The organism is Pseudomonas sp. O39 (assembly GCF_045447295.1).
Classification (GTDB): Bacteria; Pseudomonadota; Gammaproteobacteria; order Pseudomonadales; family Pseudomonadaceae; genus Aquipseudomonas; species Aquipseudomonas antarctica_A.
In genome coordinates, this window is the sequence record NZ_JBJGXV010000002.1 from 1 (window position 1) to 56616 (window position 56616).

Annotated in this window: 51 protein-coding genes, 1 pseudogene and 1 riboswitch; of the genes and pseudogenes, 31 read left to right on the forward strand and 21 right to left on the reverse strand. The window is 58.7% G+C overall.

Annotated features, from left to right (window positions below; all coding sequences use genetic code 11):
- Window positions 1–179 precede the first annotated feature (179 nt).
- The 4 genes and pseudogenes from ACI77D_RS02435 to ACI77D_RS02450 form a co-directional block, all read right to left on the reverse strand.
- A complete protein-coding gene (locus tag ACI77D_RS02435) occupies window positions 180–2159 on the reverse strand; it encodes an integrase (protein ID WP_407015988.1) in 1980 nt (659 codons plus the stop codon).
- Complete coding sequence (locus ACI77D_RS02440; protein WP_407015989.1) at window positions 2156–4051, reverse strand: hypothetical protein; 1896 nt, start codon at window positions 4049–4051, stop codon at window positions 2156–2158. Before ACI77D_RS02440 ends, ACI77D_RS02435 begins: the two co-directional genes overlap by 4 nt.
- Window positions 4032–5513 (reverse strand): tyrosine-type recombinase/integrase, encoded by a 1482-nt coding sequence (locus ACI77D_RS02445; protein WP_407015990.1) that lies wholly within the window; start codon window positions 5511–5513, stop codon window positions 4032–4034. Before ACI77D_RS02445 ends, ACI77D_RS02440 begins: the two co-directional genes overlap by 20 nt.
- A gap of 78 nt (window positions 5514–5591) precedes the next feature.
- Window positions 5592–6293 (reverse strand): annotated as a pseudogene (locus tag ACI77D_RS02450) (mechanosensitive ion channel domain-containing protein); the annotation flags it as partial.
- 193 nt (window positions 6294–6486) lie between these two features.
- On the opposite strand from ACI77D_RS02450, the gene ACI77D_RS02455 reads away from it, so the two are divergent.
- Entirely contained in the window at window positions 6487–7833 is a 1347-nt protein-coding gene (locus tag ACI77D_RS02455; protein ID WP_128590772.1) for a DEAD/DEAH box helicase, read from the forward strand.
- A gap of 49 nt (window positions 7834–7882) precedes the next feature.
- Here the strand turns inward: ACI77D_RS02455 and ACI77D_RS02460 are convergent, their stop codons facing one another.
- Window positions 7883–8158 carry a hypothetical protein gene (locus ACI77D_RS02460; protein WP_064453534.1) on the reverse strand — a complete coding sequence of 92 codons (276 nt, stop codon included), beginning with the start codon at window positions 8156–8158 and terminating at the stop codon, window positions 7883–7885.
- A 155-nt stretch (window positions 8159–8313) separates the two neighbouring features.
- Between ACI77D_RS02460 and ACI77D_RS02465 the strand changes: the two genes are divergently transcribed.
- Window positions 8314–8703 carry a hypothetical protein gene (locus ACI77D_RS02465; protein ID WP_064453533.1) on the forward strand — a complete coding sequence of 130 codons (390 nt, stop codon included), beginning with the start codon at window positions 8314–8316 and terminating at the stop codon, window positions 8701–8703.
- A 104-nt stretch (window positions 8704–8807) separates the two neighbouring features.
- Here the strand turns inward: ACI77D_RS02465 and ACI77D_RS02470 are convergent, their stop codons facing one another.
- From ACI77D_RS02470 to ACI77D_RS02480, 3 genes are all read right to left on the reverse strand, one after another.
- On the reverse strand, window positions 8808–9674 hold the full coding sequence (locus tag ACI77D_RS02470; RefSeq protein WP_407015991.1) for a DUF6279 family lipoprotein: 867 nt from the start codon (window positions 9672–9674) through the stop codon (window positions 8808–8810).
- Window positions 9675–9740: 66 nt separating this feature from the next.
- On the reverse strand, window positions 9741–10463 hold the full coding sequence (locus tag ACI77D_RS02475) for a TorF family putative porin (RefSeq protein ID WP_064453531.1): 723 nt from the start codon (window positions 10461–10463) through the stop codon (window positions 9741–9743).
- Window positions 10464–10671: 208 nt separating this feature from the next.
- On the reverse strand, window positions 10672–10851 hold the full coding sequence (locus ACI77D_RS02480; RefSeq protein ID WP_003193095.1) for a hypothetical protein: 180 nt from the start codon (window positions 10849–10851) through the stop codon (window positions 10672–10674).
- 322 nt (window positions 10852–11173) lie between these two features.
- On the opposite strand from ACI77D_RS02480, the gene ACI77D_RS02485 reads away from it, so the two are divergent.
- From ACI77D_RS02485 to ACI77D_RS02495, 3 genes are all read left to right on the forward strand, one after another.
- Window positions 11174–12010, forward strand: coding sequence for a S1 RNA-binding domain-containing protein (locus ACI77D_RS02485; RefSeq protein ID WP_407015992.1), 837 nt, complete (start codon window positions 11174–11176; stop codon window positions 12008–12010).
- Between the two features lie 52 nt (window positions 12011–12062).
- A complete protein-coding gene (locus tag ACI77D_RS02490) occupies window positions 12063–12461 on the forward strand; it encodes a DUF2177 family protein (protein ID WP_221295363.1) in 399 nt (132 codons plus the stop codon).
- Window positions 12462–12659: 198 nt separating this feature from the next.
- Window positions 12660–14102, forward strand: coding sequence for an NCS1 family nucleobase:cation symporter-1 (locus tag ACI77D_RS02495; RefSeq protein WP_407015993.1), 1443 nt, complete (start codon window positions 12660–12662; stop codon window positions 14100–14102).
- On the opposite strand, the gene ACI77D_RS02500 is transcribed toward ACI77D_RS02495, so the two are convergent.
- On the reverse strand, window positions 14014–15231 hold the full coding sequence (locus ACI77D_RS02500; protein WP_064453528.1) for an MFS transporter: 1218 nt from the start codon (window positions 15229–15231) through the stop codon (window positions 14014–14016). The two genes, ACI77D_RS02495 and ACI77D_RS02500, sit on opposite strands and share 89 nt — an antisense overlap.
- A gap of 103 nt (window positions 15232–15334) precedes the next feature.
- On the opposite strand from ACI77D_RS02500, the gene ptrR reads away from it, so the two are divergent.
- The 3 genes from ptrR (at window position 15335) to ACI77D_RS02515 (ending at window position 19110) form a co-directional block, all read left to right on the forward strand.
- The gene (ptrR, locus tag ACI77D_RS02505) at window positions 15335–16228 is read left to right on the forward strand and encodes a putrescine utilization regulator PtrR (protein WP_064453527.1); all 894 of its coding nucleotides are present in this window, start codon (window positions 15335–15337) and stop codon (window positions 16226–16228) included.
- Window positions 16229–16370: 142 nt separating this feature from the next.
- Window positions 16371–16493, forward strand: a complete 123-nt coding sequence (locus ACI77D_RS02510; protein ID WP_256347311.1) for a PA1414 family protein — start codon at window positions 16371–16373, stop codon at window positions 16491–16493.
- A gap of 535 nt (window positions 16494–17028) precedes the next feature.
- The gene (locus ACI77D_RS02515) at window positions 17029–19110 is read left to right on the forward strand and encodes an FAD-dependent oxidoreductase (protein WP_407015994.1); all 2082 of its coding nucleotides are present in this window, start codon (window positions 17029–17031) and stop codon (window positions 19108–19110) included.
- 97 nt (window positions 19111–19207) lie between these two features.
- Here the strand turns inward: ACI77D_RS02515 and ACI77D_RS02520 are convergent, their stop codons facing one another.
- The 4 genes from ACI77D_RS02520 to speB are packed head-to-tail and all read right to left on the reverse strand — an operon-like array spanning window position 19208 to window position 23531.
- Window positions 19208–20590, reverse strand: coding sequence for a sodium:solute symporter (locus tag ACI77D_RS02520; protein ID WP_407015995.1), 1383 nt, complete (start codon window positions 20588–20590; stop codon window positions 19208–19210).
- A gap of 35 nt (window positions 20591–20625) precedes the next feature.
- Window positions 20626–22137 carry a purine-cytosine permease family protein gene (locus tag ACI77D_RS02525; protein ID WP_407015996.1) on the reverse strand — a complete coding sequence of 504 codons (1512 nt, stop codon included), beginning with the start codon at window positions 22135–22137 and terminating at the stop codon, window positions 20626–20628.
- 21 nt (window positions 22138–22158) lie between these two features.
- Window positions 22159–22581, reverse strand: coding sequence for a YybH family protein (locus ACI77D_RS02530; RefSeq protein ID WP_407015997.1), 423 nt, complete (start codon window positions 22579–22581; stop codon window positions 22159–22161).
- Window positions 22581–23531: an agmatinase gene (gene speB / locus ACI77D_RS02535; protein WP_064453522.1), complete on the reverse strand. Its 951-nt coding sequence runs from the start codon at window positions 23529–23531 to the stop codon at window positions 22581–22583. Before speB ends, ACI77D_RS02530 begins: the two co-directional genes overlap by 1 nt.
- Before the next feature lie 211 nt (window positions 23532–23742).
- Here speB and ACI77D_RS02540 point away from each other — a divergent pair, with 211 nt between their 5' ends.
- The 7 genes from ACI77D_RS02540 to ACI77D_RS02570 all read left to right on the forward strand — a co-directional run bounded on the left by ACI77D_RS02540 (window position 23743) and on the right by ACI77D_RS02570 (window position 31680).
- A complete protein-coding gene (locus tag ACI77D_RS02540; protein ID WP_064453521.1) occupies window positions 23743–24636 on the forward strand; it encodes a LysR family transcriptional regulator in 894 nt (297 codons plus the stop codon).
- 5 nt (window positions 24637–24641) lie between these two features.
- Window positions 24642–25247, forward strand: a complete 606-nt coding sequence (locus ACI77D_RS02545; RefSeq protein WP_221295359.1) for a tRNA-uridine aminocarboxypropyltransferase — start codon at window positions 24642–24644, stop codon at window positions 25245–25247.
- 217 nt (window positions 25248–25464) lie between these two features.
- Complete coding sequence (gene cysM / locus ACI77D_RS02550; protein WP_064453519.1) at window positions 25465–26367, forward strand: cysteine synthase CysM; 903 nt, start codon at window positions 25465–25467, stop codon at window positions 26365–26367.
- Window positions 26367–27719, forward strand: coding sequence for a 23S rRNA (uracil(1939)-C(5))-methyltransferase RlmD (rlmD, locus tag ACI77D_RS02555; RefSeq protein WP_064453518.1), 1353 nt, complete (start codon window positions 26367–26369; stop codon window positions 27717–27719). The genes cysM and rlmD overlap by 1 nt, the downstream gene beginning before the upstream one ends.
- Window positions 27720–27870: 151 nt before the next feature.
- On the forward strand, window positions 27871–30114 hold the full coding sequence (relA, locus tag ACI77D_RS02560) for a GTP diphosphokinase (RefSeq protein ID WP_407015998.1): 2244 nt from the start codon (window positions 27871–27873) through the stop codon (window positions 30112–30114).
- A gap of 161 nt (window positions 30115–30275) precedes the next feature.
- Window positions 30276–31109 (forward strand): nucleoside triphosphate pyrophosphohydrolase, encoded by an 834-nt coding sequence (gene mazG / locus ACI77D_RS02565; RefSeq protein ID WP_407015999.1) that lies wholly within the window; start codon window positions 30276–30278, stop codon window positions 31107–31109.
- A 25-nt stretch (window positions 31110–31134) separates the two neighbouring features.
- A complete protein-coding gene (locus tag ACI77D_RS02570) occupies window positions 31135–31680 on the forward strand; it encodes a DUF2058 domain-containing protein (RefSeq protein WP_064453515.1) in 546 nt (181 codons plus the stop codon).
- Window positions 31681–31782: 102 nt separating this feature from the next.
- On the opposite strand, the gene ACI77D_RS02575 is transcribed toward ACI77D_RS02570, so the two are convergent.
- The 7 genes from ACI77D_RS02575 to purM form a co-directional block, all read right to left on the reverse strand.
- A complete protein-coding gene (locus tag ACI77D_RS02575; RefSeq protein ID WP_221295356.1) occupies window positions 31783–33903 on the reverse strand; it encodes a TonB-dependent receptor in 2121 nt (706 codons plus the stop codon).
- Window positions 33904–33914: 11 nt separating this feature from the next.
- Window positions 33915–35126 carry an MFS transporter gene (locus ACI77D_RS02580; protein ID WP_407016000.1) on the reverse strand — a complete coding sequence of 404 codons (1212 nt, stop codon included), beginning with the start codon at window positions 35124–35126 and terminating at the stop codon, window positions 33915–33917.
- Entirely contained in the window at window positions 35116–37041 is a 1926-nt protein-coding gene (locus tag ACI77D_RS02585) for an IucA/IucC family protein (protein ID WP_407016001.1), read from the reverse strand. The genes ACI77D_RS02580 and ACI77D_RS02585 overlap by 11 nt, the downstream gene beginning before the upstream one ends.
- 382 nt (window positions 37042–37423) lie before the next feature.
- Window positions 37424–37612, reverse strand: coding sequence for a hypothetical protein (locus tag ACI77D_RS02590; protein ID WP_064453511.1), 189 nt, complete (start codon window positions 37610–37612; stop codon window positions 37424–37426).
- Window positions 37613–37988: 376 nt separating this feature from the next.
- On the reverse strand, window positions 37989–38702 hold the full coding sequence (locus ACI77D_RS02595) for a DUF3108 domain-containing protein (protein ID WP_064453510.1): 714 nt from the start codon (window positions 38700–38702) through the stop codon (window positions 37989–37991).
- Window positions 38703–38710: 8 nt separating this feature from the next.
- A complete protein-coding gene (gene purN, locus ACI77D_RS02600) occupies window positions 38711–39361 on the reverse strand; it encodes a phosphoribosylglycinamide formyltransferase (protein WP_064453509.1) in 651 nt (216 codons plus the stop codon).
- On the reverse strand, window positions 39361–40419 hold the full coding sequence (purM, locus tag ACI77D_RS02605; RefSeq protein WP_064453508.1) for a phosphoribosylformylglycinamidine cyclo-ligase: 1059 nt from the start codon (window positions 40417–40419) through the stop codon (window positions 39361–39363). Before purM ends, purN begins: the two co-directional genes overlap by 1 nt.
- Window positions 40420–40762: 343 nt before the next feature.
- Here purM and ACI77D_RS02610 point away from each other — a divergent pair, with 343 nt between their 5' ends.
- The 5 genes from ACI77D_RS02610 (at window position 40763) to ACI77D_RS02630 (ending at window position 45372) form a co-directional block, all read left to right on the forward strand.
- Window positions 40763–41803, forward strand: a complete 1041-nt coding sequence (locus ACI77D_RS02610) for a DUF2066 domain-containing protein (RefSeq protein ID WP_407016002.1) — start codon at window positions 40763–40765, stop codon at window positions 41801–41803.
- Window positions 41804–41859: 56 nt separating this feature from the next.
- Window positions 41860–42933 (forward strand): AI-2E family transporter, encoded by a 1074-nt coding sequence (locus ACI77D_RS02615; protein ID WP_064453506.1) that lies wholly within the window; start codon window positions 41860–41862, stop codon window positions 42931–42933.
- Between the two features lie 204 nt (window positions 42934–43137).
- Entirely contained in the window at window positions 43138–43842 is a 705-nt protein-coding gene (hda, locus tag ACI77D_RS02620; RefSeq protein WP_017134884.1) for a DnaA regulatory inactivator Hda, read from the forward strand.
- 213 nt (window positions 43843–44055) lie between these two features.
- The gene (locus ACI77D_RS02625; RefSeq protein WP_128590734.1) at window positions 44056–44685 is read left to right on the forward strand and encodes a C40 family peptidase; all 630 of its coding nucleotides are present in this window, start codon (window positions 44056–44058) and stop codon (window positions 44683–44685) included.
- Window positions 44686–44829: 144 nt separating this feature from the next.
- Entirely contained in the window at window positions 44830–45372 is a 543-nt protein-coding gene (locus ACI77D_RS02630) for a C40 family peptidase (protein WP_053257356.1), read from the forward strand.
- Window positions 45373–45446: 74 nt separating this feature from the next.
- On the opposite strand, the gene ACI77D_RS02635 is transcribed toward ACI77D_RS02630, so the two are convergent.
- Window positions 45447–46760 carry a PQQ-dependent sugar dehydrogenase gene (locus tag ACI77D_RS02635; protein WP_407016003.1) on the reverse strand — a complete coding sequence of 438 codons (1314 nt, stop codon included), beginning with the start codon at window positions 46758–46760 and terminating at the stop codon, window positions 45447–45449.
- A 99-nt stretch (window positions 46761–46859) separates the two neighbouring features.
- A riboswitch (cobalamin riboswitch) is annotated at window positions 46860–47112 on the forward strand.
- Window positions 47113–47190: 78 nt separating this feature from the next.
- Between ACI77D_RS02635 and cobO the strand changes: the two genes are divergently transcribed.
- The 11 genes from cobO (at window position 47191) to ACI77D_RS02690 (ending at window position 56581) form a co-directional block, all read left to right on the forward strand.
- Entirely contained in the window at window positions 47191–47802 is a 612-nt protein-coding gene (gene cobO / locus ACI77D_RS02640; RefSeq protein WP_407016004.1) for a cob(I)yrinic acid a,c-diamide adenosyltransferase, read from the forward strand.
- Entirely contained in the window at window positions 47799–49202 is a 1404-nt protein-coding gene (locus ACI77D_RS02645) for a cobyrinate a,c-diamide synthase (RefSeq protein ID WP_407016005.1), read from the forward strand. Before cobO ends, ACI77D_RS02645 begins: the two co-directional genes overlap by 4 nt.
- Window positions 49199–49849 (forward strand): 5,6-dimethylbenzimidazole synthase, encoded by a 651-nt coding sequence (gene bluB / locus ACI77D_RS02650; RefSeq protein ID WP_064453501.1) that lies wholly within the window; start codon window positions 49199–49201, stop codon window positions 49847–49849. The genes ACI77D_RS02645 and bluB overlap by 4 nt, the downstream gene beginning before the upstream one ends.
- On the forward strand, window positions 49846–50754 hold the full coding sequence (gene cbiB, locus ACI77D_RS02655; RefSeq protein WP_064453500.1) for an adenosylcobinamide-phosphate synthase CbiB: 909 nt from the start codon (window positions 49846–49848) through the stop codon (window positions 50752–50754). The genes bluB and cbiB overlap by 4 nt, the downstream gene beginning before the upstream one ends.
- Window positions 50747–51736 carry a threonine-phosphate decarboxylase CobD gene (gene cobD / locus ACI77D_RS02660; protein ID WP_064453499.1) on the forward strand — a complete coding sequence of 330 codons (990 nt, stop codon included), beginning with the start codon at window positions 50747–50749 and terminating at the stop codon, window positions 51734–51736. Before cbiB ends, cobD begins: the two co-directional genes overlap by 8 nt.
- On the forward strand, window positions 51733–53184 hold the full coding sequence (locus tag ACI77D_RS02665) for a cobyric acid synthase (RefSeq protein ID WP_407016006.1): 1452 nt from the start codon (window positions 51733–51735) through the stop codon (window positions 53182–53184). The genes cobD and ACI77D_RS02665 overlap by 4 nt, the downstream gene beginning before the upstream one ends.
- Window positions 53185–53257: 73 nt before the next feature.
- Complete coding sequence (gene cobU, locus ACI77D_RS02670) at window positions 53258–53779, forward strand: bifunctional adenosylcobinamide kinase/adenosylcobinamide-phosphate guanylyltransferase (protein ID WP_064453497.1); 522 nt, start codon at window positions 53258–53260, stop codon at window positions 53777–53779.
- Window positions 53776–54831 (forward strand): nicotinate-nucleotide--dimethylbenzimidazole phosphoribosyltransferase, encoded by a 1056-nt coding sequence (gene cobT / locus ACI77D_RS02675; RefSeq protein WP_221295345.1) that lies wholly within the window; start codon window positions 53776–53778, stop codon window positions 54829–54831. The genes cobU and cobT overlap by 4 nt, the downstream gene beginning before the upstream one ends.
- Window positions 54828–55403, forward strand: coding sequence for an alpha-ribazole phosphatase family protein (gene cobC, locus ACI77D_RS02680; protein ID WP_064453495.1), 576 nt, complete (start codon window positions 54828–54830; stop codon window positions 55401–55403). The genes cobT and cobC overlap by 4 nt, the downstream gene beginning before the upstream one ends.
- A gap of 2 nt (window positions 55404–55405) precedes the next feature.
- A complete protein-coding gene (locus tag ACI77D_RS02685) occupies window positions 55406–56134 on the forward strand; it encodes an adenosylcobinamide-GDP ribazoletransferase (RefSeq protein ID WP_064453494.1) in 729 nt (242 codons plus the stop codon).
- A gap of 42 nt (window positions 56135–56176) precedes the next feature.
- Window positions 56177–56581, forward strand: coding sequence for a MarR family winged helix-turn-helix transcriptional regulator (locus tag ACI77D_RS02690; RefSeq protein WP_064453493.1), 405 nt, complete (start codon window positions 56177–56179; stop codon window positions 56579–56581).
- Window positions 56582–56616 lie beyond the last annotated feature (35 nt).

Below are 56616 nucleotides of genomic sequence, written 5' to 3' on the forward strand. Positions count from 1 at the left end.
CTAGGAGATTTAGATGCTTCCAGCGCTACGTTTTTCAGAGTCATCTTCGAACCTGAAGGTAAAACCATTGTGGAATTATTTAAGATACGAAGTGCCGCATCGTAGTAGGGCTTTAAAGTTGAATTTTTTCCGTGCTCTACTGACATATCGATCCTCTCCGTCATGAAAGTAACATTTTATTAACCGCGCGCGATGACGCGATCTCGAAAATCCTTGAAGTCTTCCAGATTTTGAAGCTCTGCACGGTATTCTATGGTTCCAGGCTTGAGTTCCGCCAAATCAAATTCCATGATCTCAATTGTTTCAGCCATCTTGGCCTCCTGCCCAACAAATTGTTTGCACGTGATGCAGGTGTCCATTTTCGCATGAGCCCGCTTATCGCACGGTGTAGGAGAGGTGCACCCTCCCGCAGGGGTTTCTTGGTATGCCGTCAAACCAAGCTTCACTTGCTGATTTGTCTCTGCCTCTGTGCCGGCTAGCCAAGGGAACTCCTTTTTCATTTCCATTGCTCGACGTCCGGCGAAACCGTACATTTGCTCTGCTGATTTGAGCACGTCACGAATGAACACTGCAGCATCAGCCTCTTCCTTAGCTCGCTTGAGCTCCCTTGTGAGCTGAGGATTGATGTCACTAAATAGGTAGTTTTTAGCCGAACAACCTTTCATGTAGTAGGTCGACATAGCCTTGGTGATATGCCGTAGCAGGCGCTTGAGCGAGGGAAGGGTGATCAAACCGCTTTGCCCGGCAAACACAGCAATTGAGCGGCGAAACTGGTGCGAGGTTATCCGCCAAGGCTGACCGATCTTGAATTTCTTGTCATCACGCCAGTTTCGATACGGATCAATGGTTTCCAATTCGCGGATATCGGCGTCTGTAATGATGACGGGCGGAAGCCTGTCATCGAGATTTGTACGCGCCACCCCCTCTTTCTTCGAGCTACCTGAGAAAGGCAAGTTAGAGGCCGCCAAGAGTAGCCAGCTCACCTCCATGTCGTCTTTTGCGTGATAGGCTACGAGCTTTTGAATGGACTGAAGAACCTGTACAGGCTCGCAGATGTCGCCAGTGGTAATCCATTTCGCAGCTGTTTTTTCACTTTCGAGTTTAGTCGAGATGCCGCAAACGTAGAGTGCTTCATTATTCCAACCCTGAATAGGCTCCAAGCAGTTTGCCTGAAGATTTAAGACTTCACTGTCCCGCATGAGAGTGAATAGATGGATCAGGCACTTTGCGCAGTATTGCACAAGTGATAAGTAGTTAGTCGCGCACTTCGTAACATTCCAGTCATATTTGTCCGCAATTGCTTCCAGTTTGTATGATTCAACAGCCTTCCAGAAGGTAATTGGTTCTTTACTATAAGCGGATCTGGATTCTAAAGAAAGTTGTGAAAATTCATCTTGATACTTATACCGGGTAAGATTTCCCCTTCCAAAGAATCGGTCGAGGATTGTTCTTTTAATGAAATCATGTATGTTTTGCTGGTTCTTCAGGTAGTCATCAATGCACTCTTTGTACTGTTTGTATTTTGTCCAGAGTATTCTACTAGGAATTACAGCGTGCTGGTTGCCTTCGTTACGAGACTCTCGAGCGATTTTTTTAATAAGTGGAAGGATGGTACCGTCAATCGAGAAGCCTCGGTCAACACTATCAATGCTGACAAGCGTTCGGATCAGCGCGAGTAGTTGTTTGTTGTAAGAAACTGGAATGTCTGTCAGCATTTTTTCAAATAGTACTTTGGAGTTGAATATCTCTTGTATTGGAATGTTGCGTTTGTTACTGAATGTGTTTACGTGATAAAGCGCTACCATCGTTGATTGCATAGTAGGTAAGCGTATGGCTTTACCGGTCTTAGATTTTGTTGAGAACATCTTCATTGTGAAGATTCGCTTACAAGTGGCAACGTTCTCTGGGCTGAATCTTCCCGCTTGCCGAAATGGCAAAAAATCAAAATATGGATTGTCTTGGATACTGAATGCGAATGCAGGGAGGAACCATTGGTCATCATCAAAGAGGGAAATAACCGATCCATCTAACGACCGGGACATTACTAGGCCCGGGACGATCCGAGATAGCTTCATCCCATAGTATGCATCAGTCTGCAAATGAGCCTTTTTTAGAGGAAAGGCGGTACTGCTGGCGGAGATTTTACGCTTAGCTGTCATTTCATCACCTTCAGTTGAACCATTCGATGGTAAAAGCGCTTCCAATAGTCAGAAAGCTTGAATTCATTACTAATCTCGGCGCTAATTTGATCAATTGATCCTGACAATTCGGGACGATGCTCCCGAAGTTCCGAAATGATGCGATCGATCTGCGCGATAGCCGCTCCGTGAACTTTGTCGAAATGACTTTTATCTGCACAGGAGTTCAGATATTCCAAGGTGACGAAACGCATGCTTAGAAGCTTACGAATAGAAGGTTCAGTGGCATGGGTTCTAAATTGACTACAAAAAATGCAACCTTCAAAATTTTTGCAGTTGGGTTCATAGTCAGGAGGCGAAGCGATAATTTCTGAACGCCCTGCTATGTCTGCACAATCACCTGCAGGTGTCTCTTCGCCTGAGTAATCATTTAGTAGTTCAACCAAGCGCTTCATCATTGCAGTAATTTCAGCTATGGCGGTACTTTCCTGTGCTTGAGCATAACTGTTGAGAATCGTCCTTTCACTTGTTTGCAATAACGATGAAACGACTTGGACAGAATGACCATGGGTGAGCAAGTAGTTGCTTTTGTATTTTCTAAGTTTTTGGTAGCTTAAGACTTTTAGGTCGGGAATCAATAGTCGCTTGATTCTGTCATTAAATTTGGCAATCTCACTCAAGCCTAATTGGCCATCTATGGAATGCTCATAAATTCTCATGCCGATGAATAAGAATTCATTTTTTTGTCCGTCGTCAATAAATTTTCGCAGTCGGATGAATTTATCAAATTGCTTGGTAAAGGTTTTTTTTATGGAGAATTTTACTTCTCTACCTCTCGCTCGCATCTTGATTCCAACAAATCCTTTTTCTCCGGACTCAAAGGTTTCATAGCTTTCATCAAAGAGTAGGTCTCTCAGGGTCTGTTCATTAATGCCGCTATTGGCTACAAATAAGGGGATAAATGAATCATGTGCAATTTTAGCAAGCTTCATTCGCTTCTCGTGCCGCTGATCATTATTGGCCTTGTATTTGATTTTGTTTGCGGCTGCGAGATCGGCTTTCACGAAATAATGAGGTCGGAGACTAAGTTTTGTTGCTTCCAGCGTTGTGCGGATTGTACCTTTTTCGTAGTTCCAGCAAATATTAAATTGAACCTTCGGTTTTTCTGAAAGTACTCTTTTACTTATAATCGGGTATTCTGCCGGAAGTAGCCAGAGATATTCAGTCATGAACGGAATTCGGGCAGGAAATTTTTTGAATTTTATTGCGAATTCGGTTAGTCCGTCAAATAGGTACTGGCAAGGCGTAAGGTATGCTTCAATTTCGCTTTGAAGAGGTGGTTCGGTGGGATTAGAACTGCCCCCGTCGTTAGAGATAATTGGTAAGTCATCTCGAAAATTAAATGTGGTGTACGGGAAGAAAATTGATCCGCTCCGTAGCGCCATTGACTGGTGAAGGCTCGCAGTAAGTTTTGACTTGTCCTTCATCAAAACTTGCTGAAGCAAGTTTTGTGTATATGCTTGCAAAGCCTCATGATAGTTTTCAGGAGATTTCAGGAAATTCTCAAATCCACAGGAGTCTGCCCAGTCGAAGATCGCGGTAATTTTAGTAGTGTTGGCGTAGATGGTGGTGGCAGTGTTCCGGGTGTAATAGAACGTGACCTGTTGTATAATCCAAGCGCGTAAGGCCTTCTTGCGCTCTGGACGGAGCGTATGAAGATCTACTTTCTTTGTCAGTGCTCGGGTAGTCTTGGTGCGATTTTGGTAGCAAAGCGCGCCTATATCGACTTTACGTTCTTTAGTGCACTGTACAATAAGACCTTCGATAGCGGTATCAGCAATCTTTCGCTGGCACTCGTCCAGTTGAAGGTTTTGGATGTTGATTTGGTAGATATCACGATCGAATACCCTCATGTCGTCTCATTTCCGTATTAATAACGCCTTCAAGGTGAGATTCAAACTCCGATTGGGCGTTGGCAATCAGAGGATGATCAGATCTAAACCTCAGGTAGCGCATGGATACGTCAACGCTACTGTGGTTTAGTCTTCTTCTAACTAAATCCAGTAGGCTGAGTTGCGAGATGTCACTCTTATTTGACTTGTTCATATGATCCTCAATCAAATTCATTCCAAATGTTGCGCGTAGGTCGTGAAATCGATACTTGAAGGCCTGATTTTGTTTAGTTAGCTCCTCTAGGATTTTTTTGACAAACTGTCGGATGGCGGATCCACGTTCATTGGAATATCCGAATAGTTCGCTATCTTCTTCGGCTACGTAGTACGATTTTCCCGACCTCGTCAGGAAGACTAACTCATCAAAAATATCTTGAATTGGTGATTTCATGGCTCTGTCCTTGTGTCGTTGAGAATTGAGATAGATCGTAAGTTGGTAGTGCAACCAGGCAGGCATTAGTACGTCTTGTTCCTTGTTACCTTTCGCCCCCACATTTGTTTGGCCTCCAATGGAAATCGCGTACAGTGCATTCCTTTGTTCATCATGTGGAGAGCCTACATCTTGGCGAATGCAATGTACGCGCAGATTGAGGATAGACTGAATTCTCATTCCTGTGGTTAACGCAACGATATGAATTAGCAGCATCTCAGTATTGCTAAGTCGTACCAATGCAGCAATCAGTGCTTGCTGGTTTTCCCGGCTGATGGGGTATAGCTTTCCTCCATCTTCAATGTAATCGCCCGTCGAGACTCCAGCTGTCTGACTAAAAGTTAAATCTGTACAAATGATCTCTCGGGATTGCCGAAAGCCATGTTGGTCGATATACGAGATATACTTTGTTGTGCTAACCCACATGGCCTGCTGAGGTCTGAATCGTCCCGTGTTTACCATCCATCGATAGAATCCAATCATGCTGGTGATCTTTCGATTGGCCGTTGCTCTCCCTAGTTTTTCACCACTCCCCGTTGTACCGCCCCTTATCTTTCGCAGTACGGCCTTTTTCATCTGGGCCTGGTAGTAGTAAGTCGGACGGCTGAATGACTCTCCCTCAAAATCAAGGTAGTCCCTCTCACCTTCCTGCATTTTGTTCATGAAGTTGCACAAGTCCCCAGCGATGTTCTCGACCGTGGGTGTTTTCTTTCCTTGTTCTGCAGAGAGCCAGTACAGGTAGAGGCTGCCGTCGCACCAGATACTGCCGTCAGGCTGAAGGATTACATATAGCGTATTGATGCTTGCCGTTTGGTAGGGGAGGCGTTTGACAGGGTAGGATTCGATGCTGAGGCCGTCCTCTGCGATCCCCCCTACCCAGTCCATGGCTTGATCAGAGGCACAGGGTTGCCAGAGCTTGACGTTCCGTAGCACCACCTTGGTATAGGAACCGGTGGATTCTTGAGTGGTTCCAGGGGGAGGGTGTGAGGTCATGGACATCATCCCGATAGAGATGTCTGTCAATTCAAGATCAGCTCACGGGTTGTGTCAAATAGCGGGAGCTCACGCGTGGTTCTGCACCTTGACCGTGTGCAGGGTGATGTCCACCACGTCACCGTCGGCGCCGACCTGCGGCATTTCGATCCAGTCGCCGACCCGCAGCATGTCGTTGCTGGTCAGTTGCACGCTGGCGACGAATGACAGCAGGGTGTCTTTGTAGACCAACAAAATCACCGCCGACATCGCACCCAGACCGGACAGCAGCAACAACGGCGAGCGGTCGATCAGGGTGGCGACGATGATGATCGCGGCAAACACGAACAGCACCATTTTCGTCAGTTGCACATAGCCCTTGATCGAGCGGGTGCGGGCATGCTCGGTGCGTGCGTAGATATCCAGCAAGGCGTTGAGCAGGGCGCTTACCGCCAGCGTCATGAACAGGATGGTGAACGCCAGCGCCACATTGCCGATAAACAACGTGGCGGTTTTGCTCAGTCCCGGCACCAGGTAAAGGCCGAACTGAATCACCAGGGACGGCGTCATCTGCGCCAGGCGATGAAAGACTTTGTTGTGCCGCAGGTCATTGAGCCAATGCAGCGCCGGTTGTCGGCCGAGCAATTTGACGGTGTGGAGAATGAGGTACCGCGCTACCCGTCCGAGCAGCAGGGCCACCACCAGCAAAACCAGCAGGCCCAGGCCGGAATGCAGCAACGGGTGTTGGTCGAGGGCGCCCCAAAGGTCTTGGAGGTTGAGCCAGAACTGTTTGATATCCATGGGTGAAACTGATTCTTCTGTAAGACAACACGGGCCGATTAGAGCATTTAAGTGCAACAAAGTTGGTTTTACGGACAAATGTCTTAACAAAAAAGCAGCTGATTCGCGCTGTTCGCGTAAAGAAACTCGGTTTGGACGCCCGAAACCGTTACCCTATGCAGCTGATATTTTGTATTTCTTCGAGGTAGCACCCGTGTTTTCCCAATTCGCCCTGCACGAACGCCTGCTCAAAGCCGTGGCCGAGCTTAAATTTGTCGAGCCTACGCCTGTGCAAGCAGCGGCCATCCCGCTCGCGCTCGAAGGGCGTGACCTGCGGGTGACGGCTCAAACCGGGAGTGGCAAGACTGCCGCTTTCGTCCTGCCGATTCTGAACCGCCTGATTGGCCCGGCCAAAGTCCGTGTCAGCATCAAGACCCTGATCCTGCTGCCGACCCGTGAGCTGGCCCAACAGACCTTGAAGGAAGTGGAGCGCTTCTCGCAGTTCACCTTCATCAAGTCCGGCCTGATCACCGGCGGCGAAGACTTCAAGGTCCAGGCCGCGATGCTGCGCAAAGTGCCAGATATTCTGATCGGCACCCCAGGCCGTATGATCGAGCAACTCAATGCCGGCAACCTTGACCTCAAGGAAGTCGAAGTACTGGTACTCGACGAAGCCGACCGCATGCTCGACATGGGCTTTGCCGACGATGTGCAACGCCTGGTGGCCGAGTGCGTCAATCGCCAGCAGACCATGCTCTTTTCCGCCACCACCGGCGGTTCGACCCTGCGCGACATGGTTGCCAAGGTCCTGAACAATCCTGAGCACTTGCAGGTCAACAACGTCAGCGATCTGAACGCGACCACGCGCCAGCAGATCGTCATGGCCGACCACAATGTGCACAAAGAACAGATCCTCAACTGGCTGCTGGCCAACGAGACCTATCAAAAAGCCATCGTATTCACCAATACCCGCGCCGCTGCCGACCGTATCTACGGTCGCTTGGTCGCGCAGGACTACAAGGCATTCGTGCTGCACGGTGAGAAAGACCAGAAGGATCGCAAGCTGGCCATCGACCGTCTCAAGGCCGGCGGCGTGAAAATCCTGGTGGCCACCGACGTTGCTGCCCGCGGCCTGGACGTGGATGGCCTGGACATGGTCATCAACTTCGATATGCCACGCAGCGGCGACGAATACGTGCACCGTATCGGCCGTACCGGGCGTGCCGGCAACGATGGCCTGGCGATCTCGCTGATCTGTCACGGCGACTGGAACCTGATGTCGAGCATCGAACGCTACCTCAAGCAGTCGTTCGAGCGCCGCACCATCAAGGAAGTCAAAGGCACTTACACCGGGCCGAAGAAGGTCAAGGCGTCGGGCAAAGCCGTCGGCGTGAAGAAGAAAAAAGTCGATGCCAAGGGCGACAAGAAAAAGGCCGGCGCCAAGTCGCCGACCAAGCGCAAGATCGCCAATCGGCCGAAGACCGACAACCTGTCGCTCGTCAGCAAGGACGGCATGGCGCCGCTCAAGCGTCGCAAGCCAGAAGCGCCTGCTGCCGAGTAAGGTTGCGTTGATATGAAAAAACCGGACGATGTCCGGTTTTTTTATGCCTTCAGTTTTTTGTCTTGGCGGCGGCTTCGTCGAGGTCTTTCAGGCGTTGATCGATCAATTGGCATTTGTCGGGTAAATCGGCAGCGGTCGTGTCCATATCCATTTTCTGCAGCTCTGCATTTATTTCTTTGGCCTTGGTGGGGTTTTGCTTCGTGAGCTTGGTCACTTCCTGTGCCAGTTGCTCGCGTTTCGCCGTGGCCTCTTCCGGTGTGCACGCCCAAACGGGCAGGGCGGTCATCAACGTGGCGGCGATGGCCAGGTTCTTCAGGGTTTTCATGGTCGGACGTCCTTGGCAGTGGTGTTCAGTTGAGGGGGCGAACGTCTGGAAAGTTCAGAGAAATGACGCCCGTCCATTCGGCTGAACGGCCAGTCACGGGGCATGTCACACCTTTAGACGGGCTACTTTTCCAACGGCCTGCAGGAGGAATCAGGATGACGACTTACAACTGGGATTTGATCGAACGTCTGCTGCATGAAGTGCAGAATGGCGAGGGCAGCTTTGCACCGCGCAAATATGCCGAGCAGGAGGCTGCCGATAAGGCGACTGCAGGCGAGTCCACCGGCAATCTGGACACGCTTAAAAAGACCGCTGCCGACTATGAGGCGTTGTTGTTCAAGCGTGAGTTCATTGAATCGCGCCCCGAGGAAGAGGGCGGCAACGGTGAGAACTTCATTTTGACTGCGCGAGGTGCGCAACTGCTGGCGCTGATCGACAGTTCGATTCCGGGCAATGACCACCCGCGTCAGGTGTTGGATGAGCAGGCGGATGCGCTGGAGCCGGCGACGTTTGATGAAGTAGCTTCGAAGGCGCAGATTGCTTAAAGGCACTACGCAGGCCCATGTGGGAGCGGGCTTGCTCGCGAATGCGGTGAATCAGTCACACGATAGATCGACTGAACAACGGCCTTCGCGAGCAAGCCCACATTTTAAATGGCGGTAGCCTTGAGGCATTTGAGTGCCTTGAAATCGTTGCGTACGCTATCGATCTTCTGTGTCAGCTTAAGCCGTTGCTGCACGGTGCTTTCAGCCATCAAATCCACAATCAGGCTGCGTGCCGCTGCTTCAGTCTGGGCATAGGCGACCCGGTATTCCGGGGGCCACAGGCTCTCTCGATCCACCAGCAATTGCTCAATTTTCTGTGGGAAGTCGGCGCTCTGGCGTTGCTGCACCGCGGCGATAAATTGCGCCTGCCAGCGGGCGCGGTTGCCGATCCACTGCTCATTTTGCTCACCCAGCGCAATCGACCAGGCGGTGACGCGGTTTTGCTGGCTGGCGCTGAGCGGGCCCATCCACGCGTCAAGGCGTTTGCTCATGCGCTGGGCGCGTTCCTTGATCTGCTGTTCCAGTGGCGGCTTGAGGTATTCGTCCTGGCGTTTGCGCAGGTCCTTGGCCAGGGCGTCGTTCATGTCCTTGACCTGTTGATCATCCAGGCCTTTGAGCAATTCGATCGCTGACGGCGTGATTTGCCGCGCCACTTCGGCAATCGCTTCTTTGGCTTCGACGGTACGGGCCTGTAGCGCGGCATCGGTGACCTGGTTGTTGTCGACCATCTGTTGCAGGCGATCAAGCCAGTCCAGGTAGCCTGGCAATTGCGTGGTGCAGTGCCAGGCCAGGTGTTGCTTGAGTGTGTCGTTGAACCAGTTCTTCTGCCCGGCATGCATGTCCAGGTAGTCGCTGAGGGTCCAGGGGATAATCACGTCCAGGTTGCGGTAGGCGAGGCCTACACGATTGCAGCCGGCGAGTACCAGGCTCAAGGTCAGCAGTACCACCAGAAGTTTGAGCCGACGCAGCATGGGCAGGTCCTTGCGCAGATGGGGTTAATGCATGTGAACCTGCGCGGTGCGCGACAGTTCAGCCCATCAATAAAACGACCGCACAGCCTTCAAGGTCAACAGGCCATCGCATTGCGAATTGTGTCCTGAGTAGGCTGAGCAGCTTCCGCCGCTGAGGCTGGAGTCGCTGTAGATCAAGTCCAGGTCGACACCCTTCCAGGCGCGGGAGAATTGTACCGACCAGTCGCTGAAGCTGCTGATGGAGCCACCCTCCACCGAGGCCGGGGTGCCCAGTTGATGAGTGGTGTACTTCATGCTGACGCCGATGCCGAAGGGTTGCGTACCGCCGAGGTCGGCAAAGAGCGTGCTGTCCTGGCGGTCGGGGTCGTTACTGAAGGAGGCGCCGAAGCGATTGCCCAGCAGGTTCAGGCCGCCATAGAACTCCTGGCTGTCCAGAGGGCTGAGCTTGGGGTAGCTGTAGTGGATCATGCCCACTTCATAGCCCAGGGTTTGGTCGAAGGGGTGTTTGAAGCCCATGTAGGAATCGACTTCGAGGTTGTTGGCTGATGACAGCCCCATGTTCGGTGAGAATTGGCCGAAATACACGCCGCTGTTGTGGCTCAGGTCCAACCCGCCGTGGAACGAATCGCTACCGGGCGAGGTGGGTTTGACCAGACCCTGGGCCATGCTGCGGCTTGGTGTGGTGCCCAATTTCAGGTCGAAATCGCCTAACTCGCGCTGAAAAATCTGCGCTTGCGCAAAAGGGCTGGCCGCTAGGGCAGCGATCAGAAAAAAGCAGGGCTTGAGCATGCTTCACTCCATGAAAAGCGAGGAGCAGTGACAGAGGAAATCGGGCAGATGCCCGTACTAGACGTGTGCAAGCATACCGGCGAAAGCTGGGCGGTGAGCCCCGTTCGTCGATTAGCGCAATACGGTGTGATGCAGAAAGGGTGTCTCGGGCTCTAGTCCTAGCGCCTTGAGGATAAGACGCTTAGGGACCAGGTGTAATGCGCGGGTGTTACTTCTTGCCCAGGCTGATCTGCTTGGACGGGCCGAAAGTCTGGCCGCTCACGCCCTTGGCAATTTGCTGGATTTCACCGCCGGACTTGAGGAACGCAGCAATCTGGCTGTTGATCGATTCGCTGGTTTCAACGGCTGGAGCTGGCTTTGCTTTGCTGTTGGATGCTTTTACGCGCATGGCGGCCACTAACCTGTAGAAAATTAACTTGGCCAGGCATCGTACAGGAAATACTTGACAATTGCTTGGTAAATATCCCCCGGGAATAATGGGTGCGCTCATATTCAGCCAAAGTTTGGCGTTGAAATAACCCCCTAACTTACTGTTTTAACTGGAAACCATAGGGCGGATGGCCGCTCGTCCCCGATGAAATTGAAATGATTGATCAGACGAGCGGGGCGCTGCCAGTAAAACGCCACGCCAGCCCTCGATTTTTCAGGCGAACGCGCGTGCCGAGCGCAACTCGGGTAGAATGCTGCCCACGTAACGAGGGTATTTGGAAATGGCTTTAGTCGGGCGCTACAACAGCTTGCAAGTGGTTAAACACACTAACTTTGGTTTGTACCTGGACGGTGCGCAAGATGGCGAAATCCTCTTGCCCAACCGGTATATCCCAAAAGATATTCCCAGTGAAGATGAAGACTGGCTTAACGTTTTCATTTATCTGGACAGCGATGACAAACTTATCGCGACGACTGAGAAGCCGAAAGTTCAAGTTGGCGAATTTGCCAGTTTGAAAGTAGTGGAAGTCAACAGCATTGGCGTATTCCTCGACTGGGGTTTGCCCAAGGATCTGTTGCTGCCGTATTCGGAAGAAAAACGTCAGCTGACCGCCGGGGAATATTGCGTCGTGCATGTCTACCTCGACAAGCACACCAAGCGCATCACCGCCACTGCACGGCTGGACCGCTACCTGGACAAGACGCCTGCCAACTATCAGGTAGGCCAGGAAGTCGATCTGCTGGTGGCTGAAGCCACGGACATGGGCTTCAAGGCGATCATCAACAACAAGCACTGGGGCCTGATCCACAAGAACGAAGTGTTCAAGTTCCTGCGCCCGGGCAAGGAAGAGAAAGGCTTTATCAAAGAGATTCGTGCCGATGGCAACATCAGCCTGAGTCTGCAGCCGGTCGGCCAGGAAGCGGCCTCCAGCCTGAACTCGAAGATCCTTGCCAAATTGCGTGAAAACAACGGCACCTTGCCGGTCAGCGATAAAAGCGACCCGGCAGTGATCAGCAACTTGTTCGGCGTCAGCAAAGACAACTTCAAGAAGGCCATTGGTGCGCTCTACAAGCAGGGTCAGATTGTGATTCATGCCGACCGCATTGAACTAAGCTGAGTGGGGTTTGCTCTTCTGTAGGAGCAAATGTGCTCCTGCAGAGGTGGTGTGAATGTCCAAAAAATCGTTGTTCGCCTATCTCGGCACCTTGCTGGCTTTCCTGGTGCTCGACGGCCTCTGGCTCGGCGTCCTCATGGGCCCGACCTACAAGTCCCTGCTGGGTTCGCTGATGCTTGATCAGCCGCGCCTGTTGCCCGCCGTGTTGTTCTATCTGCTCTATGTCATCGGTTGCGTGGTGTTTGTAGTCCTGCCAAGCGCCAGTTGGCAGCGTGCTGCGCGCCTCGGTGCCTTGCTTGGGTTGGTCGCCTATGGCACCTACGATTTGAGCAATTGGGCCACGTTGCAAGGCTGGTCCGCAGGTCTGGCGATCATGGACATGGCCTGGGGCACGTTTCTGACGGCCGTATGCTGCACTGTCGGCTACCTGTGTGCACATCGGGTGCACCACTGATTGTGTACAGGATTTATGTGCACCGTTGCTGAGCGTAGTCCCCGTCTTTAATCCACGCTGAACCCCTTTGGGACGCAGTTTCAGAGGGATTGTGTGCCATTGGCACGCATTCTGCTGAATGCCTCGTATACAAACCATGCCGCCTTCCGTATGCACCGTGTTACGGAAGCGCAGGCCGGTATTTCGAGGAGCCCAGCGATGACCGAACAATTGCCCACCGGCTACAGCCCGCGCCTGTACAACCAGGATTTGGGCCCACTGCCGCAAAAGTGGACCTGGTACAACATTTTCGCCTTTTGGATGAGCGACGTGCACAGCGTCGGCGGCTATGTATTCGCCGCCAGCCTGTTCGCCCTTGGGCTGGCCAGTTGGCAGGTGTTGATCGCCTTGCTCGCGGGTATTTGCATTGTGCAACTGATCGCCAACCTGGTTGCCAAGCCGAGCCAGCAAGCTGCAGTGCCGTATCCGGTCATCTGCCGGCTGGCCTTTGGGGTGTTCGGTGCGAACATTCCGGCGGTGATTCGCGGCCTGATCGCAGTGGCGTGGTACGGGATTCAAACGTACTTGGCGTCGAGTGCCTTGATCATCGTGGTGCTGCGCTTCTTCCCACAAATGGCGGTGTACGCAGAACCGCATTTCGCAGGTCTGTCCTATTTGGGCTGGTTTGGTTTCCTCAGCTTATGGGTGTTGCAGGCCGCTGTGTTCTGGGCCGGCATGGAATCCATCCGCCGCTTTATCGACTGGGCGGGGCCGGTGGTCTATGCGGTGATGTTTGCCCTGGCTGGCTGGATTGTGTGGAAGGCGGGCTGGGCGAATATCAGCTTTACCCTTGCGGAAAAATCCCTGTCGGGCTGGCAGGCTTTTGGCCAAGTCATTGTGGCGACGGCGCTGGTGGTGTCTTACTTCTCGGGGCCTACGCTGAATTTCGGTGATTTCAGCCGCTACTGCCGCAGCATGCAGGACGTGCGACGCGGCAACTTTTGGGGGTTGCCAGTGAATTTCCTGGCATTCTCGCTGGTGACGGTTGTAATCGTTTCGGGCACCTTGCCGGTGTTTGGCGAAATGCTGCACGACCCGATTGCCACCGTTTCGCGCATCGACAACAGCATGGCTGTGCTACTCGGTGCCTTTGCCTTCGTGACGGCGACCATCGGCATCAATATCGTCGCCAACTTCGTTTCTCCGGCGTTTGACTTTGCCAACGTTGCGCCGAGCAAAATCAGCTGGCGTGCCGGTGGCATGATCGCGGCGGTGGCCTCGATCTTTATCACCCCGTGGAACCTGTTCAATAACCCGCTGATGATCCACTACACTCTGGATATCCTCGCCGCCTTTATCGGGCCGCTGTTTGGAATCCTGTTGGTGGATTTCTATTGGGTCAAAAAACAGAAAATCGATGTGGATGCCCTGTTTGATGACAGCCCGAGCGGGCGCTATTACTTCGATGGCGGCGTGAACTGGACGGCGGTCAAAGCGCTGCTAGCGGCGACGCTGGTGGGCGTTGCGATCACGTTCACGCCGGCGTTGCAGGGCATGGCCAACTTTGCCTGGTTTACCGGTTGCTTCCTGGGTGGGCTGTTTTTCCTGATCCTGGCGCGGCGAGAGCAGGTTCGCCTGCCCGCGCCAATGGTTGCTGGCTGACAGCAGCGGCAGGGCGCAGTAACACCGCGCCCGCCACCAACAGGCCTGCACCTGCAATCACCAGCGCCGGTTGCAGGCCGCCGCTCAGATGACTGCTCACCGAGGCCAGCAACGGCCCACTCAATTGACCGATGGCGAAGCTCGCCGTCAGCAAGCCGGTGCTGCGCTGGTAGCCGTGGGGCGCGACGTCCCGCAAGCGTTGCATCACCAGCATCATGCACGCCAGGAACGGCGTACCGCACAGCAATACTCCCAGCGCCAGGCCCCAGCCATTGCCCAGCAAGCAGGCGAACACGCCGGCTGCTTGCAGCCACAGGGTGGTCATCAGCCATCGACGGGTGGTGTGTGGGTGATGGCGGCGCAAGCTCACCACCACGACCCCGATTGCGGCAGCGAGGCCGAAGCACGGCCAGAACAGATCGGCTTGCCACGCACCCTGGAATTGCGCGCTGGCCATCTGCGACAGAAAGGTCGCCGGGATGATGTAGCCCAGGCCGTACAGGAAATAAATCCAGCACAAATGCGCGATGCTTTCGTTGCTGCCCGTGCTGGAGGTGGGAGCAACCGTGGTAGTCGGCTGAGGCAAGAACGGCAGAATTGCCAGTAGCATGACCAGTGCCACCACGCCATAGACGAGCCACAGCGTGGCAGAGCTTTGCCCCAGCAAGTTCGAGCCCAGGGCCAGCAAACCAGTCAGTAAAATCCCCAGCCCCGGCCCGGCAAATACCAAGGCACCCAGGCGTGGGCGCCCGGCGGCAATCGCCAGCGGCTGACTCAAACTGGTGATCATCACCAGCGCCCAGGCACTCGCGACCCCCGTCCCGAAGCGCAGCAGCAGATGGGGCCAGAACCCATGCGCCCAATACGACGCCAGCGTCAGCAATACGCACAGCCATAGCCCGCCATAGAGACGCCCGCGGACATGATGATGGCTGCGGGCAAAAATCGAATCCACCGCACCGACGAAGTAGCCCAGGTAGTTGGCAGCGGCAATCAGCCCGGCGCCGGTCAGGTCGATCTGCCCCTCGCTGAGCAAATGCGGCATCTGCGGCGTAAGGGCGAAACGGCCAATGCCCATGGCCATCATCAGGGCGATAAAGCTGGCGAGTAAGCGAATCAGCGGTGACATGTTCAGGTTTCCTGCAAGGAAGCGAAGACCTTCAGGCTAAAGCGGATTGACTTTCTGTAAAAATGAATAATAGTGAGTAACTTGTTCAGTTTTGGAGAAAGGTATGGAGTTCAGTCAATTGCGCATTTTCCAGGCCGTGGCGGAAGAGGGCTCCATCACCCGTGCGGCCGAGCGCCTGCACCGTGTGCCGTCGAACCTGTCGACGCGGCTCAAGCAAATGGAAGAGCAGCTCGGCGTGGACCTGTTTGTGCGCGAGCGCCAGCGGCTGCAGCTTTCTCCTGCCGGCAAAGTGTTGTTGGACTACAGCACCCGTCTGATCGCGTTGCACGATGAAGCCCATGGCGCCGTTCAAGGCGGTCAGCCAGCCGGCGATTTTGTGTTGGGCAGCATGTACAGCACCGCCGCGATTCATTTGCCAAAGTTGCTGGCGCGCTATCACAAGGCTTATCCGATGGTGAACCTGCAAGTGCAGTCGGCGCCCAGTGGTGAACTGCTGGAGGGCTTGATTACCGGGCGCTTGGACGCGGCGTTGGTGGATGGCCCGCTGACCATCGCCACGCTGGACGGGGTGCCGCTGTGCGAAGAGCGCCTGGTGATCATTTGCGAAGCCGATCACCCACCCGTGCGCGGGCCGCAGGATGTTGCCGGCCGCTCGGTGTTCACTTTCCGACGCAGTTGCGCCTACCGCACGCGCCTGGAAACCTGGTTTTCCCACGAGCGCGTGGCCATGGGGCGGGCCATCGAGATTGAGTCCTACCAAGGTATGCTCGCTTGTGTGATCGCGGGCTCCGGCGTGGCATTGATGTCCGAATCCATGCTCGACAGCTTGCCGGGCAAGGACAGCGTGTCCGTTCATCCGCTGACAGGGCCTTTTGCTACTGCGACGACCTGGCTGATGTGGCGAAAGGGTATGCTCGGCGCTAACCTCAATGCGTGGATTGACCTGCAACAGGAAGGTAAAGCCGGGTTTTTGCAGGACGCGCGCGCGATTGCTTGAACGATCCGGGATGATTTGGATCAATTCAGTAATAGTTCGTTGTGGTTTCGTTCAAGCATTACGTAGGACTTAGGGCTACTATCACTGTAGGAAAAGGCGACAGAATTCCCGCCGACCCGCATTACCCGCAAAGGGGGCAACCATGAAAGAGAAAATCCAGAACTGGCTCCATGACGTTGGCGTCGCGCTCGGCTTGATAGAGCCTCCGCTGCAACCGGTGCCAATTCGCACGGATGACGAGCAGCGCCGTCCGCGTCGCCGCTAAGCATTCGGCCGACTCAGCTTAAGTGTGGGAGCGGGCTTGCTCGCGAATCCGCTGTATCAGTCGATAAAAAGTTGATTGGTGCGCCGCATTCGCGATTGAGACCGCTCCCACAGTATTTTTGCGCAATGCACAGAAAACGGCTGCGACATCTCGCGTCGCGCCCGCTGTAGAAATCGCTCTAAATCCCGTATCCCCCAAGTCGCCTGCGCCACCGACACTGCTGGCCGGCGCGACAACAAACTCGCCAACTCAATCGCCAGGGTGATCTACACGGTCGTCCAATACTCGCACGTCAGTCAGGCATTGCGTTTGTGTGTGGGAATTGGACTGCGTGGCTATCAGAATCGGCTGGCTTATTTAGTTCTAAGCATACGCGTAGGTTGAGCTCCGACAGGGGAATGTTTGTATCGTTTGCGTTTCTACCCTCTCCTGAAAAGTACCCAAGTATGAATAGCAAACTTCAGGGTTTTTGCGATTTTTTACCTGTGAAGATCTAGATGCCCGAGGCGCTAAGTCAGAATTGTTGGAGACAAGCATGGTGCTCTCTTCCGTTCCGCCAGTTACCACGTCGCTCATCGCCACCACCGAGATTATTTTACATATCGCACCGGTGTCGAAAGGTTGGAAGGCTGACGCCCCGCGCAACGTAGTGTTCTTCCCTCCGACATTAACCCGGCAAGCTCTGCTCTTACAGATCGGGCTCCTGCGGCCATCCATGCTCATCGTCGCAGACCAGACTATCGATGCAGAGGTTATTGACCAATGGCGTACATCCCATCCCTTTGGGGAGCTCTATCTGGTCCGCAGAGGGACGAGTTTGGATAAGGTGCGGTTGGATCTATGCCACGCCAATAACATTCGGGTAGTTAATACGCCAGGGGTCAATGCACCGCATGTTGCTGCCTATATCGCACACTGGCTGACAATGTCTGATGGCTCCATACCCCATGAAGTCTGTGTGCTGGGGTACGGCAATGTGGGAAAGGCGCTCGTCAAGTTGTTACTTGATCGAGACCCGAATGTTCGGATTAAGGTGTTGGGGCGATTCGGTCGAACGCCGGACACTGTCGGGAACGCCAGTTCCGAATCCAGAGTGTCGTTTTTCGTAGACTGGCTTGAGGCGCTGCAAGGGGCTTGTGCTGTCGCCGTATGCGTATCCCTGAATGACGAATCCGCTCATCGTATTGATCGGGCGCTGATCCAGTGCATGCACAGACAAGCTCGCCTGGTCTGTGTCGCCAAGCCGGGTGTCTTTAGCGATGATGCTTTGCAGGCGCTGGCAACGGCGCAAGACATCCAGCTCGTATTGGACTACGGGCCTGCAACATTGGATGCGTTTCGGATTCGCACACAAGCACTCGGTTGTAGTGTCTCCACGTGGTGCAAGCCGGCGACACTGACTACACAGGCAGCAACCACGCAAGCCTGCAATCGCGACCTTGACTATGCGGTCGCGGTTCAGCTGAGCCTGATCGCCCTGCGTGGCCTGGTCAGCCGCAAGCTTGCACAGTCACTGATGATCCCCTCTCAGCAGGTGTATGCCGGGGCGCCACGGGTGTCGATCATCGGCAGAGGTATCAACGGCCTTCTCCAAGCCGTGATGCTTCGCCTGGCCAATTATCAGGTCACGGTATTCGGAGGGAATCAGCAGAGCGATGGCGCCAGTCATAAGCAGGTGAACATGCGCCATCTGTCAGCAACGGAGACCACCGCAAAGCCGCTGAATAACGATTATCTAACGCCCGGTAATCAGTATTTGGCCGTCGAGTGCAATCGCGCAGGGATTGAATTGTTTGAAAAGCTCCTGGCCGACAACCCGTCCCTGGCACGATTCGCGCGGTCGCGGATTGTACGAGCCTATAGGGACGACGCCACGGGTATAGAGGCCGCTATCCGCGAGCAACGCGATATTGAAAACAGACCCTGGCCGAGTGGCAAGCCGGGAGGTGAACTTGCAGAGATTAATCAACTGCAATTTCAGGCACGTTACGCAATGCCTGGCATCGGTCGAGCGATTGAGGTATCGGGTTACGATCTGGAATTTGTCCCGCTAAAAGATGAAATAGAGGCGCTTTTGCAGCGCTCGGGGGTTCAATTCCTGCCCCAGCGCCTGAACCCGATTCAAATTGCTGATCTGAGCCGAGAACACTTCGTCGTCACTGCCATGGGCGTCGAGGAGCCGGAGGCGGTCGCGATCATTGGCTGGTTTTTCAAGCTGCGCGCTGTGGGTGATGAAGGTGCCGGCATACGCGGGCTCAAGCTTCAGTACGATCTGCCAATCGGGGTCATGAATTGCCGCTTGGACGGGGATTTCATTCTGGTCTCAGGCGGGCAGGTGCCGGCCGATTCTTCACCGGAGAATAAGGCGTCAATACTGGCGGCTTGTCTGGCCGCTGTTGCTCGGCACTTTCCAAACGCCTACCGCAGGGCAATCGAAAGGGGCGACCTGCAAGTTATCGAATGTGCCAGGCCCGGCAGTGTAGATGGGCTCTCAATCGTTTATGGGTCCGCTTACAATCGAATTGTGGCCGGGGCGACGTATGCCGCAGGCACAACACAGGGATTGGTATGGGCCTCTTTGGTCCAGGAACTCATCTGCGCAAGAGCGCCCGCTTAAAGGCCGGGATAGCTGAAAGTCGAGCGTTGAATAAAAAAACGGGTGCGACATCCGACGTCGCACCCGCTGAAGAAACCGCTCTAAGTTATTTTATAGCTCAAACCGCCCGAGCCACCGATGCGTCCGGCCGTGGCGACAACATACTCACCACCACAAAACTCACCAGCCCGGCCGCCAGGCTGTAATAGATCGGCGTGCTCGCATCCAGCCCATCCTTGAACATGAACACCAGCGCGGTCACGAAGCCCAAGGTCATGGACGCAATAGCCCCCGACGTTGTTGCACGCTTCCAGAAAATTGCCCCCATCAGCGGGACCAACATACCGCCCACCAGCAGGTTGTAGGCCAGGGTCAGGGCGCTGATTACATCATTGACCACCAGTGCGATACCCAGCACGGCAATACCCGTCAACATCGTGAACAGACGGTTGATATTCAGGCTGGACTGCTTGCCACCCCGCAAACGCGGCAGCAGGTCTTCGGTCAATACAGTCGATGCTGCAAGCAAGCCGGCGCTGGCAGTGGACATCATCGCGGCCAGTGCGGCAGCAATCACCAGGCCGCGAATGCCATCCGGCAACGAGGCTTTGACGATGGCGGCGAAGGCATTGTTGACGTTGTCCAGGTTCGGCAGCAGTACATGCGCCGCCATCCCGATCAACGCGCACGCCAGCCCGTAAAGAATGCAGTAGAAACCGGCGAACGTGCCTGCGTACTGGGCGACCTTTTCGTCACGGGCAGTGAACACCCGCTGCCAGATGTCCTGGCCGATCAGGATGCCGAAAAAGTAGATCATGAAGTAGGTGATGATCGTGTCCCAGCCGATTTCGGTGAAGCTGAAATTCGACGCGGGCAACTTGGCCACCAGTTGGTCCCAGCCGCCGACGCGGTACAGGCAGATCGGCAGCAGGATAAACATCAGCCCGACGGTCTTGATCACGAACTGCACAATGTCGGTCAGGGTCAGCGACCACATGCCGCCGATGGTCGAATACACCACCACCACGCCACCGCCCAACAGCACCGACACCCAGAACGGCAGGCCGAACAGCACTTGCAGCACGGTGCCGATGGCCAGGATCGAGGTCACGCCAATCATCAGCGCGTAGGCCAGCATGATCACCGCACTCGCTTGGCGGGCCATGGGGTTGTAGCGTTTTTCCAGGACTTGGGTAACGGTGAAGATCTTCAGCTTCAGCAACGGTTTGGCCAGGAACAGGTTCAGCGCAATGATCCCGGCGCCCAGCGCGGCGCAGAGCCAGAACCCGGAAATGCCGTGCACATAACCCAGGCGCACAGTGCCGACGGTGGATGCACCGCCCAGCACGGTGGCGGCCATGGTGCCCATGTACAGCGACGGGCCCAGGTTGCGACCGGCTACCAGGTAGTCTTCGTGGGTCTTGGCGCGGCGCATGCCGTAATAGCCGAGCACGAGCATGCCGGCGGCGTAGATGAGTACGACGAATAAATCCAAAGCCATGACGGCGGGTCTCCGATTATCGTTTTTATGGGCGATCAGGCGGCTTGTTGCAGCGCCGGTTTAACGCGCGCATCCATGCGCTTGCTGCGAGGGTCGGCTGGGCCGTAGACGGCAGCCGGTTCCGGGAACATGCGAAGCAAGGTCAGGTACACCACCGAGGCCAGCCCCAGCGTCACCGGCAAGCTGATGTCGATGCCATCGGCAAGGTTGCCCAATGGCCCGACAAACTGCCCCGGCAGGTTGACGAAGCACAATCCCACCAGTGCGCTCGGGATCCAGGCGCCCAGCCCGCGCCAGTTCCAGCCATGGCTGAACCAGTAGCGGCCGCCGGTTTCACCGCGAGTAAACACCTGCAGGTCATCCGGGCAGTAAAAGCCTCGGCGCACGATCAGGCCGATGATCATCATCACCATCCACGGTGTGGTGCAGGTGATGATCAGCACGGCAAAGGTCGACACGCTTTGCACCAGGTTGGCGGCGAAACGTCCGATGAAGATGAAGGCAATCGACATCACCCCGATCAGCAACGTGGCCTTGACCCGTGACAGCAGGCGCGGGAACACGCTGGACATGTCCAGCCCCGTGCCATACAGCGACGTGGTGCCGGTGGACATGCCGCCGATTACCGCAATCAGGCACACCGGCAGGAAGAACCAGGTAGGCGCGACGGCCAGCAGCCCGCCGACGTAGTTGTTGGCCGCGATGTAGTCCGGCGCCTTGATGGCCACGATGGTCGCGGTGGCGAGGCCGAACAGGAACGGGATCAAGGTGGCGATCTGGGCGGCAACCACGGCCAACATGATGCGCATTTTCGGTGTTTCACGCGGGATATAGCGCGACCAGTCACCGAGGAACGCGCCGAAGGAAATCGGATTGCTCATGGCTACCAGTGCTGCGCCGATGAACGCGGCCCAGAAACCGGTCTGGCCCATGGCGACCGTGCCGGCGAAGTGGCTGTCGAACGCCGGTGCAAAGGCGAAGATCCCCAGCAGGAACAGCAGGCTCGCCGCCCATACCGCAATGCGGTTAACCCACAGCATGAAGCGAAAGCCGTAGATGCACACGGTGAGTACGAGCATGGCGAACACGCCGTAAGCCAGGCCCAGGGTCAGGCCGGTTTCCGGCAGGCCGATCAGACGTTTCGCACCACCGACCAGCGCATCGCCCGAACTCCACACCGACAGTGAGAAGAAGGCAATCGCCGTCAGCAGCGACAGAAACGAGCCTACAATCCGACCGTGCACACCAAAGTGCGCACCGGAAGACACCGCGTTATTGGTGCCGTTGATCGGCCCGAACAGGCCCATGGGCGCCAGGATCAGTGCGCCCACCAGCACGCCCAGCACGATCGCCCAGACGCCGGCCTGGAACGACAGGCCAAACAGCACTGGGAACGCGCCCAGCACGGCGGTGGCAAAAGTGTTGGCACCGCCGAAGATCAGTCGGAACAGATCCTTGGGGCTGGCGGTGCGTTCATGGTCCGGGATCTGTTCGACCCCGTTGGTTTCTATTTTGCGAATACTGTTTTCGTTGTTTTTATTATTCATGATCAGCTCCGATCACATTGGCTAAGGGGGCGGCAGCCCTTCCGGCATAGCGGACAAATGTTCGTGACAGGCCAGCCACAGGCCTTCTTGTTGTTCTGTGCGTCGCCCTTGCCGTGTGAAGACAATGGTCTCGCGCTCCTGGCTAAAAAATTGCTCCCCGTTCATGCGCAGCTCGGTGGCCACGTCATGAATAAATACCGCCACGTCACCCTGCAGGCTGACAAAGGCGTTGCTTGAGGTGCAGGACAGCACCTCAAACCCCTCGTCCCGACGCCAGCTGTCCCACAACACCTGATAGGCATCGCGGCTGAGCAGCGGCTGGGGGAGGGTGTAGAACACAAAACTGGCATCGGCGGTGAACGCGCCGAAATAGGCGGCGCGGTCATTGCGCGCGAAGGCTGACACCAGGTCGGCCGCGGCTTGCAGCACGGCTTGCGTGCTCATCAACGATGCGCCACGCCGGGCAGTACGCAGAGCATCTCGTACAGCAGGTTGGCACCGAGCAGCGAGGTGTTGCCGGTGGTGTCGTAGGGCGGCGAAACTTCTACCAGATCGCAACCAATCAGGTCGAGGCCCTGACAGCCACGGATGATTTCGATCGCCTGGATGGTGGTCAGCCCGCCGATTTCCGGGGTGCCGGTGCCGGGCGCCCAGGCCGGGTCGATGCCGTCGATGTCGAAGCTCAGGTACACCGGGCCGCCGCCGACTTTTTCACGCACTTCGGCCATCAGCGGCGCGAGAGAGTGGTGCCAGCATTCTTCAGCCTGGACCACGCGAAAGCCCTGTTTGCGGCTCCAGTTGAAGTCTTCGGCGGTGTAGCCCTGGGCACGCAGGCCGATCTGCACCACACGGTCGCAATCGAGCAAGCCTTCTTCCACCGCGCGGCGGAAGGTGGTGCCGTGGGCGATTTTCTCGCCGAACATATGGTCGTTGACGTCGGCGTGGGCATCGATGTGCACCAGCCCGACCTTGCCGTGTTTCTTGTGGATCGCCCGCAGGATCGGCAGGGTGATGGTGTGGTCGCCGCCCAGGGTCATCGGGATCACGTTGTGCTCAAGAATCTCATCGTAGGCTTCCTCGATGATGCGCACGGCGTCGAGCAGGTTAAAGGTGTTGATCGCCACGTCGCCAATGTCCGCAACCGACAACGAGTCGAACGGCGCGGCGCCGGTGGCCATGTTGTAGGGGCGGATCATCACCGATTCGGCACGGATCTCACGCGGCCCGAAACGGGTGCCGGCGCGCAGCGAGGTGCCGATGTCCAGCGGCACGCCGACAAAGGCGGCGTCCAGGCCTTTGGCCGTTTGCAGGTGGGGAAGTCGCATCATGGTGGCGATGCCGGCGAAGCGCGGCATTTCGTTGCCGCCCAGTGGTTGGTGGAAAATCTTGTCCACGGGATTGCCTCATCATTGTTTTGTTTATTAGGGGCCGATTCTGCGAAAAGCCCGGGGCAGGAAGAATCGGCAGGCGCAAATACTTAGTTCAGATTTTTCTAAACTAATGCCTGAGGTAAACTCCCCAGTCTGTGCTGGGATTGACCGATCCTTCCTGACGAACGCCGTCCAAATGTGGGATCGCGGCGCATTAGCTGAATCTGGAGAACCCATGGCCAACGCCTTGCCCGACCTGAAACTCCTGCGCATTTTCGTCAGCGTCGTGCGGCACCAGGGGTTCGCCAACGCCCAGCACGAACTCAACCTGTCGACGTCGGCCATCAGCACTTATATGAGTCAGCTGGAGTCAGCGTTAGGGCTGGTGTTGTGCCATCGCGGTCGCGGCGGTTTCAGCCTCACCAGCAAGGGCGAGCTGTTCCATCAGGAAACCTTGCGTCTGCTCGGCGAGCTCGAAGGCTTTGAGCAATATGCTGCCGCGCTCAAAGGCGAGTTGCGCGGCACACTCAAGCTCGGCGTGCTCGACTCCACGGTCAGCGACAAGGCCCTGCCGTTCGCCGAAGTCATTGGCGCCTACAGCCTGGAACACCCGGCCGTGCACCTGCATTTGTCGGTGATGAGCCCATACGAATTGCAACTGGGCGTGCAGGACAACCGGCTGGACTTGGCCATCGGCGCCTTTTCCAACCGCATGAGTGGGTTGATCTACATGCCGCTGTACCGCGAGCAGCATTGGCTGTATTGCAGCACGCGACACCCGTTATTCAACGAACGGCGTATCCCCGAACAAGTGATTACCCAGCAACGCATGGTCGGTCGTGGCTACTGGAGCCAGGCCGAACTGGCGCGTCACGGCTTCAAACACAGCGCGGCGACGGTGGAAAGTATGGAGGCGCAGTTGATTCTGGTGCTGTCCGGCGCCTATATCGGCTACCTGCCCGAACACTACGCCCAGGCCTGGGCCGACAAGGGCGAATTGCGTGTACTGCTGCCGGCGACCTTCGGCTACCAGGCGCCATTCTCGATGATCATGCGCCGGGGGCGTAGCCGCGAACCGCTGATCCAGACCTTCCGCGACCTACTCAAAGCCCAGCTCAACCAGGCCTGAAAATCATGTCCAGACCCCAGTGTTCCCGGTGCCTCAGGCCCATCACCCATTGCCTGTGCCCGCTGATCCCCAGTCTCGACAGCCGCACCCGCGTGTTGCTGTTGCAGCACCCAAGCGAGGTCAACCACGCGCTCAACACCGCGCGGTTGGCGGCGTTGGGGCTGAACAATGCGCAATTGGTGGTTGGCGAGGTATTCGAGGATTTGGCCACATTGTTGAACCCGCCCGGTTATCAGGCGCGCCTGCTGTTTCCCGCTGATGACGCTCAGCCTTTGCAAGTGTATGCACCTGAGGACCCGCCACTGTTGTTGGTGGTGCCCGACGGCACCTGGCGCAAGGCGCGCAAATTGTTGCACCTCAATCCATTGTTGGCTGCATTGCCCCGGGTAACCTTGGCCGAGGGTGGCGTTTCGCGCTATCGGCTGCGCAAGGCACCGGGGCCAGGGGCGTTGTCGACGGTAGAGGCCATTGTGCAGGCATTGCAGGTGTTGGAAGCGCCGACATCCTTTGAGCCTTTGCTCAAGCCATTCGACGCGTTGATCGAGGGGCAAATCGCGGCAATGGGGGATGAGGTGTTTCAGCGAAATCATGGCGATGGACCGTTGGGTTAGCAGGTTCACCGAGGTGCTGCTGTCGCTGGCAAGCCAGCGCCCGCACGGGACCACTGAAGGCCAAATGTGAGAGCGGGCTTGCCCGCGAGAGCGTCCTCCCGATCAACACATCACTCGCTTATTCCTATAAGCCATAAGCACCGCACTTTGCGTGATATGGCCCGCCGGCCTTTCCCGGTATGATGTTCGCCCCCGCAGTCTGGATTGCGAATACGCCATGACCTTGCAGTACCCTACAATCGCCGATTGCGTCGGCAACACGCCCCTGGTCCGCTTGCAACGCATGGCGGGTGAAACCAGCAATACCCTGTTGCTCAAGCTCGAAGGGAACAACCCGGCCGGTTCCGTCAAGGACCGCCCGGCGCTGTCGATGATCGCCCGCGCCGAGCTGCGCGGGCAGATCAAGCCCGGTGACACCCTGATCGAAGCCACCTCGGGTAACACCGGGATCGCCCTGGCCATGGCCGCGGCGATCAAGGGTTACAAGATGGTGCTGATCATGCCCGACAACGGCAGCGCCGAACGCAAGGCGGCGATGACCGCCTATGGTGCGCAGCTGATTCTCGTCACTCAGGAAGAAGGCATGGAAGGCGCGCGCGATCTTGCCGAGCGCATGGCCGCCGAAGGCCGTGGCGTGGTGCTGGACCAGTTTGCAAACGGCGATAACCCCGAGGCGCACTACACCACCACCGGCCCGGAAATCTGGCGCCAGACCCAGGGCACCATCACCCATTTCGTCAGCTCCATGGGCACTACCGGCACCATCATGGGCAACTCGCGCTACCTCAAGGAGCAGAACCCGGCGATCCAGATCGTCGGCCTGCAACCGATGGAAGGCGCATCCATCCCAGGCATCCGCCGTTGGCCCGAAGAGTACCTGCCGAAGATCTACAACGCGACGCGCGTGGACCGCATCATCGACATGGCCCAGCGTGAAGCCGAAGACACTACCCGCCGTCTGGCGCGCGAAGAAGGCATCTTCTGCGGCGTGTCTTCCGGTGGCGCCGTGGCCGGTATGTTGCGCTTGTCCAAAGAAGTGGAAAACGCGGTGATCGTCGCGATCATCTGTGACCGAGGCGACCGTTACCTGTCGACCGGCATCTTCGACGAACCCAACTGATGGCCAAGCACGAGAGAGGCCTGCGCTTCCAACCGACGGGCGGCAGCCGGGCCCCGCAGATTCCGGTGGGCAAGAAGCAACGCCTGACCATCGAGCGCCTGGCCAACGATGGCCGGGGCATTGTGTTCTTTGAAGGCCGTACCTGGTTCGTGAATGGCGCGCTGGCTGGCGAAGAAGTCGAAGCGCGAGTATTGGGCGCCCACGGTAAAGTGGTCGAGGCCCGTACCGAACGCGTTTTCACCGCCAGTCAACTGCGCCGGCCTGCGCCGTGTGCACACGTTGGCCGTTGCGGTGGTTGCAGCGTGCAGCACTTGCCCCACGACGAACAACTCGCCCTGAAACAGCGCATGCTCGCCGAGCAACTGTCCCGCGTGGCCGGTGTCGAACCGCAAGAGTGGGCTGCCCCTTTGAGTGGGCCGGAATTCGGCTACCGCCGCCGCGCCCGCGTCGCGGTGCGTTGGGATGCCAAGGCGAAAAAACTCGAAGTGGGTTTTCGCGCCGTGGCCAGCCAGGACATCGTCGCCATCGACGATTGCCCGGTGCTGGTACAGGCCTTGCAACCGATCATGCAGCGTTTGCCGAATATGTTGCGCCGCCTGAGCAAACCACAGGCGTTGGGGCATGTGGAGTTGTTCAGTGGCTCCTCCATTGCTGTGCTGCTGCGGCACATGGCGCCGCTGTCCGAGGCGGACCTGCTGGTGTTGAAAGAATTTTGCGCTTTCCATGAAGCCCAATTATGGCTGCATGGCGAAGGCCAGCCGGAACCGGTCGAGGCGGATACGGCCCTCGGTTATCGGTTGGCGCAGTGGGGCTTGGAGCTGGCCTATCGGCCCGGCGACTTTGTGCAGGTCAATGCCGGCATCAACGAAGCGATGGTCGCGCAAGCCCTGGAATGGCTGGCGCCACAGCCCGACGATCGGGTGCTGGACCTGTTTTGTGGCCTGGGCAATTTCGCCTTGCCACTGGCGCGCCAGGTGCGCGAAGTGGTCGCGGTAGAAGGCGTGCAGACCATGGTGGACCGGGCGGCGCAGAATGCCGTCAGCAACAATTTGCATAATGTGCAGTTTTTTCAGGCCGATTTGTCCCAGCCTTTGACTGACGCGGAGTGGGCCAAGCAGGGCTTTTCTGCGGTACTCTTGGACCCACCCCGTGATGGTGCCCTGGAGGTTGTGCGCAAGCTCGCCACGCTGGGAGCCAAACGCTTGGTGTATGTGTCCTGCAACCCAGCCACGCTGGCGCGGGACACGGTTGAGTTGGTCAAGCAAGGCTACCGGCTAAAACGTGCCGGGATCCTCGACATGTTTCCACAGACAGCTCATGTCGAGGCCATGGCGTTATTTGAAGCGGGCTAGGATGCCCGTTTAATCCGACTGGCCTGTAGTCTCCTGGGCCGTGACCTGTCAGGGAGTTGTACGTAGCCTAGGGTTGCAAAACTAGGGTTGCGCAGCAGGTCAGCGATGATTTTTGGCGCATTAAAGGTGCGTCGTAGGGAAGGTAAGCAAGATGGTACAGGTGAGAGCACACCAGCCGATCAACACCGACGGCAGTATCAATCTCGAGGCATGGCTGGATCATGCCGTCAGTGTCGACCCGGCACTGGACCGTGAAGCCTTGAAAGCGGCCTGCGAGTTCGCTCGTGAGTCTGAACAGCAAGACAATGCCGCCAAGAACCTGTGGGCGGAGGGCACGTCAAGCTTTCGCACCGGGTTGGAAATCGCCGAAATCCTCGCCGATCTCAAGCTGGACCAGGATTCGCTGATCGCCGCCGTGCTTTATCGCGGCGTACGTGAAGGGCATATTGCGTTGCCGCTGGTCAGCCAGCGTTTCGGCACCGTGGTCGCCAAGTTGATCGACGGCGTGCTGCGCATGGCTGCCATCAGCGCCAGCCTCAGCCCGCGTCAGTCCCTGGTGCTGGGCACCCAGGGCCAGGTCGAGAACCTGCGCAAAATGCTGGTGGCGATGGTCGACGACGTGCGTGTCGCGCTGATCAAGCTGGCCGAACGCACCTGCGCGATCCGTGCGGTGAAGACTGCCGATGACGAAAAGCGCAACCGCGTGGCCCGCGAGGTGTTCGACATCTACGCGCCGCTGGCGCACCGTCTGGGTATCGGCCATATCAAGTGGGAGCTGGAGGACTTGTCCTTCCGCTACCTCGAACCCGATCAATACAAACAGATTGCCACGCTGCTGCACGAGCGGCGGCTCGACCGTGAGCGCTTCATTACCGACGTGATGGGCCAGTTGCGTTCCGAGTTGCAAGCCACCGGCGTCGACGCCGACATCAGCGGCCGTGCCAAACACATCTACTCCATTTGGCGCAAAATGCAGCGCAAGGGCCTGGCGTTCAGCCAGATCTATGACGTGCGCGCGGTACGCGTACTGGTGCCGGAAATGCGCGATTGCTACACCGCGCTGGGTATCGTCCACACGTTGTGGCGGCACATTCCCAAGGAGTTTGACGACTACATCGCCAACCCCAAGGAAAACGGCTATCGCTCGTTGCACACCGCAGTGATCGGTCCCGAGGGCAAGGTGCTGGAAGTGCAGATCCGCACACACGCCATGCACGAGGAGGCCGAGCTGGGGGTTTGCGCGCACTGGCGTTACAAGGGCACCGACGTCAAGGCCGGGTCCAACCAGTACGAAGAGAAAATCTCCTGGCTGCGCCAAGTGCTGGAGTGGCACGAAGAACTCGGCGACATCGGCGGCCTGGCCGAACAGCTGCGGGTGGATATCGAGCCGGACCGGGTCTATATCTTCACCCCCGACGGCCACGCCATCGACTTGCCCAAGGGCGCTACGCCGCTGGACTTCGCCTACCGCGTACACACCGAAATCGGCCACAACTGCCGGGGCGCCAAGATCAATGGGCGCATCGTGCCGCTCAACTACAGCCTGCAGACCGGTGAACAGGTCGAGATCATCACCAGCAAGCACGGCACACCGAGCCGCGACTGGCTGAACCCGAACCTGGGTTACATCACCACGTCGCGGGCCCGGGCAAAAATCGTGCACTGGTTCAAATTGCAGGCGCGCGACCAGAACGTCGCGGCCGGTAAAACCTTGCTCGAACGGGAACTGGCGCGTCTGGGCCTGCCGCAGGTGGACTTCGACAAGTTGGCCGAAAAGGCCAACATGAAGATCGCCGAGGACATGTTCGCGGCACTTGGTGCCGGCGACCTGCGTCTGTCGCAGTTGGTCAACCTGGCCCAGCAGTTGGTCGAGCCGGAGCGCGGCAGCGAGCAACTGGAACTGATTCCCCGCAAAGCCACCGGCTACAAACCGGGCAAGCGCGGCGACATCCAGATCCAGGGCGTGGGCAACCTGATGACACAAATGGCTGGTTGTTGCCAGCCGTTGCCGGGCGACGCCATCGTCGGTTACATCACCCAGGGCCGTGGCGTGAGCATTCACCGCCAGGATTGCGCCTCGGTGCTGCAACTGGGCGGGCGCGAGCCGGAGCGGATCATCCAGGTCAGCTGGGGCCCGGTGCCGGTGCTCACCTACCCGGTGGACATCATCATTCGCGCCTACGACCGTTCCGGGTTGCTGCGTGATGTGTCGCAAGTGCTGCTCAACGAGCGGATCAACGTGCTGGCGGTCAACACCCGCTCGAACAAAGAGGACAACACGGCGTTGATGTCCCTGACGATCGAGATCCCGGGGCTGGATGCGTTGGGGCGGTTGCTGGGGCGGATTTCCCAGTTGCCGAACATCATCGAGACGCGGCGTAATCGCACACCTTGATGCGGTCTGAAAATATCTGTGGACTGCTTTCTGTGGGAGCCGGGCTTGCCCGCGATGCAGGCGACTCGGTCTGTCTGATAGACCGAGTCGAGGCTATCGCAGGCAAGCCAGCTCCCACATTAGATCTTCAGCGGTTCCAGACAATGGGCAGAGATTGACTGATGTATTCACTTGAAGACCTGCTGCACCTGATGAACCGTCTGCGCGACCCCAAATACGGGTGCCCGTGGGACATCAAGCAAACCTACGCGACCATCGTTCCGCACACCTTGGAAGAAGCCTATGAAGTCGCCGACGCCATCGAGCGTGGCGACTTTGATCACCTGCAAGGCGAGTTGGGTGACCTGTTGTTTCAGGTGGTGTATTACAGCCAACTGGCGCGGGAAGACGGGCGCTTTGAATTTGCCGGGGTGATCGACAGCATTACCCGCAAGCTCATCCGCCGCCACCCTCATGTGTTCCCCACCGGGGATCTGTATGCGCCGCTGGATATCCCGCAGTTGAGCGAAGAGCAGGTCAAGGCGCGCTGGGAGCAGATCAAGGCCGAGGAGCGTGCGGAGAAATCCGACGCGCCGGAGCAACTTTCCCTGCTGGACGATGTGCCTGCGGCCTTACCTGCATTGTCCCGTGCTGCCAAATTGCAAAAGCGCGCCAGCCAGGTCGGTTTCGACTGGCCTGCCGCGTTGCCGGTGGTGGACAACGTGCGCGAAGAGCTGGATGAAGTGCTCGAAGCCACGGCTGATAACGATTCGGTGGCGATTGCCGATGAGGTCGGTGACTTGCTGTTTGCTGCAGTCAACCTGGCACGTCACCTCAAGGTTGACCCGGAAACTGCGCTGCGTGGCGCCAATGCCAAGTTCGAACGACGTTTCCGATTTATCGAACAGGCATTGCGCGACACGCACCAATCCATAGAAGATTGCACCCTCGAAGCGTTGGACGCCCTGTGGGGCGAAGCCAAACGTCAGGAAAAGAATCTGTCCAGCTGCGGTTGAGCAGTGGCCTAAGTGAGTAAGCACCATGAGCATTTCCCTTCGCGACCAGTTGCTTAAAGCAGGTCTGGTCAACCAAAAGCAGGCCAAGCAGGTCGGCAAAGAGAAACAGAAGCAGCAGCGCCTGGTCCACAAAGGCCAGGCCGAGGTGGATGACACCCAGGCACGCCTGGCCGCTGAGGCACAGGCCGAGAAGGTCAAGCGTGACCAGGAACTGAACCGTCAGCAGCAGGAAAAAGCCGAAGCCAAGGCCCGCACTGCCCAGGTCAAGCAACTGATCGAGACCTCGCGCCTGCCCAAGTTGACCACCGAGGACTACTACAACTTCGTGGACGACAAGAAGGTCAAGCGCCTGTCGGTCAACACGTTGATGCGCAACAAGCTCAGCAACGGCTCCCTGGCGATCGTGCACCACGGCGGCGGTTATGAGGTCATCCCGCGCGAGGCGGCGTTGAAGATCCAGGAGCGTGCACCCGAGCGCATCGTGCAGCTCAACATCCTCACCGAAAGCCAGGTGCCGGATGAGGATGATCCGTACGCCGCCTACCAGATCCCGGATGATCTGATGTGGTAAGGCTGTAAAAAACATCCCCGTGGTGAAGGGCTTGCCCCTGCCAGAAAACACAAACCCCGCTCAAAAGGCGGGGTTTGTGTTTTAACCAGTAGCGTCAGCCGCTCACCAGTCCACTGCGTAACTCAGGGTGAAGGTACGACCTTCGGCATTCGGGTACGGTGCACGCGCGTTGGCCTGGGCGAACATGTTCTGGTAGTTGCGGTTAGTGAGGTTGTACACCGCACCTTCGAGGCGACCTACCGGCAACCTCACCGAACCCAATAGGTCGGCCAGCGTGTAGCCTTTGATGTCGCGGCCGTTGTTGTCTTTGAACGCGGCGTCATAGTCGGCCAGGCGCATACCTTGCAGGCGCAGGCTGTAGTCACCACGGTCGTAGCCGATAAAGGCGGTGGTCTTTGAGGGAGAGATGCGTGTGGCAGGCAGGTCGATCCATTTACCGTTCTGCTGGGTCTCGCCTTTGGCGTAAGCGTAAGTACCCCCTACCGACCATTGATCGGTGAAGTTGTACGTCAGGCTGGTTTCAACGCCGCGCACACGCTCTTTCTGATTGATCAGGCGCAGTACACGGTCATTGGCGTCATAGAACTGGGTGACATCCGAGGTGTTTTCATACGCCGTGACGCTGGCCAGCCACTTGTCCCAATTGCCGCGCCAGCCCAGCTCGTAGCTGTCGACCTTCAGCGCTTGGGCATTCAGGTTTTGAATGTCGTACTTGCTGTTCACGTCACGCAGGAAACGCTGGATATCCGGCAGGGAAAAGCCCTGGCTGAAGTTGACGAACACGTCTTGGTTTTCGCTCAGGTGATACACCGCACCGAGGTTATAGAGAGTGTCGTCGTATTTGAGCGTGCCACCCGGCAGTATCGCGCGATTGCCGGTCTGGACGATTTCGCCGTAAGCGATGCTGTCGGAAACCTCGCTTTCGATCCACTCGCGGCGTACGCCACCACGCAAGGTCCAGTCATCGATGTCGTAGGACAGTTGCCCAAAGATGGCTTTGGTGGTGGTTGCGATGTCCGGGCCCAATTCGAACGTGGTGCCGGTCTTGGTGTAGTTCAGGCCGTTGACGCGGTATTGGTCGCCGCGCTGGCGTGAGGTTTCATGGTCATAGTCCGCCCCCCAGACCAGATTGCCGGTGGCCGGGCCGATGTCCGGCATTTGCGTATCGATCGCCGCGCGCAGGCCGTAGACATCCTGCACGCTGTTGTTGTCGGATACCCCGGCGCGGCCACGCGACAGGTCCGGGAAGAACAGCGCGTCGGCACGCCGCCAGTAACTTTCGACCTGCAAGCCCTGGCCGTAGAAATCTTTGTCGGCATAGTTAAGGTTGACCGCCTGGTTGTGGGTGAAAGGTTGGTCATCCAGGTCCAGGCCTTTCACCGCGACGGCGGTATTGGTGTTGCGTGGGTCCTTGGTGTAACGGGTGTCTTGTTCGTCTTTGTAGTCTTGCAGTGACAGGCTGATCTTCTTGTCGTCATCCAGCTCGTAGCCGAAGCGACCTTGCAGGTCGTAGGTGTCGGTGTCCATGTTGCTGCCCTGGGACGTGTCCTGGGGAATGCGTTTTCCGTTGCCGTCGAACTGATCGTTGCGTTGTACGTAGTTGCCGGAAAGATACCAGTCCACAGGGCCCTGACGGCCCGTTGCGCTCTGGAATGTTTCGTAGGAGAAACCTTTGTGGCTGAGGTTGTTGCCGGCGGTCATGCCGATTTTGCTGCTGAAGGCGAGGTCTTCACCTTTGTTGCGCTTGGTGATGATGTTGATGATGCCGCCTGACGCACCTGCGCCGTAGACACTGCTGGCGCCGGAAATCACTTCAATGCGTTCGATGCTTTCCGGTGCCACGCTGTTGAGCTGGCGGAAGTTGTCGCGTGTGGCGTTCTGGGACACGCCATCGATCAGGATCAGCGTATTGCGCCCGCGAAGCGTCTGGCCGAAGTTGCTCATGCCACCACTGGAGGGCGCAATGCCCGGCACCAATTGCCCGAGGATATCCGCAACCCGGCGTCCTGCACCTGTCTGCTGGCGGATCTGGTCTTCGCTGATGACCTGCACAGAGCCTGGAATCGCCGCGATACTGGTTTCATTGCGTGTGGCCGAAACCACCGTTGCCTGTAATTGCAGGTTGGTAGGCGCTGCTTGGGTTTCTTCAACTTGATCGGCCCAGGCTGGGCCGCTCATAGATCCGAGCAGGGGCAGCAGGGCTGCCAGTTGCAATTTGTTCATGACCTTGCCTTTCAGTTATTAGAAGTATTGACAGAAAAACCGGATGAATCGGGTGTTCGGGTGAACGAACGGATGGCGCGGATACCCAGGGCAGCCAAGGCATAAGTGAGCGCGACCAGCCAAAAGCTGTGCGCCAAGCCCACCATTCCCATGCCAATGCCGCCCATCAAGGCGCCGCACAGCGCGCCGGCTTTGGCGGCGCTATTGCCCATGCCCAAGGCAAAACCCTGCTGGCTGGGCGCAACGGTATTGGCGATCAACGTGTAGGCGACGGGCAGCAGGGCTCCTTGCCACACGCCCCACAGCAACCGGCTGGCGAGGAAGCCCAGCCATTCGTTGGCCATCGCTGTGAAGGCAAGCGTCAAGGCGCAGGACCACGTGACCCATTCGATAATGCGCAGTGTGTGTGCAGGTTGATGTCGGTCAAACAGCCGCCCCCAAAGCGGGGCGGACAGTGCCAGCGTGAGTGCGCTGGCGGCATAGCTGGCGCCGATCAACCAGGCGGGCGCCTGTAAAATATCGGCGACGTACAAGGCGTAAAACGGCTGAGGCATCATCTTGGCAGCCTGAATCAATACGATGATCCCCAGCATTGCGCCGAGCCAGCCTTTGGGCAGTGCGGCGGGTGTGGACGTGCGCGCTGGCCGCGAGCGCGGTGCATCACTGGGCAGGAACACGCTGATCACCGCACAGGCCAGGCAGACGGCGGTGGCGCTGTAGCACAGCAGTGCGAAGCCCGAGACATCCATCAGCCAGCCGCCCAACACCGGCCCAGCCAGTGACCCCACCGCGGTTGCCGATTGCAGTCGCGCCAGAATGTGCCCGCGCCCACCATCACCGCAGCAGGCCAGTGCGTAGGCTTGGGCCGCTGCGATAAAGCCGGCCAGCGCGCCTTGCGCCACTCTGATCGCCACCAGCAGCCACGGATCGAAGGTGATAGCGGCCAGCGCCTGGCACGCCGCCAACGCCAGCAGCGCCCGAATGATCATCGGCTTGTGGCCGGTACGGTCACCCAGGCGCCCCCACATTGGCGTCAGGATCATCGCTGCCATCATCGGCCCGGCATACACCAGCGAAGACAGCAGGCCGGTGTATTGGGCATTGGCCACGCCGAGCAGCTTCTGGATCTGCAAGGGCCAGAAGGGGCCGCTCATTTCCATGGCCCCCATCGACACCAGCTGAATCACCACCAGCAGCCGCAGGGCGGTGTGGTTAGCTGCCATTGGCGGCGGCACTCAACGGGTTGGGCAGCCGCCCGACGATATCGGCATGGCTTTCCAGCAGGCGCATGCGCATGAACGACTTGGCCGGCCAGTCCTGTTCCAGCAGGGCTTCGCGCTCGGTTGCCCAACGCTGTGGTTCGACCTGGCTGCGCACGTCGTCGAAACACTGGCTGACGTGGGCCGACAGTTCATTCCACAGCAACGCCTGGGGGATATCGAAGTGGCGGGCACTGAGCAATACCAGTTCGCCCAGGTGGCACATGAATACGGTGTGCAGCAGCTTGTCACGTACAAAGCCCGCGTCGTCGTACAGCGTCATCTTGGGGTCGTGCAGTTCGATATCCAAACCATGGGCGTGCAAGGTCTTGCGGTCGATTCGAATATCACCGAAGTCACGCAACAACAGGCGGCTCAATTGGCCGTCTGCGGCCATGACCATGAACGAGTTCTGCTGGTGGGCCTCGAAGGCAACGCCATAGCGCAGGTACATGCCCAACAGTGCCGGTACGGCGATCGCGGCATAGTCGCGAAAGAACGCGAGCATGGCATCGGCGTCGTCCAGGCCTTTACTCAGGCGTACCCATTGCCTCAGCAGCGGCTGGCCGTGCTGGTCGATGGCAAACAGGCTGCCTACCGGCACGGCCATTTCGCCCGGTTGGAGCAGGCTCTGCGGGTTGTCGCGGTAGAGAACGGCCAGGTGGCGGGAGTGCTCATCATTGGCCGGTTGGGGTTTGAAATGCACGCCGATCCGCTCGGGGACGATGCTGAGAATTCGCTGAATTGCGGGCTCGCGCTCAAGGATCGTCAGCAGCAAATGGCTGATCCGCGGGCCCATGCGCGCCGAGCGTGGTGAAACAGTTCGTTGCACACTGGTCAGGCGCAGTGAGACCGGGAGTTTGACCATCGGCGCGTCGCAGCTGCCTTCAGGCAGCACGGTCCTGAACGACATGGTCGGGTGGGCGGTAAACGCGACGATATCGGTCAGCACCAGCAGCTTGTCACCGATTTCGTTGGCGAACAGTTGCGGTAGCTCCTGGCGTGCCTGCCAAGGGTGAGCAGGCAGCGGCAGATAGTCAGCCGCCTCAAGCCCCTGCGCTGCAAGCGCTACGGTCAATTGCCTGGCAGCCTGTGGAAAATGCTGCTGCCAAAACTGCCAGTAATCTGCGCTATCGGCCAATACTTCGACATGCGCGTATTGGCGGTGGAGCGCGCAAAGGAATACCGGGAAGCGTGCTTCGAACTCCGGTGAGAAATCGATGACCTGGTCGGTAGCCAAGCCCAACTTGGTCTTGTAGTTGGGGTGCCATGGGTGGCCCAGCGTGCCCCATTGTTCAAGCACGGACGTAGCGTTGGTGACGCTCGCATCATTCTTGAGGTGGCTCAGCAGATTGTTCTGATGTGCCGGGTCCATTGCTGCGTGCAGCTTGAGTGTCCACTGCTCGTGAAAGGCGAGGCACAGCGTGTCGTTGACAAAGCTGTCATCGATTTCGCTGTTGAGACGGCTCAAGACGTTCAGATCGGCCGATGATTCGAGGCTGTTGTTAAGCAGCGTCAGTAATTGCGACGGGAATTGAATTTTCTGCTCGGTCTGGTCGTTACGTAGCAGTGTGACCTGGCCACGCAGGTCCCAGCTGCCCATGCGGCCGGGCCTCAGGTAATCGAAGCGCAGGTGGGTTTGGTCAGGCAGTGCCAGCCAGCAGTGGCCGAGTTCGTCATAGCTGCGAGTGTTGGGGGCCAGCAGGCCTTCACGAAACAGTGCCTGGATCAAGCGTTGGAAACTGCGTTCGGCGGCGGGCGCCAGCGTGTTGATCAGGGAATCAAGGGTGAGGTGATTGGCCAGGAATTGCGGCGTGGCCAGTGCTTCACTCCAGCGCTCAAGCAGTGATTTTTCCGGCGTGCTGTTGTGTCCATGCATCAAGTCGAATTCCTTATCCGCGGTCCTGGGTGAAAGGCGCGCGAATGGTATCGAGAACTATTACCAAATGTCTATTTGTTGTTACGCTTTTTGCACAAACGTTTATTCAAGCAAGGTGGAAGGCGGGGTTTGCGCGTGAGTAAGGTGATCAGTCAGGCGCGGTGAGATGGCCTGGAGGCGTCTAGAACAGGCGAGTTCTGGGGGTTTGGAATGGCCTGTAGTAAACGCGCTGGTGCTTTGTAGGATGTGTCTGCTTTTGTACGAGCGCTGAGGCGCAGGGGAAGTCGCTGCTTATGAAACGCAAGAAACCCGCCAGGTGGGCGGGTTTTCTGTGTAGGCGGCCCGGCTGCGTGGGGCCGGGCGTCTACGCGATATCAGAGTTTCAGGAGCTTTGTGCCTGGCGTTTCATCTCAAGAGTTTCGAGCTCGTTTTTATAATTGTGGGCTTCGCTCTCGTCGTGGAACATGCCGACCAGTTGGTCTTGTTGATGTACATCCCAGATGTGAATCCCATGGCCCAGTGCTTCATGAGACATGTGTGCATCGTCGCGTTCAGTTACTTTTACAGTCATCTGCTTGCTCCAATCTCTGGTTGATCTGCGGCAAGTCGTCGCAGGCCTCTTTTATATGTTTTGTTAGCTTGCTAAGTAAACTGATTTTGCGCGCAACAATTCTTTGCAGGAAACGCAATATTCCCGCAGGCCGCGTAAACCGCGGCATTGCGTCGCAGGGTGCTGAGTTTTATGACAAAAGTTTCATGTTTCAGATGGCTTTCAAGCTTAGGTCGGCCGTGCTGACGTCATCGCAGGCAAGCCAGTTCCCACCGTTGAAATTCATTCCAATGTGGGCGCTGGCTTGCCTGCGATAGCGGTAGAGCGTCCAGCACAAAACCTGCAGACGAAAAAAAGCCCCGCATTCAGCGAGGCTCTTTTCCAGCTCATCAGCCTATCAGCTACCTTTGACAGCCTTGCCGTCAACGGTGCCGTCCAGCAGCATGATGTTGTATTCCTTACCGTCGGTTTCTACCTGACGCAGGGCAACCAGGATGCCGCCCCAGTCCTTGGCAAACCACATCTGGGTGATGCGCTTGCTCTGCGACGGGTCGCGCACGCGCTCAACCTTGATCGCGTCAATGGCGCCGGCTTTGGTCTGGACCTTTTCAGGGCCGATTACGCGGAAGTCGTAGGTGTCGACGTCGGTGCCCTCGACTACGCGGTAGCTCATGCTTTTCTTGCCGGCGGCCACGTCACGCTGCAGGGCAAGCTGGTAGGTCGACTTGTCGAGCATGCCACTTTCGAGGGTGACGTTGACCGGGTCCTTGTTTTCGAAGCCGGTGACCTTGTTGGTCGCGTGGTCGAAATCCAGGTTGATTTTTTTCGCCTTGCCCAGACCGCCGCGCTCGAAGGTGTAGCTCTTCGGTTGCAGGGTGTCCTTGTCCAAACTGATCACGCTGGTCTCGGTAAGGCTGGCAATCATCATGGACGCCTTGAAATTCAAGGTCCACGAGCCGTTGTCATTCTTGGTCAGGCTGCGTTCGGCCGAACCACTCATGGGCAACTGTTTCCAGTCGGCGGTGTAGCTGGCGGAGAACGGGTGAAGGTCTGCTGCTTGCACGGCGGGCAAGGCGAACAGCGCAAAAGCGAAGAGCAAGGCGCGACGCATAAAATCTCCTAGGTTCGAATCAAGTGGCCGCTGGCCGCGAGTAACTGACCGTCCAATAATGCACCCTGTTCGCCGAGAATCAATCGTCCCTCGGCAAACCAGCGAACAGCCAGCGGGTAAATCCTGTGTTCCTGGGTGTGAACCCGTTGCGCAAGTGTCTGCGCTGAGTCTGCAGACTCTACCGGAACCACTGCCTGTACGACCAGAGGCCCGCCATCGAGTTCCTCGGTCACAAAGTGCACGCTGCAGCCGTGCTCGCTGTCGCCAGCGTCAAGCGCGCGCTGATGCGTGTGCATGCCTTTGTACTTGGGTAGCAGGGAAGGGTGGATATTGAGGAGGCGCCCTTCGTAGTGCCGCACGAAGTCAGCGCTGAGGATGCGCATGAAACCGGCGAGGACCACGAGTTTGGGGTTGAAGGCGTCGATCAGTTCGATCAAGGCGCTGTCGAAGGCCTCACGGCCTTCGAAAGCCTTGTGATCCAGAGAGCGGGTTTCGATACCAGCGTCCCGGGCGCGTTGCAGGCCGTATGCGTCGCCGCGGTTGGAAATCACCGCAGCGATGCGCACCGGGCTGTCGCCGGTGCGCGTGCTGTCGATCAAGGCCTGCAAGTTACTGCCGGTGCCGGAAAGCAGCACCACGACATCACAGGTTGCAGGCATCAGTGCGCCTTAAGGTTCTTCAGTTCAACCTGGGCCGCGCCTTCCGGAGCGGTGGCGATCTGGCCGATGACCCAAGGCTGCTCGCCTGCTTCACGCAGAACGTCCAGCGCCGTTTCAACGTGCTCTTGGGCCACGCAGATGACCATGCCCACGCCGCAGTTCAGCACGCGGTGCATTTCGGTTTCGTTGACGTTGCCTTTCTCTTGCAGCCAGTCGAATACCGCAGGACGCTGCCAGCTGGCCACGTCGACAATCGCCTGGGCGCCTTTTGGCAGTACGCGCGGGATGTTGTCTAGCAGGCCGCCACCGGTGATGTGGGCCATGGCTTTAACGGCACCGGTTTCCTTGATCAGCTTGAGCAGCGGCTTCACGTAGATACGGGTTGGGGCCATCAGCAGGTCGGTCAGCGGCTTGCCGTCGAGCTGGGTGTTCTCGATGTCGGCACCGGACACTTCGATGATCTTGCGGATCAGCGAGTAGCCGTTGGAGTGCGGGCCGGAGGACGGCAGAGCCAGCAGGGCGTCGCCGGCAGCGACTTTGGAGCCGTCGATGATCTCGGCTTTTTCGACAACACCAACGCAGAAGCCGGCCAGGTCGTAGTCTTCGCCTTCGTACATGCCTGGCATTTCAGCGGTTTCGCCGCCCACCAGCGAGCAACCCGACAGTTCGCAGCCAGCGCCGATACCCGTCACCACTTGTGCCGCGGTGTCCACGTTCAGCTTGCCGGTGGCGTAGTAGTCGAGGAAGAACAGCGGCTCTGCGCCACACACCACCAGGTCGTTGACGCACATGGCAACCAGGTCGATGCCGATGGTGTCGTGCTTGTTCAGGTTCAGTGCCAGGCGCAGCTTGGTGCCCACACCGTCAGTGCCGGAGACCAATACGGGCTGCTTGTAGCCGGCCGGGATTTCGCAGAGGGCGCCAAAACCGCCCAGGCCGCCCATGACTTCGGGGCGCGCAGTGCGCTTGGCGACGCTCTTGATGCGTTCGACCAATGCTTCACCGGCGTCGATGTCTACACCGGCGTCCTTGTAGCTCAGGGAGGGTTGCTTGCTCATGATCCAGGCCTTTAGGGGGGATTCAGGGGTAACGACCGAGCGGGCAGGGGCTTTGGGTAAAAGGCCTTGCCGTTGACGGTCTGCGAAGGCGCGCGATTTTATCAGGCTTGAGGGGCAGCGGCCATCCTCGGGCCGACGGGCAGGGGCATATGGTGTTAAAAAAATGCTAATCGGGCCTGTTATGGGGTGTATTAAGGTATAGCCTTTAACCCGCTATCGTTATGACAGTACAAAAACTGCCAAGGCCCTGTGAATGTTTTACCGGTCGCTGTGGTCACAGCCTTGCCAAGCCGAGTTCACGCGGTCTGTTCCAGCCGCTAAATTTGTCGTTCGGGAATCTTTCATGCGTCTGTGTAAATTCTTCCTTGTAGGCTGCTTGTCGTTGGTCAGCCTGGCGAGTCATGCCGAAACCCTCAATGGCCTTTATCAAGTGCTTGAACCGGTCAGCAGCCAATCGCCTCAAGAGCGCGACGCTGCCACCCAACGCGCCGTGCAAACCCTGGTGATCCGCCTGACCGGCGACGCCAAGGCCGCCGACGGCCCGGGCCTGGCGGCAATTCGCAAAGACCCGCAACAAATCATCAGCCAGTATGGCTATGACGCCGGCCCACCGGAAAGCCTGCAAGTCGACTTCGACCCGGTGAGCACCGACCGCGCCCTGCGTGGAGCGGGCCTGTCGATGTGGGGCAGCAACCGGCCGTCAATTCTTGGCTGGTGGCTGAACGACTCCACCGAAGGCAGCAGCCTGGTCGGTGATGGTCAAGCGGTCGCCGGCGCGCTGCGTCGGGCGGCGCAACACCGAGGCTTGCCGCTGCGTCTGCCGCTGGGCGATCTGGATGAACAGGTGGTTGCGACTGCGCCTAATCTCGAAAGCGCCGACGCCACGCCATTGCGTGCAGCCTCCGAGCGCTATGGCGCCGACGCTTTGCTCGCTGTGCACGCCCGCCAGGAAGGCAACCAATGGCAGGCCAAATGGCGCCTGTGGCTGGGCGACAAAAGTGAGCAGGGTACCGCCCAGGGCGCAGACACCGCAGCGGTAGCCGATGCCGTATTGCTCGCGGTCAGCCAAAAGCTGGCGCCACGCTTTGCCGTCAAGCCCGGTGTGAGCAGCGAGCAATTGCTCGAAGTGCAGGGCATGAACCTGGAGCGCTACGCTGCCCTTGGTCATCTGCTTGAACCTTTTGGTGGCCAACCGCAGCGGGTTGATGGCAATCGCATTGTGTATCGCGTCAACGGCAGTGCCGAGCAATTGCGTACGCAGTTGAGCCTGGCCAAGTTGCAGGAAGTGCCTGCTGGTGAAACGCAGGTGTTGCCGCCGGTGGAGGGTGGTACACAACCAGCCGCTGCTCCTGAGCCCCAGGCGCAGTTGCGTTTTCGTTGGTAAATATTCTTTCTTCTTCTATATAGAAGGAAGGTAGCAAATAACAGATGGAGTGGTTTATGGCGGATACGCGTCGTTGGGTGTGGCTTGGCGGGATTGTCCTGCTGTGCGTGTTTGTATTCTTGCTGCATTCGATCCTGACGCCGTTTCTGGTGGCGTTGCTCCTGGCCTATTTATTCGATCCCGTGGTGGATCGCCTGGAGAAAGCCGGCCTGTCGCGCACCTTGGGCGTAGTGACGGTGTTTGCCCTGTTTACGTTGATCATCACCGCGTTGGTACTGGTGCTGGTGCCGATGTTGGCCAAGCAACTGTTTCGCCTGTATGAACTGGCGCCGCAGATGCTCGACTGGTTGCAGCACACGGCGATGCCGTGGGCTCAGGCCAAGCTGGGGCTGGCGGATGGTTTCTGGAAGTTCGACAAGGTCAAGGCGGCGATCAGTGAGCATATGGGCCAGACCACCGATATCGTCGGTGTTGTCCTGAGCCAGGCCACGGCGTCCAGCCTGGCGCTGATCGGCTGGTTGACAAACCTGGTGCTGATTCCTGTGGTAGCGTTCTATCTGCTGCGTGACTGGGACATCATGATGGCCAAGATCCGCAGCCTGCTGCCACGCAACAGCGAAGAGCGCATCGTGTCTCTGGCGGAGGAGTGCCATGAGGTGCTCGGCGCATTCGTGCGAGGCCAGTTGCTGGTGATGCTGGCCCTGGGGATTATCTATGCCGCCGGCCTGATGGCGATTGGCTTGGAGCTGGGCCTGTTGATCGGCTTGATCGCCGGTCTGGCTGCGATCGTGCCGTATATGGGCTTCGTGATTGGTATCGGCGCGGCACTCGTGGCCGGGCTGTTCCAGTTTGGCGGCGATCTGTATCCGATGCTGGGTATTGTTGCGGTGTTCATGGTCGGCCAGGCCCTGGAAGGCATGGTGTTGACGCCGCTGCTGGTGGGTGACCGGATCGGTCTGCACCCGGTCGCGGTGATCTTTGCGATCCTGGCGGGCGGAGAGCTGTTTGGCTTTACTGGCATCCTGCTGGCACTGCCGGTGGCGGCAGTGATCATGGTACTGGTGCGCCATGTTCACGATCTTTATAAGGATTCGGATGTGTACACCGGGGTTGAAGACCCCGATCTGTAACCGCTTCGTCACAAACCCGGCTCAGGCCGGGTTTGTTGTTTATGCAGCCGTGGTGTCAAACAATTTTCGAAAATTGACCCAAGCTAACGCAAACCTTTGATTTTGCTTGTGGTCTGCTGCATTGTGCGCCCGGCGTCACGGGTATAAACTTTGCAAACTTTACACAGAGGCCACTAACGGTTCGTTTGGAGCCGTTCAGTCAGCATGAAACCGATTCAGCTGCCCTTGGGTGTGCGTCTGCGTGACGACGCCACCTTTATCAATTACTACCCAGGCGCCAATGCCGCTGCACTCGGCTATGTCGAGCGGCTCTGCGAAGCCGACGCCGGGTGGACTGAAAGCCTGATCTATCTGTGGGGCAAGCACGGCGTGGGGCGTACCCACCTGTTGCAGGCCGCGTGCCTGCGCTTCGAGCAAATGGGCGAGCCGGCGGTTTACCTGCCATTGGCTGAGTTGATGGACCGTGGCATCGGGATCTTCGACCACCTTGAGCAGTACGAACTGGTCTGCCTGGACGATCTGCAGGCGATTGCCGGCAAGGCGGATTGGGAAGAAGCCTTGTTTCACCTGTTCAACCGTCTGCGCGACAGCGGACGACGGCTGTTGATCGCCGCATCCACGTCGCCGCGAGAGCTGCCGGTGAAGCTGGCCGACCTCAAGTCACGCCTGACCCTGGCGCTGATCTTCCAGATGCGCCCGTTGTCTGACGAAGACAAGTTACGCGCCCTGCAATTACGTGCATCCCGTCGCGGCCTGCACCTGACCGATGAAGTCGGGCACTTTATTCTCACGCGCGGCACCCGCAGCATGAGCGCGTTGTTCGATTTGCTGGAACAGCTCGATCAGGCCTCTTTGCAGGCCCAGCGCAAGCTGACCATTCCTTTCCTCAAGGAAACTCTCGGCTGGTAGCCAGCCCTTGTATTTCGCGGCTCTCGGCAAATTTCAGGCGCCAGAAAACCTGCGTTTGGGCTGGTTTGGCCACGCAAAAGGCATGTATGGGGTGTTAAGGGCTTAGATGTCATCGTCGAAACAAGAAGTCACATCGATCACGATTGAATTTGCAAATCGATGTGATAGAGGGCATAGTCTCGACTTCTTTACACATCAGCCACGGTCGTGCCCATGCTAAATCGCTTCGCACCCCTCGTGCCTCTCGCACTCGTTACCCTGTTGTTTGGTTGCGCCACCCACACTCAAAACGTGGCTGAGCAGCAAAAGACTCAACAACAGTCCCAGGCAAAGTTCGTTGCATCGCAGTCTTCCACTGTTTACCAGGAAGAACTCGCAACTGAAAAAGAACTGGCCGACTTCTCCGGCAGCAAGCCTTACCAGCTTCCAGTTCTGGCCGACAGCATCCTTGAACGCGGCATGTCCCTGATTGGTACCCGTTACCGTTTCGGCGGTACCTCTGAAGCCGGTTTCGACTGCAGTGGCTTCATCGGCTACCTGTTTCGCGAAGAAGCCGGCATGAACCTGCCTCGCTCGACACGCGAAATGATCAACGTGGATGCACCGTTGGTCGCACGCAATAACCTCAAGCCCGGCGATCTGCTTTTCTTTAGTACTGCAGGTCGTGGTCGCGTAAGTCACGCCGGTATCTACTTGGGCGATAACCAGTTTATTCACTCCAGCAGTCGTCGCAGTGGCGGTGTTCGAGTCGACAACCTGGGTGACAGCTACTGGAGCAAAACCTTCATCGAAGCCAAGCGTGCACTCGCCATGGCCCCGACTACCGTTACCGCTAGCAAGTAAAGTTAAAGTGATACTTGAAGTTTGACGTGTAAGCGCTAGAATCTCTGGATATTGTTGTAATCCGTTCGCGCGAGCTTTGCTTGCGCGTTCTGGTTTTCAGCGTTCGGCAGCGAAAGCCGCATCCAGATCAGGATTGTTCTGCCCATGTCGACCTCAGCCCGCCTCATTCTTCTTGTTTGTGCCGCGCTCCTCAGCGCCTGCGCAAGCCGTCCACCGCCGCCTGCCCCGGTAGCGGTCAAGCCGAAACCGGTGTTCAACTATTCCAGCCAAAGTTTCTCGCCTGCTGCCGAAGACGTACTCTTCCGAGCGCTGGGCCTGGTCGGCACGCCTTATCGCTGGGGCGGCAATACGCCGGACTCCGGGTTTGATTGCAGTGGCCTGATCGGCTTTGTATACCGCGACGCCGCGGGCATCTCCTTGCCGCGTACCACGCGTGAACTGATCGTGATGCGTGCGCAGGATGTCAGCGAGCAGAACCTGCAAACCGGTGACTTGCTGTTCTTTGCGACCGGTGGCGGTTCGCGGGTCAGCCACGCCGGGATCTACGTCGGCGAAGGGCGATTCGTACATGCCCCGCAAACCGGTGGTACGGTGAAACTGGATACGCTGTCCAAAGCCTATTGGCAGAACGCCTACCTGAGCGCCAAGCGCGTGTTGCCGGCTGAGCATCTGGCGCGCAATCCTTAAGGCTGAGCAGAGAATAAGATGTGGGAGAGGGCGAGCCCCTCCCACATTTGGTTTTGCGCTGTTTTTGAGGCCGGCTACTTAGCCGCCGACACCCGCCACACCTTATTTCCCACGTCATCCGCGACCAGCAAGTCGCCCTGCTGATCAATCACCACGCCCACCGGCCGGCCCATGGCTTTCTCGTCACTGTTGAGGAATCCGGTCAGCACATCCACGGGTTGCCCTTTGGGTTGCCCGCCCTCGAACGGTACGAAAATCACCTTGTAGCCACTGTGCGGCTTGCGGTTCCACGAGCCATGCTGGCCGATGAATGCGCCGTTGCTGAATTGCGCGGGGAGTTTGCTGCCTTCTGCGAACGTCAGCCCCAAGGACGCGGTGTGAGGCCCTACGGCATAGTCCGGTGCAATCGCCTTGGCGACCAGATCGGGGTTTTGCGGTGAGACGCGCACGTCCACATGCTGGCCATAGTAGCTGAAGGGCCAGCCGTAAAATGCGCCATCCTTGACCGAGGTAATGTAGTCGGGCACCAGGTCGCTGCCGATCTCGTCGCGCTCGTTAACCGCCGTCCACAGCTTGCCGCTCTGCGGTTCCCAGGCCATGCCGTTCGGGTTGCGCAGCCCGGAAGCAAAAATGCGGTGCTGGCCTGTGGCGCGGTCGACTTCCCAGATCGCCGCGCGACCTTCTTCTGCCTTCAGGCCGTTCTCGCCCACGTTGCTGTTGGAGCCGACACTCACGTACAGCTTGCGACCGTCCTTGCTGGCCACCACGTTTTTCGTCCAGTGGTGGTTGATACTGCCGCCCGGCAGGTCGACCACTGTGGTACCCGCTTGCTTGATCGAGGTTTCGCCTGGCTGATAGGGGAAGCGCAGCAGCTTGTCCGAATCGGCCACGTAAAGGTCGTTACCCACCAGCGTCATGCCGAACGGTGAATTGAGATTCTCCAGGAACACCGTGCGGGTCTCGGCGACGCCGTCGTGGTCGGCATCGCGCAGCAGCGTGATGCGATTCGGGCTTGGCACGCCTGCGCCTGCGCGGCCCATGACCTTCTCCATCACCCAGCCGCGAATACCCTTGGCATCATCCGGCTTGGGCGGGGCGTTGGTTTCCGCCACCAGCACATCGCCATTCGGCAAAACATACAGCCAGCGCGGGTGGTCCAGGCCTTCGGCAAACGCCGACACCTGAGTGCCGGCGGCGGCGGTTGGCTTCGCGCCGTCGGGCCAGCCGATGGCCGGGGCAATGTTTACGGTGGGGATCAGGGTTTTGTTCGGCTCCGGCAGTTTGGGCGAAGGCCCGGTGCCATCGGAGACCTTCAACGTGGAGCTTTCGCCGCAGGCGGCGAGGGTGCCTGCCAGCATGATCAGTAAGGCGAGTCTGGTTTTATGCATGGTTTTCTCCTTAATACCTGTAAGGGTAGAGGAGTGAGATAGTCCGATGGTTCAAGTGCAAGGCCAGCTTTAATTGACGCTCCACCCCCAACCCACTAACCTTCGCGGCTTGTTCCAGGTGCTCTGTGGCGGATACGCCGACAGAGTGAAACAGGGAAGCCGGTGAGTGAGCGCACTTGTACACAGTGCTGCCGCGATCCCGGCGCTGCCCCCGCAACGGTAAATGAGTCAAAACGGTGCCTTTTGCCACTGTATCCGCGTGATATGGGAAGGCGCGCCGTTGGCCTGCTCGCTCGATGAGCAAGAGCGCCACTTATGAGTCCGGAGACCGGCCTGGATCATCCAACAGCATCACGGTGGGCGATGCTTGGCTGTCTGTTTTTTCTTTTTCCTGCCCGCCGTTTTTGTCCAGCCCCAACGGAGAGCTGCCATGACTGATTCCCCCGAGCGCGACGAACGCCACCTGGCGCGCATGCTGCGCAAAAAAGCCGTGATCGACGAGCGCATCGCCAATTCCCCGAACGAGTGCGGATTGCTGCTGGTACTGACCGGCAACGGTAAAGGCAAGAGCAGTTCGGCATTTGGCATGCTGGCCCGCGGCATGGGCCACGGCATGCAGTGCGGCGTGGTGCAGTTCATCAAGGGGCGCCACAGCACGGGCGAAGAATTGTTCTTCCGCCGTTTCCCAGAGCAAGTGCGCTTCCACGTGATGGGCGAAGGCTTTACCTGGGAAACCCAGGACCGCCAGCGCGACATCGCCGCCGCTGAAGCGGCCTGGGCGGTTTCCCGCGAATTGTTGCAAGACCCGTCCATTGGCCTGGTGGTGCTGGACGAACTGAACATCGCCCTCAAGCACGGTTACCTCGACCTGGATCAAGTGCTCAGCGACCTGCAAGCCCGCCCACCGAAGCAGCACGTAGTGGTCACCGGCCGTGGCGCCAAGCCTGAAATGGTCGAAATGGGCGACACCGTCACCGAAATGGGCATGCTCAAGCATGCGTTCCAGGCCGGTATCAAGGCACAGAAGGGCGTCGAACTTTGAATCAGCCCCGTCATTGCCCGGCCGTACTGATCGCCGCACCGGCGTCCGGCCAGGGCAAAACCACCGTGACCGCTGCGTTGGCGCGTTTGCACCGCAACCTGGGGCGCAAGGTGCGCGTGTTCAAATGCGGGCCGGACTTTCTCGACCCCATGATTCATGAGCGTGCCAGCGGTGCGCCTGTGTATCAGTTGGACATGTGGATGGTCGGCGAGCAGGAAAGTCGCCGCTTGCTGTGGGAAGCGGCGGGCGAGGCGGACCTGATCCTGATCGAAGGTGTGATGGGCCTGTTCGATGGCACGCCCTCCAGTGCCGACCTGGCGCGGCATTTCGGTGTGCCGGTGCTCGGTGTGATCGACGGCACCGCCATGGCCCAGACCTTCGGCGCCCTGGCCTTGGGGCTGGCGCGCTATCAGCCGGACTTGCCGTTCGCTGGCGTGTTGGCCAACCGCGTCGGCACCCTGCGCCATGCACAGCTACTGGAAGGCAGCCTCACCGAAGGCCTGCGCTGGTATGGCGCGTTGTCTCGCGAAACCGCAATTGAATTACCCAGTCGCCACTTGGGCCTGGTGCAAGCCAGCGAACTGAATGACCTCGATGTGCGCCTGGACGCCGCTGCCGAAGCCCTGGGCAGCAGTTGCGAAGTCGCGTTGCCGCCGCCGGTGACCTTCGCCGCCCCGCAAGTGATCGAGGCCGAACCGTTGCTCGCCGGCGTGCGCATTGCGGTGGCCCGCGACGAGGCCTTTGCCTTCACTTACGGCGCCAGCCTTGACCTGCTGCGGGCGATGGGCGCCGAATTGCGCTTCTTCTCGCCGATCCATGATCGCCAATTACCCGAAGCCGATAGCTTGTACCTGCCGGGCGGCTACCCGGAACTGCACCACCGGGCATTGTCTGAAAACACTTCGATGCTCGACGCTATTCGCGCCCATCACGCGGCGGGTAAACCGTTGCTCGCCGAATGTGGCGGCATGCTGTACCTGCTGGACTCGCTCACCGATGTCGATGGTACCCGTGCCGAACTGGTTGGCTTGCTGCAGGGGGATGCGGTGATGCAGAAGAAGCTCGCGGCCCTGGCCCTGCAAAGCGTCGAGTTGCCGGAAGGCGTACTGCGCGGCCATACCTATCACCACTCCCTGACCAGCACCGAGTGGCAGCCGATTGCCCGTGGCCTTAGCCCTAACGGCGGGCGCGGTGCCGAAGCGGTGTACCGCCAGGGGCGGATGACGGCTTCCTACGTGCACTTCTATTTCCCGTCCAACCCGACGGCAGTGGCCGCATTGTTTGCGCCGAGCCATCAGGCCGCTATCGCAGGCAAGCCAGCGCCCTCATCGACCGGGTTCACCGATCACAATGTGGAAGCGGCGGTGCGACGATTCGACTTGCTCGCGAAGAAGCCATGACCGACAACGCCTTTCCTGAAGCCGACCGCCAGGCCGTCTATCGCGCCATCGCCGAACGCCGCGACATGCGCCACTTTATCGGCGGCACGGTTGCCCCAGAACTGCTGCACCGCCTGCTCCAGGCTGCGCACCAGGCGCCCAGTGTCGGCTTGATGCAGCCCTGGCGGTTTATCCGTATCAGTGACCGCCGGTTGCGTGGGCAGATTCAACACCTGGTGGAAGAAGAGCGCGTGCGCACCGCCGAGGCGTTGGGCGAGCGTTCCGATGAGTTCATGAAACTCAAGGTCGAAGGTATCCATGATTGCGCCGAAGTGTTGGTGGCAGCGCTGATGGATGATCGCGAGCGCCACATTTTTGGCCGTCGCACCTTGCCGGAAATGGACATGGCATCGTTGTCCTGTGCGATCCAGAATCTATGGCTGGCAGCCCGCGTCGAAGGCCTTGGCATGGGCTGGGTCTCGCTGTTCGAGCCGCAGGCCCTGGCCGACCTGCTGGGCTTGCCGGCCGGTGCGAAACCCTTGGCGGTGCTATGCCTGGGGCCGGTAGCCGGGTTCTATCCGGCACCGATGTTGCAGCTCGAAGGCTGGGCCGAACCACGGCCGCTGAGTGACATGTTGTATGAGAATGTGTGGGGAGTGAGTCAATGAGTGTGGCCTTGCTGTGTGTCGCTGCGGTGGCGCTGGATGCGCTGCTGGGCGAGCCTAGGCGCTGGCATCCGCTGGTGGCATTCGGCAATTTCGCCGGGCGCATCGAGCAACGTTTCAATACCGGAGGCCGTGGCTGGCGCAGCCACGGCGTGACCGCGTGGGTTATCGCGGTGGTGCCGCTGACCCTGATGGCCACTGCGTTGTCGTGGGCGCCTTATATCGGTTGGGTGCTGGAGATTTTAGCGCTGTACTGCGCGCTGGGTATGCGCAGCCTCGGTGAGCACGTGATCCCGGTGGCCCAGGCGTTGCGCAGTGATGACCTGGATGAAGCGCGCAAACGCGTGAGTTATCTGGTCAGCCGCCAGACCAGCGAGCTGGACCGCACCGAAGTCGCCCGCGCCGCCACGGAGTCGGTGCTGGAAAACGGCAGCGACGCGGTGTTTGCCGCGCTGTTCTGGTTTGTGGTCGCCGGTGTGCCGGGCGTGGTGCTGTATCGCTTGAGTAACACCCTCGACGCCATGTGGGGCTATCGCAACGAACGCTTTGAGCGTTTCGGCTGGGCGGCTGCCAAGATCGACGATGTACTCAACTACATCCCTGCGCGGCTGGTGGCTTTGACCTACGCCGTGCTGGGCAAAACCCGCCTGGCGCTTAAATGCTGGCGCACCCAGGGCCCAACCTGGGACAGCCCCAATGCCGGCCCGGTGATGGCGGCTGGCGCGGGCGCACTGGGTGTCGAACTGGGTGGCGCGGCGATTTATCACGGCGAGTTACATCAGCGCCCGTCATTGGGCGAAGGCCCGCCAGCCGATGCCGATTCTATTGATCGAGGCTGGCAACTGGTGCAGCGCGGCGTATGGTTATGGCTGCTGATCCTCTGCGCGGGGGCGCAATTTTATGCTTGAACACGGTGGTCGCCTGCGTAAGGCAGTGATTCAGTACGGAATCGCCGAGGCGGATTGGCTCGACCTGTCCAGCGGCCTGGCGCCCTGGCCCTGGCCGATCCCCGAGATCCCGTTGCGGGCCTGGGCGCGTTTGCCGGAAACCGATGACGGCTTGGAAAAGGCTGCCAGCGAGTATTACGGCGCCGCCCATGTGTTGCCGGTCGCGGGTTCCCAGGCAGCAATCCAATTGCTGCCGCGCTTGCGTCGCTCCGGCAAGGTCGGGGTGTTGTCGCCGTGTTATGCCGAGCACGCCGAAGCCTGGCGTCGCGCAGGTTACGTGGTGCGCGAAGTGCAGGAGCAGGAAGTCGACTTCTTTCTCGATGGCCTCGACGTGTTGGTGGTGGTCAATCCGAACAATCCCACCGGACTTAGCCTGACCCCGCAACGCCTGCTGGAATGGCATGCGCGGCTGGCCCAGCGCGGCGGTTGGCTGGTAGTGGATGAAGCCTTTATGGACGTCACCCCGCAATTAAGCCTGGCCAGCCACGCCCATCAAGTCGGCCTGATTGTGTTGCGCTCGTTCGGTAAGTTCTTTGGTTTGGCCGGTGTTCGCTTGGGCTTTGTGTTGGCCGAACGCAAGTTGCTCAAGCTATTCGCCGAACAGCTCGGCCCATGGTCGGTCAGCGGGCCGACACGGGTGCTCGGCCAAGTATGCCTGCGCGATATGGCCGGGCACGCCCGCCAGCGTGAGCGCTGTATCGAAGCGGGCCAACGCTTGTTTGACCTGCTTGAGCGCCATGGCTTTCAACCCCACGGTGGCTGCGCCTTGTTCCAGTGGCTGATTACACCGCACGCCGAACACATGCACGAATTCATGGCTCAGCGCGGCATCCTGCTGCGCCTGTTTGTCCACGACAGCAGCCTGCGCTTCGGTTTGCCCGACACCGAGGCGCACTGGCTGCGACTCGATGAAGCCCTGGCCGCCTACAAGGAAGCCATATGAGTACGCTGATGGTGCAAGGCACCACCTCCGACGCGGGTAAAAGCACTCTGGTGACCGCGCTCTGCCGCTGGCTGATTCGCCAGGGCGTCGCGGTGGTGCCGTTCAAGCCACAGAACATGGCCCTCAACAGTGCCGTGACTGCCGAGGGCGGTGAGATCGGCCGAGCCCAGGCGGTGCAAGCCCAGGCGGCCAATCTCGCGCCTCACACCGATATGAATCCGGTGCTGCTCAAACCCAACAGTGACACCGGCTCGCAGGTGATCATCCATGGTCGAGCCGTGACCACCATGAACGCCGTGGCCTATCACGACTATAAAGCCATCGCGATGCAAGCGGTGCTGGCCTCCCACGCGCGGTTGAGCGAGGCCTACCCGGTGGTGATGGTGGAAGGCGCGGGCTCCCCGGCGGAAATCAACCTGCGCGCCAATGACATCGCCAACATGGGTTTCGCCGAAGCGGTGGATTGCCCGGTGCTGTTGATTGCCGATATCAATCGTGGAGGCGTGTTTGCCCACCTGGTCGGCACGCTGGAGTTGCTTTCGCCCACGGAGCAAGCGCGGGTCAAGGGCTTCATCATCAACCGTTTTCGCGGCGATATCGCCTTGTTGCAACCCGGCCTGGATTGGCTGGAAGCCCGCACCGGCAAACCGGTGGTGGGCGTGTTGCCCTACGTGATGGACCTGCACCTGGAGGCCGAAGACGGCATCGACGCGCGTCAGATCGACAAGGCGGCGCAGGTGTTAAACGTGGTGGTGCCGGTGTTGCCGCGAATCAGCAATCACACCGATTTTGACCCGCTGCGCCTGCATCCTCAGGTAGATCTGCAATTCATCGGGCCGGGCCAGGCGATTCCGGCCGCCGACCTGATTATCCTGCCGGGTTCAAAAAGTGTGCGCAGCGATTTGGCGTACCTGCGCGCCAATGGCTGGGACACCGCTGTGGCTCGGCACTTGCGCTACGGCGGCAAGGTGCTGGGGATTTGCGGCGGGTTGCAGATGCTCGGCGAGCAGGTGCATGACCCGCTTGGGCTGGAAGGGCCGGCAGGGTCAAGCGAAGGCTTTGGGTTGCTGGCGTTCAGTACGACGCTTGCCGAAGAGAAACAGTTGCGCAATGTGCGTGGGCGCTTGTTGCTGGAGGACGCTCCGGTCAGTGGCTATGAGATCCACGCGGGTGTGACCTCCGGCGAAGCGCTGTCGAAAGCCGCCGTGCTGCTGGATGACGGCCGCAGTGACGGTGCCCAGAGTGAGGACGGCCAGATCTTCGGCACGTATTTGCATGGTCTGTTCGAGACCCCGGCCGCTTGCAGTGCCTTGTTGCGCTGGGCGGGGCTGCAGGATGTGCAGGAAGTCGATTACCACGCGCTGCGCGAGCGCGATATCGAGCGCTTGGCGGACCTGGTGGAGAACCATCTGGACACCGATTTATTGCGCACGTTATGTGGGGTTTAACGGTGTGCACGCCGTCCAAATGTGAGCGCGGGCCTGCATCAAAATATCCGCCGACCGAAAGAGGTGGTTTTCCATGCATCAGTTGATCCTCGGCGGCGCCCGTTCCGGCAAAAGCCGCCTTGCCGAAAAGCTCGCTGCTGACAGCGCGTTGCCTGTCATCTATATCGCCACCAGCCAACCGCTTGACGGTGAGATGAACGCGCGCGTCGCCCTTCATCGCCAGCGCCGTCCCGATCATTGGGGCCTGATTGAAGAGCCCATCGAACTGGCGCGCGTACTGCGTGAAAACGCGTCGTCCGATCGCTGCCTGCTGGTGGATTGCCTGACCCTGTGGCTTACCAACCTGTTGATGCTCGAAGACCCGGCACGCCTGGCGCTTGAGCGTGAATACCTGCTGCAAACCCTGGCCTCGCTGCCGGGTGAAATCATTTTTGTCAGCAACGAGACCGGTTTGGGTGTCGTGCCGCTGGGCGAATTGACTCGCCGCTATGTGGATGAAGCCGGTTGGCTGCATCAAGCCTTGGCCGAGCGGTGTCAGCGTGTTGTCCTGACGGTTGCCGGCCTGCCCCTGACTTTGAAAGGTACTGCGTTATGACTGACACCTGGTGGCTCAACCCCTGCAAGGCCATGGACGCTGCGGCGTACGAACACGCCCTGGCTCGCCAGCAGCAACTGACTAAGCCGGCCGGCTCGCTCGGCCAGTTGGAAGCCGTGGCGGTGCAATTGGCCGGCCTGCAAGGCCAGGTCAAACCGTCGGTGGAGCAGCTGTGGATCGCCATTTTTGCCGGCGACCATGGCGTCGTCGCTGAAGGCGTGTCGGCATTTCCCCAGGAGGTGACCGGGCAAATGCTGCATAACTTTGTGACGGGTGGCGCGGCTATCAGTGTGTTGGCGCGACAGCTGGACGCGCAGCTGGAAGTGGTCGACCTTGGCACCGTGACGCCGTCGCTGAGCTTGCCGGGTGTGCGCCACCTGAACATTGGCGCGGGCACGGCGAATTTCGTCAACGGCCCGGCGATGACTGAGGCGCAGGGGCGCCTGGCCTTGCAAGCCGGTCGAGACAGTGCGCGCCGTGCATTGCAAAGCGGCGCGCAGCTGTTTATCGGCGGCGAGATGGGTATCGGCAACACCACTGCCGCCAGTGCGTTGGCGTGTGCGTTGCTCGATTGCAAGGTGAGTGACCTGACTGGCCCGGGCACCGGCTTGAATGCCCAGGGCGTCAGCCACAAAGTGGCTGTCATCGAGCGCGCGCTGGCGCTGCATGCAGGGCAACGTGGCGACGCGCTGCAAACCTTGTTCAACCTCGGCGGTTTTGAAATCGCCGCGCTGGTCGGCGGCTATCTGGCCTGTGCCCAGGAAGGCATCGTGGTGCTGGTGGATGGGTTTATCTGCACCGTCGCCGCGCTGGTCGCCACACGCTTGAACCCGGCGTGCCGCGAATGGCTGGTGTTCGGCCATCGTGGTGCTGAGCCGGGTCATCGGCATGTGCTGCAAAGCCTCGACGCCAAACCGCTGCTGGAACTGGGCCTGCGCCTGGGCGAAGGCAGTGGTGCGGCGCTGGCGGTGCCGTTACTGCGCCTGGCGTGCGCGTTGCACGGGCAGATGGCGACGTTCGCAGAAGCGGCCGTGGCAGATCGCCCGGCATGACGTTGCACCTGGACCTGCTGCGTCACGGCGAAACCGAATTGGGCGGCGGCCTGCGCGGCAGCCTGGACGATGCGTTAACCGCCAAGGGCTGGGAGCAGATGCGCGCCGCCGTGGCGGAGCAGGGGCCGTGGGATCGCTTGATCAGCTCGCCGTTGCAACGTTGCGCGCTGTTCGCACGTGAGTTGGGCGCACGCCTCAATGTGCCGGTGAGCCTGGAAAAGGCTCTGCAGGAACTGCACTTCGGCGCCTGGGAAGGGCAAAGTGCAGCGGCGTTGATGGAAACCGACGCTGAAGGGTTGGGCTTGTTCTGGGCCGATCCCTACAGCTTTACGCCGCCCGATGGTGAGCCTGTCAGCGAGTTTTCCGAACGTGTTCTAGGCGCGGTCTCACGCTTGCATCAGGCTTATGCCGGTGAGCGCGTGTTGCTGATCAGCCACGGTGGCGTGATGCGCCTGCTGCTGGCTCGGGCGCGCGGTTTGCCGCGCGAGCAACTGTTGAATGTCGAGGTCGGTCACGGTGGGCTGTTCAGCCTGCAGGTCGCTGCCGATGGTGTGTTGAAGGAAGGAATCTGACGATGCTGCCGTTCTGGATCGCCCTGCAATTTCTCAGCAGTCTGCCGATTCGTTTGCCGGGCATGCCGCAGCCTCAGGAACTGGGGCGTTCGTTGCTCTTTTATCCGCTGGTGGGCGTGTTATTCGGGGTGCTGTTGTGGGGCCTGAATGCCGTGCTGATGGGCGCGCCGCTGTTGCTGCATGCGGCACTGCTGTTGACGGCGTGGGTACTGCTCAGTGGCGGCCTGCACCTGGATGGCCTGGCGGACAGCGCCGATGCCTGGCTCGGAGGTTTCGGCGATCGCGAGCGCACGCTGAGCATCATGAAAGACCCCCGCAGCGGGCCGATTGCCGTGGTTACGTTGGGCTTGGTGTTGTTGCTCAAGTTCACGGCGCTGGTGGCCCTGATCGAGCAGCACAACGGCGCGGCGTTGATCCTCGCGCCGCTGATCGGGCGTGCTTCGATGTTGGCGCTGTTCCTCACTACGCGCTACGTGCGTGCAGGAGGTTTGGGCCAGGCATTGTCGGATCATTTACCAAGGATAGTCGGCCAACAGGTGCTGATCCTCAGCGGTCTGGCCTGCATCCTGATCGGCGGTTTCAGTGGCGGTATTGCCGTTTTGCTGGCTGCGCTTTGCTTTATCGGCCTGCGCCAGCTTATGGTCAATCGGCTCGGCGGCACCACTGGCGACACGGCGGGCGCGCTGTTGGAGCTTTTGGAAGTCGCGGTTTTGGTTGGCTTGGCGCTGTAACACTTTCTTGCATTTCCTCAATCCCGGGTATATACACGCTCTATGCTTGCCTCCCAATGCTTATGCACCAACCTGCGACGCGCCGCCCGTGGCGTCAGCAGGCATTACGACGGCGCTCTCGACGGCTTCGGGATCAACGTCGCCCAGTATTCCTTGCTGTGCAACTTGCAGCGCCTCGACCAACCGAGCATTTCCAGCCTGGCCGAAGCCATGGGGCTGGATCGCAGCACCTTGGGGCGTAACCTTCGGGTGCTGGAGGGAGAGGGGCTGGTGCTGTTGGTCGAGGGTGATGACCTGCGCAACCGCCTGGTGCTGCTGACGCAAGCCGGCGAAGAACGACTGGCTGCCGCCTTGCCGGCGTGGGAAGCGGCGCAGCAGAAGTTGATTGATCGGTTAGGTGTCGAAAAGCGCGAAACGTTGTTGGCCTTGCTGGATGAACTCGCCTGAGCGCGGGTTCTTTTTGACTACACGCGGGTATATAC

What these genes read in the sequence shown, in the direction of transcription:
- ACI77D_RS02515 (WP_407015994.1), top strand. Translation starts at nt 17,029, where the DNA reads ATGGTGCTCTCTTCCGTTCCGCCAGTTACCACGTCGCTCATCGCCACC.
- cbiB (WP_064453500.1), top strand. Translation starts at nt 49,846, where the DNA reads ATGAGTGTGGCCTTGCTGTGTGTCGCTGCGGTGGCGCTGGATGCGCTG.
- ACI77D_RS02540 (WP_064453521.1), top strand. Translation starts at nt 23,743, where the DNA reads ATGGCCAACGCCTTGCCCGACCTGAAACTCCTGCGCATTTTCGTCAGC.
- ACI77D_RS02610 (WP_407016002.1), top strand. Translation starts at nt 40,763, where the DNA reads ATGCGTCTGTGTAAATTCTTCCTTGTAGGCTGCTTGTCGTTGGTCAGC.
- ACI77D_RS02665 (WP_407016006.1), top strand. Translation starts at nt 51,733, where the DNA reads ATGAGTACGCTGATGGTGCAAGGCACCACCTCCGACGCGGGTAAAAGC.
- cobD (WP_064453499.1), top strand. Translation starts at nt 50,747, where the DNA reads ATGCTTGAACACGGTGGTCGCCTGCGTAAGGCAGTGATTCAGTACGGA.
- ACI77D_RS02685 (WP_064453494.1), top strand. Translation starts at nt 55,406, where the DNA reads ATGCTGCCGTTCTGGATCGCCCTGCAATTTCTCAGCAGTCTGCCGATT.
- ACI77D_RS02530 (WP_407015997.1), bottom strand. Translation starts at nt 22,581, where the DNA reads ATGAGCACGCAAGCCGTGCTGCAAGCCGCGGCCGACCTGGTGTCAGCC.
- rlmD (WP_064453518.1), top strand. Translation starts at nt 26,367, where the DNA reads ATGGCCAAGCACGAGAGAGGCCTGCGCTTCCAACCGACGGGCGGCAGC.
- ACI77D_RS02630 (WP_053257356.1), top strand. Translation starts at nt 44,830, where the DNA reads ATGTCGACCTCAGCCCGCCTCATTCTTCTTGTTTGTGCCGCGCTCCTC.
- ACI77D_RS02520 (WP_407015995.1), bottom strand. Translation starts at nt 20,590, where the DNA reads ATGGCTTTGGATTTATTCGTCGTACTCATCTACGCCGCCGGCATGCTC.
- cobU (WP_064453497.1), top strand. Translation starts at nt 53,258, where the DNA reads ATGCATCAGTTGATCCTCGGCGGCGCCCGTTCCGGCAAAAGCCGCCTT.
- ACI77D_RS02510 (WP_256347311.1), top strand. Translation starts at nt 16,371, where the DNA reads ATGAAAGAGAAAATCCAGAACTGGCTCCATGACGTTGGCGTCGCGCTC.
- ACI77D_RS02475 (WP_064453531.1), bottom strand. Translation starts at nt 10,463, where the DNA reads ATGCTCAAGCCCTGCTTTTTTCTGATCGCTGCCCTAGCGGCCAGCCCT.
- ACI77D_RS02435 (WP_407015988.1), bottom strand. Translation starts at nt 2,159, where the DNA reads ATGACAGCTAAGCGTAAAATCTCCGCCAGCAGTACCGCCTTTCCTCTA.
- cobC (WP_064453495.1), top strand. Translation starts at nt 54,828, where the DNA reads ATGACGTTGCACCTGGACCTGCTGCGTCACGGCGAAACCGAATTGGGC.
- ACI77D_RS02490 (WP_221295363.1), top strand. Translation starts at nt 12,063, where the DNA reads ATGTCCAAAAAATCGTTGTTCGCCTATCTCGGCACCTTGCTGGCTTTC.
- purN (WP_064453509.1), bottom strand. Translation starts at nt 39,361, where the DNA reads ATGCCTGCAACCTGTGATGTCGTGGTGCTGCTTTCCGGCACCGGCAGT.
- ACI77D_RS02440 (WP_407015989.1), bottom strand. Translation starts at nt 4,051, where the DNA reads ATGAGGGTATTCGATCGTGATATCTACCAAATCAACATCCAAAACCTT.
- purM (WP_064453508.1), bottom strand. Translation starts at nt 40,419, where the DNA reads ATGAGCAAGCAACCCTCCCTGAGCTACAAGGACGCCGGTGTAGACATC.
- ACI77D_RS02485 (WP_407015992.1), top strand. Translation starts at nt 11,174, where the DNA reads ATGGCTTTAGTCGGGCGCTACAACAGCTTGCAAGTGGTTAAACACACT.
- ACI77D_RS02635 (WP_407016003.1), bottom strand. Translation starts at nt 46,760, where the DNA reads ATGCATAAAACCAGACTCGCCTTACTGATCATGCTGGCAGGCACCCTC.
- ACI77D_RS02580 (WP_407016000.1), bottom strand. Translation starts at nt 35,126, where the DNA reads ATGGCAGCTAACCACACCGCCCTGCGGCTGCTGGTGGTGATTCAGCTG.
- ACI77D_RS02460 (WP_064453534.1), bottom strand. Translation starts at nt 8,158, where the DNA reads ATGAAAACCCTGAAGAACCTGGCCATCGCCGCCACGTTGATGACCGCC.
- cysM (WP_064453519.1), top strand. Translation starts at nt 25,465, where the DNA reads ATGACCTTGCAGTACCCTACAATCGCCGATTGCGTCGGCAACACGCCC.
- ACI77D_RS02590 (WP_064453511.1), bottom strand. Translation starts at nt 37,612, where the DNA reads ATGACTGTAAAAGTAACTGAACGCGACGATGCACACATGTCTCATGAA.
- ACI77D_RS02465 (WP_064453533.1), top strand. Translation starts at nt 8,314, where the DNA reads ATGACGACTTACAACTGGGATTTGATCGAACGTCTGCTGCATGAAGTG.
- ACI77D_RS02470 (WP_407015991.1), bottom strand. Translation starts at nt 9,674, where the DNA reads ATGCTGCGTCGGCTCAAACTTCTGGTGGTACTGCTGACCTTGAGCCTG.
- ACI77D_RS02575 (WP_221295356.1), bottom strand. Translation starts at nt 33,903, where the DNA reads ATGAACAAATTGCAACTGGCAGCCCTGCTGCCCCTGCTCGGATCTATG.
- cobT (WP_221295345.1), top strand. Translation starts at nt 53,776, where the DNA reads ATGACTGACACCTGGTGGCTCAACCCCTGCAAGGCCATGGACGCTGCG.
- ACI77D_RS02445 (WP_407015990.1), bottom strand. Translation starts at nt 5,513, where the DNA reads ATGACCTCACACCCTCCCCCTGGAACCACTCAAGAATCCACCGGTTCC.
- ACI77D_RS02495 (WP_407015993.1), top strand. Translation starts at nt 12,660, where the DNA reads ATGACCGAACAATTGCCCACCGGCTACAGCCCGCGCCTGTACAACCAG.
- ACI77D_RS02585 (WP_407016001.1), bottom strand. Translation starts at nt 37,041, where the DNA reads ATGCATGGACACAACAGCACGCCGGAAAAATCACTGCTTGAGCGCTGG.
- ACI77D_RS02480 (WP_003193095.1), bottom strand. Translation starts at nt 10,851, where the DNA reads ATGCGCGTAAAAGCATCCAACAGCAAAGCAAAGCCAGCTCCAGCCGTT.
- ACI77D_RS02690 (WP_064453493.1), top strand. Translation starts at nt 56,177, where the DNA reads ATGCTTGCCTCCCAATGCTTATGCACCAACCTGCGACGCGCCGCCCGT.
- hda (WP_017134884.1), top strand. Translation starts at nt 43,138, where the DNA reads ATGAAACCGATTCAGCTGCCCTTGGGTGTGCGTCTGCGTGACGACGCC.
- ACI77D_RS02525 (WP_407015996.1), bottom strand. Translation starts at nt 22,137, where the DNA reads ATGAATAATAAAAACAACGAAAACAGTATTCGCAAAATAGAAACCAAC.
- ACI77D_RS02595 (WP_064453510.1), bottom strand. Translation starts at nt 38,702, where the DNA reads ATGCGTCGCGCCTTGCTCTTCGCTTTTGCGCTGTTCGCCTTGCCCGCC.
- ACI77D_RS02615 (WP_064453506.1), top strand. Translation starts at nt 41,860, where the DNA reads ATGGCGGATACGCGTCGTTGGGTGTGGCTTGGCGGGATTGTCCTGCTG.
- relA (WP_407015998.1), top strand. Translation starts at nt 27,871, where the DNA reads ATGGTACAGGTGAGAGCACACCAGCCGATCAACACCGACGGCAGTATC.
- ACI77D_RS02625 (WP_128590734.1), top strand. Translation starts at nt 44,056, where the DNA reads ATGCTAAATCGCTTCGCACCCCTCGTGCCTCTCGCACTCGTTACCCTG.
- ptrR (WP_064453527.1), top strand. Translation starts at nt 15,335, where the DNA reads ATGGAGTTCAGTCAATTGCGCATTTTCCAGGCCGTGGCGGAAGAGGGC.
- mazG (WP_407015999.1), top strand. Translation starts at nt 30,276, where the DNA reads ATGTATTCACTTGAAGACCTGCTGCACCTGATGAACCGTCTGCGCGAC.
- ACI77D_RS02545 (WP_221295359.1), top strand. Translation starts at nt 24,642, where the DNA reads ATGTCCAGACCCCAGTGTTCCCGGTGCCTCAGGCCCATCACCCATTGC.
- bluB (WP_064453501.1), top strand. Translation starts at nt 49,199, where the DNA reads ATGACCGACAACGCCTTTCCTGAAGCCGACCGCCAGGCCGTCTATCGC.
- ACI77D_RS02570 (WP_064453515.1), top strand. Translation starts at nt 31,135, where the DNA reads ATGAGCATTTCCCTTCGCGACCAGTTGCTTAAAGCAGGTCTGGTCAAC.
- cobO (WP_407016004.1), top strand. Translation starts at nt 47,191, where the DNA reads ATGACTGATTCCCCCGAGCGCGACGAACGCCACCTGGCGCGCATGCTG.
- ACI77D_RS02500 (WP_064453528.1), bottom strand. Translation starts at nt 15,231, where the DNA reads ATGTCACCGCTGATTCGCTTACTCGCCAGCTTTATCGCCCTGATGATG.